Raw genomic sequence first — 57,222 nt, 5'->3', positions numbered from 1 at the left:
TGAGTTCCGTCTACTGGGTGGATCTGGAAACCTCGAAGCCCGCAGCGACCCGTGAGTTCTACGAAAAGCTGTTCGGCTGGACGGTGACGGACCCAGACTCCCGCGGCTACCGACTCGCGTCGCTGGACGGATGCTTGGTCGCCGGTTTGGGCGTCTCACGTCGTCCCGACCGGCCTTTCTGGAGTACGAACCTCCTTTCAACCGACCTGGCGGGCAGCGTCGCAGCGTGTGTCGAACGGGGCGGAGAGGTTGTCGTCGAGCCGATGAGCTCGGGGCCCCTCGGTGATTTCGCAATGATCCGCGACCCGGTCGGTGCCAGAATCGGCTTCTGGCATCCTCGTCAACCCAGCGGGATGCAAATCGACGACAACCCCGGAACCTTTGTCGGCATCACGATGGTCACGCAGAATCCTTCGTCGGCGATCGACTTCTCCGTGAGGGCCCTGGGCTGGACAGCGCGCGAGGCAGGCGCGGGTGGCCGCGAACTCGACCTTCCCTTACGAGCAAGAGCTCGCGTGTATCGGGGCGCGCTCACACGTGAGGATCCGAATTGGATCGTCGAGTTCGGCAGCCGGGACGTTCAGTCCGATGTGCACCTGGCTGAATCGCTAGGGGCAGTACGGTTGCCGAGCTGCCCACCGGGAGTCTCGATCATGCGCGATCCACAGGGCGCTCTATTCGGGCTCCGGATGGTCGGCCAGCAACATGGCCGGGGAGTAGCAGGCACCCCCTGGGTTGCAAAGACCTGAAGCGGCGAGTACGTCACTCCAATGACGGGTTGGATGGCACGGGACACCGAACTTGCCGAAATGGATGCGTTTTCGTGCTCGTGCTCATGCGCCTCCGACGGATATAGTCGGCAGCGGTGGGTGGGGTTCCATGAGCAAAGACCGCGGTCGTGACCGACGTCGTCAATGCTCTTTTGACCTTCCCGCGCCCCGGGCGCAGGAGCGAGCCCGAAGGTGTAGAAGTGGCCAACCCGACGACCAATGCCCATCTCCTCCATGATCAGATCGCTCACGCGGCGGCGTCATCCGACTGGGTGACCCTGCAGCAGTTGCTGAGCGAGAACTGGTCGGTGCTGCTGCTCTCGGATCCGGCTCTGCTCCGGCAAGCGCTGGGAGAATTGCCCGACGAGGTGCTCGCGGAGAATCCGCGGTGGGATGCGGCTCGCAACTACGTGAACTACCTTCCGGTCGATGAGGCCGCCCGGAACGACCGATACCGGTATCTCAGCACCGCGCCGACACCGACGAAACTGGTCGACGTGCTGGTCGACCTGACCAGCAGGGCGGCTGCGCACCGGAGCGAGGGCGAGTACGAGGCGGCGGCGAAAGAGGTCGCGGAGGCCCACGTCGAACTCGACGCCGCCAACCCGGACAGCTTCAAGGATCTGCACTACGCGATCCCCGATCTGCACGCGCAATGGGGTCGAGTGCACGAGCTCGCGGGAGAATTCCCGTTGGCGCTCGCCGAATACCAGGACGCCTACGACCTCGCAGTCGTCACCGGGAACGACCTCATCCGCGATACGGCGGCAGGCAACATCGCATGGATCCACATGATCGGGGGACATAAAGCGATCGCGCAGCGATGGCTCGATCGCGTTCCGCCCCTGGACACCGCGAACTGGGCGACGCGACGATATGGGGCACCCGCCGAACTCGCCCGCATCTTCGACCGGATCGACAATCTCGACCGCGAGGGGGCCGGGCGACTGCTTGACGTCATCATCGACGTCTCGGCCGCCCCGGAGTGCTGGGCGGCGATCCTGTACCTGCGAGCGAGGCTCTGTGTGTCTCCCGAGCAGGCCTGGAACGTGCTCTCCGAGATCGACACCGCGGTCACCATCCGCCCTCCGAAGCTGGTGTCGAGAGGTTTGAACGCGCAGTTCCTCGCTGTCGGCCGGGCGGAGCTGTTCCTGGTGCTGGCGATGCCCGCTCGAGCGCGGGAGGTCATCGATCAGGTCGACCTGCGGTTCCAGCCCTCGACGTTCTTCCTCGACGTCACGCGCGCCAAGATCGACCTGATGGCCGGGAATCTGGCCGAGGTCTCGCGGCGGGCCGATGCCCTCCTCCCGGCTGCTGCCGTCGTTCCGCGCGTGCTGGTCGAGGCGCTACTGCTCCGGGCGGTTGCGTATCTGCGTTCCGATCGCGTCGCGGATGCGCGCTTGGCCGGGGAGCAGGCGCTGGTCGTCGCCCGCGACCGGCACATTCCGTATGCGTTCACCACGATCCCGAGAGATGCGTTCGACGATCTCGCCGAGCTCATCGGTCTCTCCGACGAGGATCCCCTGGTCACGCTGGTGCGTGAGCAAGGGGTGTTCCCCGTGGCGGCCGCGCCGAGCGGATTGAGTCGGCGGGAGAGACTCGTTCTCGCGGAGCTCGCCAAGGGCGCGACGGTGCCGGAGATCAGCGCGCGGCTCTACGTGAGCCAGAACACCGTCAAGAGCCAACTGCGGGCGGCGTACCGGAAGGTCGGTGCGGCGAACCGGACCGAGGCGATCGACATCGTCACCCGACACGGGCTCCTCTGACGGGTGGCCTCTTCCGTGAAGGGATCACCCGATCTTTCACCCAGCCTCCCGTAGAACCTCACCGCGATCGAGCAGACGATGGGCGAATGGATGTCGATCTCCCCGCGCTCGTGCTCCACACCCCGCATACTCAGATTCGGCTGCACACGATCGCCGATGACGACTTGTCCCGGTTGCGAGACCTCATCCTCGACCTCCGTGCAGATCCCACCACCGAGCGCAGCGAGGCGATGCGGCTCGAATGGCTCGGCCCGATGGTCACCCGCGAGCTCGCGCGGAGGCATCACAGATGACACGCACATCCCCCTTCGGCGACCCGCGCAGCACCATCGGGGTGAATTTTGGGGTGACTGCCCCGCATTCGCTTGAGCTGACCGACCAACGCTTCAGGATGAGGGTATTCAGACGATGTGGGTCGCTCGCATCCCCATCACTCCCCGTCCGTTGTGCACTGAAGGAGAGTCTTGGTTCCACACGACTGCCTCGGCTTGTTCCTCGGTCTCGCCATCGTCTCCGCGCCCATGGTCGCAGTGGGCGCCTTCGTGGCTCTGGTCCTGCGCCGACACCGCTAGCCGCTCGAACGTTCTTTCCGCCGATTTGCGAATCCTGCGTCACGATCGGGCCCTCAGGCCGTCTCTTCACATGAAGGGCGCGGTGACGAGAAACCCCCACCGACCGAGCCGCGCCCTTCGCCCTCGTTCTGAAAGCGACGCGCATCCGCAGCGTCGCCGCCCCCTCCACCCGACCGGGTGAATTAAGGGGTGAGTACCGGGAAAATCGGCGAATCCGGCGATCCCGCCAACAGGATGAGGGCTGATATCAGGCGATGTGAGTCGCCGTCGGGGACCAAGAAAGGCATGACTATGACGTCCCGTCCACAGCTCCACCGAACGCCCCGATTCGTCGCCGTCACGGCCGCGATCCTGGGGCTTGCGGCCAGCAGTCTCGTCGTCGCCGCACCCGCCGGCGCAGCCGGCGAGACGTTGAGCGTCACCCTGAATCAGACCACCGGCACCGCGGCTTTCGACGGCGACGACGCGGCCGGCCACGACTCGTCCGCCACCAACGACATCATCCGCACGAACGACACGATCACCTATTCGGTGGGAATCCGATACGAGGGCGGCGACCAGACCGCGCCGCATCTGACGTTCAGCCTGCCCCAGGGTGAAGAGCTGGTGTCGCTGCCGCCCTTCTGTCTTGCCGGCTCCACCCTCACTCCGGCGACTCTTCCCGACCCGGTCGTGCCGACCACGATGACGTCGTGGACGTCGCTGCCCTCGCAATCGGTCGATTGCGTGGTCGCACCACAGAACCAGGGAACGTCGTTGAACTACGACTTCCTCTCGAAGGTCCGCCCCGAGGTTCCGAACGGCACCGTCCTCGGCCCCGTCACGGTGTCGGCGACGAGCGATCAGGTCACGACTCCGGCGACGTCGGAGCCCGTGCAGCACACCGTGTCCGCCGCGGCCGACTTCGACGTCTCGAAGCGTCTCGCCAGCGCGAGCGACACCGACGGTCCGTTCTTCCAGTACTACAGCGCGTGCTCGTTCGACAGCACGCGCTCCTGCGTCGTCATGGACTTCCCGTTGACCATCGATGGTCCCTCCGGCGGCAAGGGGGTCACGCCTCTGGCATCGCCGATCACCGTCACCGAAGATCTCAGCCCCGACGCCTTCTTCGGCCCGGGCACCACGAGCTCCGCCGCCTGGCTCGCGGCCGGCGCGGGTGCACTCGACAAGTACGCACCCCGCCTCGCCTTCTGCAACGGCGGCGTCGCAAACCTCCACGGCGCGCTGCCCAACCCGAGCGGCGGCAGCGAGACGAATGTCAACAGTGTCCGGAACAACGGCACGGCGACCTGCCAGCAGACATCGCTCGGAACCCCGGTCGACATCGTGTTCACCGACACCGACACGACCGCTTTCACGGTTCCGACGAAGTCGCAGGACGGCCTCGCGCTTCCTGCCGACATGGGGCTCGTCGTGTCGACGACCGTCCGCCTCGAACTGCCCCTCGAAGCCGTCACCGACCTCGGCAGCACCGTCGACGGCGTCTCGAATCTGAACTGGCGGAACACCTACACGAACGTCGTCGCCACCGATATCGCGGGCAATCCCAACCAAGGAGAAGACCCCTCGAACAACACTCGGGCCGGTAACACCAACGTCCGCAGCTCCGGCACGTTCGACAAGCTCTTCTCCGGCGTCACCGGAGAGGCCGGCAACACCCTCACCACGGCCGAGGGAGCGCAGCCTTCGGGATACTCCGCCTACCAGTTCGAAGGCCCGCCCGGGTCGTCGACCGCGCACGACGGCAACACCGTCGTGCTGCCGGGTCAGACCGTGCTGAGCAACCTCTACTCGACCCAGAACATCCCCGTGAACACCGGAACCCAGTTCTCCGCCAGCAAGATCGTCTGCGACGTGTGGGACGACACCAAGCTCGGACTCCCTGCGACCTTCGCCTATGCCGGGTCCACCAACACCGTGGTTCAGATCCCCTCGAACGGCGCGCCGGTATGGGTGTCCGGCTACCACCACAACAACTCGACCTACAACGCCGACACCTCGATGTTGCCGAACCTGACCATTCAGTACGGTTCGACCCCGACTCCGGGTAGCGGCGCCGACAGCGACTGCTCCACCGGAACCTGGTACGACTCCGCAGCCGCGGTGCCCGGCGCCACACTCGTCAATGGGCTCTGGCAGGGTGTGAACCGGGTTCGGGTCAGCTTCAGCACCACCGCTTCGAACACCGACCAGCAGGTCGAGGTCAACACCTCGATCGCTCTGACGGTGCTCGCCACCGCGGGGGCGCAGGGCACGATCCTCCCGAACTGGGCCAGCATCATCGAGGCCAAGGGCGTGAAGAGCCGCGATGCGGTGCTCGCCGATCCTGAGGCCACGAACAGCGTGTCGTCGTATGCCCCTGAAACGAACAACGGTGGTCTGGGCGACAGGCTCATCGTCGGGCAGGCCGTCGCCCGTATCAAGAAGTTCGTGAAGAACCCCGATTCCGGTGACTACACCGATACCGCCGTGCCTCAGTACTCGGCGGGTTCGGCCATCGATTACCGTTTGAATCCCAGTCTGACCGCATCCTCGTCTGCCACCGGCTCCTTCGCCGATGTCACGGTCGAAGACTGCCTGCCCGGCTACCAGTCATTCGTGTCGTCGACCCGGGAATCGGGTGCACCCATCACACCCGTGGTGACGCAGCTGGGCTCTCCGGCAGGCGCCGGCATCACGTGCGCCGCCGACGAGACGTACGTGAAATGGGATCTCGGCCAGAACGAGATCAACGCCCCGATCGACCCGATCCTCTACACGGTCGAGGTTCTGGCGACGGTGCGCAACGGTGTCTACACGAACACCACGCTGGTGACCTCCAGCGGCGACCCGTCGCCGGTCTCTGCCCGCACCGACACGGCGCAGGTGCAGATCGTCGTTCCCACCGGCATCAAGATCGCCAAGTCAGTCGACAAGAGCACGGTCGAGGTCACCCCGGCCGGCGCCGTGACGCCACGTGGGTTCACCTGGACCATCGACTTCGCGAACATCGACTCCCCCCAGAACGTGTCCGATGTCGATGTGATCGACGTGCTACCCGCCAACGGGCTCGGTGGAACCCACTTCACCGGAACCCTCGCTCTCGACGCGGTCACTCCGACGGGTGCCACCACCGGGATCACGACGCTCTACACGGCCGATCCCTCGGCCGTGCTCCAGGTCGACCCCTCCGACCCCACCAACGGATCCGCGGGAACCACGGTCTGGTGTGACGCCCCCACCGGTGGCTCGGTGGTCTCCGGCGCCGGAACGAGCGCCGATTGCCCCACCTCGCTCGCTCAGGTCACCGGTCTTCGCTTCCTCCGGGCCGGCGCCTTCACCCCGGACGATCAGCTCACCATCGCCGTCTCGATGTCCCCCTCCGGGAACAGCGCAGCGGATGTCTACGAGAACCGCACCTCCGGCCGCGTCGTCGGCGTCACCCAGCCCGTGGGGCCGGCGGTGCGCGCCGTGACGGTCGTCGCGTCGTCGCTCGGCGACGTCGTGTGGAACGACCTGAACTCCAACGGGATCCAAGACGCCGGTGAGCCCGGTGTCGCGAACGTTCCGGTCGCGCTGACCGGCACGGATGTCGACGGGAACGCGGTCTCGGCCACCACCACGACCGATGCGAACGGCAACTACCTGTTCGCGGATCTCGCGTCCGGAACCTATGTCGTGACGTTCGACCCGGCGTGGGTCGCGGCACACAACTTCGCGTTCACCCTCGAAGCGCAGGGCACCGACGGGCAGACCGATTCGAACGCGAACGTGACGACCGGCGCCACCGGCGACATCGTGCTCGGCATCGATGAGAACCGGGTCGACATCGACGCGGGTCTCGTGCAGCTCGTCGGCGGTCTCGTGATCGTGAAGGATCTCACGGGCGCCGGAGTCGCGAACGCCGCGGGTCCGTTCGAGTTCTCCATCGAGTGCAGCTATCTCGACCAGAGCGTCTACTCCGGAACGGTGTCGCTCGAGCGGACCGGCGACGACACCACGTTGCGCAGTGATCGCATCGGCGGCATCCCGGTCGGCGCATCCTGTGTCGTCACGGAGACCGACAGCGGCGGAGCCGACACCACGCCGGCCCCGGTCACGGTGACGATCGTCACCAACAGCGACGACAACACCGTGATCGCCGGGATCGTGAACGAGTTCTCCGCCGGCACCATCTCGGTGGCGAAGGTGCTCGACGGCACGGCCGCAACCGACCCGGTCGTCACGGCGAAGACGTTCACGATCCTGGTCACCTGCCAGATCGCCGTCGATGGCGAGGCCGACCCCGTCACGCTGTTCTCGGGAGACCTGTCCATCAAGGGTGGTCAGAACCTGACGCTCGTCGATGGGAACGACGCGCCGGTGCTGCTCCCGCTCGGAACGGTGTGCTTCGGCGTCGAGACGGATGACGGCGGCGCCGCGAAGGCCGTGGTCGACCACGACTCGTTCGAGAACGGTGTCGTGGTCACCTCGGGAACCCCCGAGACGCTGCAGGAGCTGCAGCTGACCGCGACGAACACCTTCGATCTGACGCCCCCGACTCCGACCCCCTCGACCGGCAGCCCGGTCGCGGAGGGAGGACCGGCCGTGCTCGGCAACACCGGACTCGCGATCGGCGGCACGATCACTCTGATCGGGCTCTTGATCGCGGGCGGCCTCGCCCTGCTGCTGATCCGCCGGCGACGCAGCTCCGAACAGCAGTAACGGAACACCCCGGCCCGGGTGGGCCAGGACGCACCGGCTCCACGCGTCCTGGCCCACCCGGGCCGATCACCATGTCACCCATGGGGATGTACCAGAGAAAGCACCATGACCACACCATCGCCCCCCGATCCGACCGACATCGTCTCCGCCCACCGCCACCGACGGCTGTCGGTCGACGAGATCGTGCCGGAACGAGTCGCCGAAATGCTCCGGGCAGCTCAACGCATCGAACGTGCAGCGACGGGACCGTCCGTGCGCGTCGCGTTCCGGAACACACGGATCCTCATCGGCGCCGTCCATGCGAACGGATACTCGCTGCAACGGATCGCGGCCGTGCTCGGCACCGACACGCAGGCCACCCGCGCGCGCATCGAACCAGGCGGGCTCCTCGTCGCGGGCGACCTCGCCACGCTGCTGTGCATCACCCAGGCGGAATTGGATGAGTGCTTCGGGCGATGGCACCTGGCGCCGGTCGTCACGGAGCAGGGTTACGCCTTCTACGGCGCAGAGGAGCTGGTGAAGGCGATCCTCGGCGAGGAACCCGGGCAGGCGATGCCTGCCTGACCGCGCGACCACTACACTGTCCGCATGGTCGAGACGGCGCCGACTCGGAGCGATCGCATCCGTTTCACGGCCGACGTCGTCGTGATCGGCGCCCGGCCGATCCTCCGGTTGCCGCAGGACGCGAGCGCCCAGCTGCCCTCCCGCGGGCAGGTGGCGGTGGCGGGTGAGATGAACGGGCTCGCATTCGAGGCCGTCGTGGAACCCGACGGGATGCGGGGTCATTGGCTCGGCGTGGAGCCCGGCTTGGCCCTCGCCGAGGGCGAGAGCGTGACCGTCGAGATGGAGCGGAACGACGCGTGGCCCGAGCCGCAGGTGCCGGCGGAGTTCGAGGAGGCGCTGGCCGAGACGCCGGCCGCCGAGGGGACGTGGGGTGACATCACGCCCACGGCGCGGTGGGAGTGGGTGCGCTGGGTCAACGCCACGAAGAACCCGCAGACCCGCGAGCGGCGCATCGAGGTGAGCATGTCGAAGCTCGGCAAGGGGATGCGACGCCCGTGCTGCTTCGATCTGGCCTCGTGCACCGATCCGGAGCTGTCGAAGAACGGCAAGCTGCTCGGCCTGTCCTGACGAGCCCGCAGCCGGCATCCGCTCGCCTTGTTTTGAATGATTCAAAACAACTGCTACGGTCGAACCATGAACGGATCACGGGAAGCCGAACTCCGCGAAGCGGGCCTGCGGGTGACCGCCGGGCGCATCGCGGTGCTCGACGCCCTCGGCTCCATGCCGCACGCCGATGCGGACGCGATCTTCCGAACGGTCGCGCCGGGGCTCGAGAACACGTCGATCCAGTCGGTGCACAACATCCTCGCCGATCTGTCGGCAGCGGGACTCGTGCGCCGCATCGAGCCCGCCGGCTCCTCCGCCCGCTATGAGCGGCGCGTCGGCGACAACCATCACCACGTCGTGTGCACGAACTGTGGAGCCGTGGCCGATGTGGACTGCGTGCACGGTGCGGCACCGTGCCTCAGCCCGTCGGCGGATGCCGGCTACCGCATCCAGACCGCCGAAGTCACGTTCTGGGGTCTCTGCCCCGCCTGCCAGGCGGCCACCGGCTGACCCCGCGTCAGCACCCCCGCCGAGGGTCACCGGCCCCTGTTCACCCGATCCGCCATCCGGTCGCCCCCTGGGCACCTCACTGAAGGAGAACCATGTCCGAAACACCTCCCACCACCACCCAGACCGGCACCCCGGTCGGCAGCGACGCGCACTCGCTCACCGCGGGCGCCGACGGTGTCGCCGCTCTGCACGACCGCTACCTGGTGGAGAAGCTGGCGCAGTTCAACCGCGAACGGATTCCGGAGCGCATCGTGCACGCCAAGGGTGGGGGAGCGTTCGGCCGCTTCGAGGTGACCGAAGACGTCTCGCGCTACACTCGCGCCGCCGTGTTCCAGCCCGGTGCCGTCACCGAGACGCTGAGCCGCTTCTCGAGCGTCGCCGGTGAGCAGGGCTCGCCCGACACCTGGCGTGACGTGCGCGGCTTCTCCGTGAAGTTCTACACGACCGAGGGCAACTACGACATCGTGGGCAACAACACCCCCGTCTTCTTCATCCGCGACGGCATCAAGTTCCCCGACTTCATCCACTCGCAGAAGCGGTTGCCCGGATCGGGCCTGCGCGACGCCGACATGCAGTGGGACTTCTGGACCCTCTCGCCCGAATCGGCACACCAGGTCACCTACCTGATGGGCGACCGTGGACTCCCGCGCTCCTGGCGCGAGATGCCGGGCTACGGATCGCACACCTATCAGTGGACGAACCTCGACGGCGAGCGCTTCTGGGTGAAGTACCACTTCCGCTCCAACCAGGGCAACGCCGAGATGCCGGGCACCGAGGCCGAGCTCATCGCCGGTGCCGACGCCGACCACTACCGCCGCGACCTCTACGAGGCGATCGAGCGCGGCGACTTCCCGTCGTGGGATCTGCACGTGCAGGTCATGCCCTACGACGACGCGCACGGCTACCGCTTCAACCCCTTCGACCTCACGAAGGTGTGGCCGCACGCCGACTACCCGCTGATCAAGGTCGGCACCCTCACCCTCGACCGCAACCCGGAGAACTTCTTCGCGCAGATCGAGCAGGCGGCGTTCTCGCCCGCGAACACGGTGCCGGGCATCGACATCAGCCCCGACAAGATGCTCATGGCGCGCGTCTTCAGCTACCCGGACGCGCAGCGCTACCGCGTGGGCACCAACTACGCCGAGCTGCCGGTGAATGCGCCGCACGCGGCTCCGGTGCACAGCTACACACAGGACGGCGCCGGCCGCCATGGCTTCAAGCCCGCGTCGGCACCCGTCTACGCGCCCAACTCCTTCGGCGGTCCGGTGGCTTCTCCGGCCGCGGCGGGCGCGGGCAGCTGGGAGTCGGACGGCGCTCTCGTGCGTTCCGCCGCCACCCTGCACGCCGAAGACGACGACTTCGGCCAGGCCGGCGCCCTCTACCGCGAGGTGTTCGACGAGTCGCAGAAGGCCCGCTTCCTCGCCACCATCTCGGGTGCGGTCGGCGGCGTGCAGGATGCGGGCATCCGCGAGCGCGCCATCCAGTACTGGGCGAACGTGGATGCGACGCTCGGCGCCCAGCTCCGCGCCGTCCTCGACGCGGGTGCCGAGCCCGCCGTGGCGGCGGTGCAGCCGGGCCTCGCCGAGTAGGCGGCGCGCCACCGACCTCCTCCTCGCGAGTCGCCAGAATCCGCCCCGAAATCGCTTGCGGGAGGGCGAATTCTGGCGACTCGCGAGGAGGGGTGGGGAGGGGGGGACGCGGGAGCGCTAGCGGGACTGCTCGCGGCGGCGTTGGCGGTAGAGTGCCGCTCCGGCCCCGAGCAGCATGAGCGCGAGGCCTGCCAACACGGGCAGGAACGGCTCCGTGCCGGTCGCCGCGAGCGTCTTGCCGCCGGCGGTGGTGTCGGCCGGCGTCGTCGTGCCGGTTCCGTCGCCGTCACCCTCGCCCTCCGGCGTGCCGGGCTCGACGTATCCGGCGATCACGAGCGTCGCCGTGGCCGAGTCGGTCGAGTAGGCGACACCCTCGATGGTGTTCGTGAACACCGCGCGATACTGCGTCTTGTGCAGGGCATCGGATGCGACCACCTCGAGCGAAGTGCCCGTCGCGCCCGCGATCGGCGCCCAGGTGCTCGAGCCGGCAGTTCGCGACTCCCAGGCGACGGTCGGAGCCGGGATGCCGAGAGCGGCGGCCGAGAACGTGACCGTCGATCCCGTCTCGCCGTACTGCGCGACCGGCGACGCCGTGATCCGCGGCGCCTGCTGGCGACCGACGACGATCGCCGGCGCCGGCGACTTCGCGGTGCTGGCGAGGTAGGCGATCCCCTTGCCTGCATCCACTCCGACGCCGCTGACGGCGCCGCCGAACTCGTCGCCGGCGTAGTGCGTCACGGTGTCACCGATCAGGTCGACCACCGAGAGCCCGCCGTGACCGGCTTCGGTCGAGGTGTGACCGACGTAGGCGAGGCCCTTCTCCATGTCGATGTCGACGGCTCCGGCGCTGCGGTCGAGCGTGTACTCCTTGAGCAGGTTCATCCCGTTCCGCGTCTCGTAGAGGCGGAGGCCGACGCTGTCGTCATCCGGGTTGTCGAAGGTCGCGTAGAGCACGCCCGTGACGTCGTCGATTCGCATGCCGCGCAGGTTCGAGCCGGCGGCGAATGTGCCCTTCACGTCGAACCCCTCGGCATCGAGCCACATGATGGTGCCGTTGTCGAGGCCCATGAAGACGAGGCCGGTGGGGCCTTCGTACTGGAGCGAGCGCACCGGAACTCCGACCGGGATCGGCTCGATGTACGGCGTGCCGAAGACGGCGGGGTTGGTGAGGTAGGAGGCGATCTTGCCGCCCTCGATCGCGACGAGCACACCGTTGAAGGTGGCGTCGTAGGCGAGGTCGCGCACGGGTGCGCCCACGTCGAACTGGTCGACGACCTCACCGGTGACCGGGTCGATGGCCTGCACCGTTCCCTTGCTGCCGGATGCCTGGTCGGCGACATACACCACGTGGGTGCTGGGGTTCACGGTCGTCGGGCCGGGTTCAGCGGCGGTGGGCGAGGTGAACGTGCCGATGACCTGGTGGCCGAGCGGAACATCCGCCGGCTCCCCGGCCGGCTCCTCGGTCGTGTTCGGCGGCACGGTGGTGGACTCACCGGACCCTTCGGCGGGAATGGCCACGCCGTCTTCGGTCACATACTTCTCACCGTTGTCGTACTTCGTGATGGTGAAGGCGTCGAGGGTGTCGCCCACCTCCTTGTCGGTGGTGGATTCGCCGTCCCATTTCGCTGCCACGATCGACTCGTAACGGATCTGGTCGTCGGTCACCGTGATGCCCTGGAAGGTCGAGGTGTGGCCGGCGCGGGTCACCATGGTGGCGCCGTTCTGGGTCCAGACGTTGTCGTCTTCGGGCTGCAGCTCGTAGTATTTCGGGCCGGAGACGGTGACGGTGTAGACGGGGCCGGTGGTCACGCCGGGCGTGTCCGTCGCATCCGCGTTCACGAAGCCGCGTCCGTAGGTGTGGTCGTGGCCCATCAGCACCAGATCGATGTCGTTGCGCTGGAACACCGGGAGCCAGGATTCGCGCACGTCGACCTCGTCGCGTCCCTCGGCCGTGGAGAACACCGGCTGGTGGAACACGGCGACGGCCCACTTGTTGGGGTTGTTCGCGAGCACCGAGTCGAGCCAGCGGCTCTGCATGTCGAGCCAGAGCGCGCTCGGGTTCGGGCAGGCGATGTGGCAGGGCGGGAGGTCGGTCGGTGTCATCAGCTCGACGGCCTGCTCGCGGCTCGCGTTGAGCGAGATGAAGCGCACGCCCTGGTAGTCGGTGTAGTACGCGGTCTCTTCGAGGGCCTTGGCCATCTGCTTCTCGTAGGCGGCCTTCTGCAGCTCGCCCTCTGAGGTGCCGCCGGTAGCGGGGTCGGCTTTCGGGCCGTTCGCGTCGTACTCGAAGTTCGACTTCCACACCTTGAGGAAGGCGTCGCCGCCGTACTCGTGGTTGCCGGGGGCGGCGATCACGTTGCGCGACTGGCTGTAACCGTCCATCGCGCCGAACCATTCGGTCCACTCGCCGTCGTTGCCGCCGGTGTTCACGAGGTCGCCGGCGTTCACGGTGCCGACCGCATCCGGGAAGGCGTCGAAGGCCTGCTTCACGACCGGGGTCCACTTCTCGGCGAGGTCGTTCTGCGCGTCGCCGAAGTAGATGAAGGTGAACGGGTCGCCCGCCTTGCCGGCGGTGGAGAAGCGGTAGGTGTGGCTGACCGCGGCGCCATTGCCCACGAAGTACTCGTATTCGGTTCCGGGAGTCAGGCCGTCGACCGTGACCGAGTGCGTCCGTGTCGGCACACCGGCGCTCTCGAGCTGTTCATTGGCGCGAGCGGTGGCGGTGCGCCACGTGGTGTCACCGGCCTTGCGGATGCTCACCTGTCCGTCGGTCACGTTCGCACCGGTGCGCCAGGTGAAGGACTGCTCGGTGTCGGGGTGCTCGGGTGGCGTCAGGATGACGCGCTCCGGCGCAGCCTGGCCGGCGTCGGTGGCGGCGAGCAGACCGGCCGGTGTGACGGATGCGCGGGGTGCGGTGGTCGTCGACGTCGACGCGGATGCCGTGGCGGCAACGCTCAGTGGAGCGACGCCGGCGACCAGGGCGGTGGCGATCGCCGCGACGGCTCTCAGGGGTCGTCGCGAGGTCGTTCGGGGAGAACCCATTGACCTTGTTTCCTCTCGGTTCGGTGCGGGGATTCATCCGTGTGCACGGAGAATCTCCACTCTCGAACTCGAAGGAGACCCGAGCCCCACCCCCATCCGAGCGGGGAGGAAACAGGTGTCGAACAGTGGGGTGCGGTCAGAAGAGGTCGGGGGAGGGGGTCGAGGTGTGGCGCACCGAGACGTCGGCGTGGCGGTCGAAGCGGTATCCGACGCCGCGCACGGTGCGCACGATGTCCTCGTAGTCGCCGAGCTTGGAGCGCAGACGACGCACGTGCACGTCGATGGTGCGCTCGTTCGGCACCTCTTCGTCGCCGGCGCTCCACAGCGCGCTGATCAGTTCGGCGCGCTCGATGGTGCGACCCTCACGCAGCACGAGGTACTGCAGCAGTTCGAACTCCTTGTAGGTGAGGTTCGCGGCGGTGTTGTCGAGCAGCACGCGCTTACGGCTCAGGTCGACCACGACGCCGTCGCGGGCGCGGTCCTGCGCATCCGGAATCTGGCGGTGCTTGGCGAGCGCCGTCGGGTCCTGGAGGGCAAGGCGCACCACGTCGACGTCACGGCCGCCGGCGCCGCGCGGCGCGAGGGCGACCGCGGCGTAAGTCTCGGAGGAGGGAGCGAGTTCGGCGGCGAGGGCCTTGAGCGCCTCGACGATGCGACCGAGGTCGGTGCCGGCGGCGGCGGCCTTGTCTTCGTCGATGCCGACGTAGAGCACGAAGCCGCGGGCTTCGGTGCCCTCGGGCACGGCGCGGATGCGGGGGGCGGCCGGGGCGGCGTCTCCGACGCGGCTGATCGGCGTGATGGTGGCGGGGCGGGAATCGAGGTGGGCGATCGACATGAGAGTTGTCCTCAGCTGAAGTGACCCGTCTGAGCGGGTCGGAGATGTGTCAGGCTACGGACTGCGATGAGAGTCCGGGCTGCACCGGAGAGTTCCGGATGCGGAGCACCTGCACCGTTCGATCAGCGGGATGAGGCTGAGAGGTGGAGGGGTGCTCGTCGAGATTGTCTCGTTAGCGACACATTCGACAACACATGACGACGGCGCCGGCCATCATCATGCCGGCATGCCCAGGAGCCTCAAAGGAGGTCAGGGTGTGCACCTTGTCAGTCATAGACAGAAGCTAACCCGATGCGTGGGCGAATTGTCAAGCGCCGGATCGTTGCTCTCGGTATAGATTCGACGTCATGGCTTCAAGCACACCGCTCAACGCGGCGTCGGGGCGTGCTCGCTGGCAGGCCTTCGCCGTTTGCGTAGCCGTCGCGGCACTGACCATCCTCGACCTGTCGAAGGTGAACGTCGGTCTTCCCTCGATCGAGAAGTCACTGGGCGCGGGCTCGAGCGAACTGCAGATCATCGTGTCGGGATACGCGCTCGCCTTCGGCCTGGCCCTGGTGCCGTCGGGCCGGCTCGGCGACCTCTATTCGCGCAAAGTGATGTTCGTCGTGGGGCTCAGCGCGTTCACCGTGGCGAGCGCTCTGTGCGCGATCGCGCCGAACATCCAGATCCTCCTGATCGCTCGCATCCTGCAGGGCGTCGCCGCGGGCGTGCAGATGCCGCAGGTGCTGGGGCTCGTGCAGCAGCTGTTCCAAGGCGAGGAGCGCGGCCGTGCGTTCGGGATGTTCGGCGCGACGATCGGAGTGGCGACCGCGTTCGGCCCCACCCTCGGTGGACTGCTGATCGCGGTCGGCGGCGAGACGGATGGCTGGCGCCTGTTGTTCTGGATGAACGTGCCCCTCGGCATCCTGGCCCTCGTCTTCGCCCTCCGGCTGTTGCCGCGAACGCAACCCCATCAACCCGGGCCGCGCAACCTCGACCTGGTGGGCATCCTCCTGCTCGGAGCGAGCGTGTTCAGCTTCATGCTGCCCTTCGTGCTCACCACGGGCGGGCCCGACGACAGCCCCTTGCGCTGGTTCTGGCTGCTCGGATGCGCGGTGTGCGTCGTGCTGTTCGTCGCGTGGGAGCGTCGCTACGCGGCGGCCGGCAAGTCGCCCGCCATCCATTTCTCATTGTTCTCGCTCGGCTCCTACCGCAACGGACTGTTGCTGGCGACGGCGTACTTCGCCGCCATTCCGGCCATCTTCTTGCTGACCACACTGTTCCTGCAGGAGGGGTTGGGCTTTCCCCCGGTGTTCGCAGGGATGGTGAGCATCTCCTTCGCGCTGACCTCGGCGATCGCCTCGCTGATCGGTGGTCGGCTGGTAGGCCGCTACGGGCGGGCGCTCGTGGTGCTGGGGCTGGTGATCGCCTTCTGCGGTTTCGTGCTGGTGCTGCTCGCGGCGGTGCTACCGCCGGCGGGCTGGTCGATCTGGCTGATGGCGGCGGCGATGGCGGTCGCCGGGGCCGGGGGCGGGCTCGTGATCTCGCCGAACCAGACGCTCACCCTGGCCGAGATCCCGGTGACCGAGGGCGGTGTCGCCGGATCGATGGCGCAGGTGGGGCAGCGCGTCGGCACGGCCATGGGTGTGGCGGCGGCCTCGTCGATCTTCTTCTCGACGCTCTACCGGGAGGGTCCGGGGAACGCCGACAACGTGTCGGTGTATCACGACGGCTTCCGCAACGCGTTCTTCGTGACGCTGGGACTCATCCTGGTGGCGCTGGCGATCGGGGTGGTGGATCTCGTGCGGCGGAAGCGGGCCGTCGAGGAGCCGGAGGATGACGCGGGTGACTCGGATACGGCGCCGGCTGTGCCCACGGCGGACCCTGCAGGTGCGGAACAGTAGAGGGGCTCGGGGTGGTACCGCCTCGCCAGTTCCCGCGATGCGCGGCCTGCGGTCGCGCGTCGCTCTTTGCTCGCGCCGCCGCTTCTGCGGCGCGAGGCGACATGTTCGGGTGAGGTCGCTGACGCGGCCTCGCCCTCACCCCGGGTCGTCTGAACGCGGCCCGCGGCCTGCGGTCTCGTGCCGGGGGCTTGAGGCGAGTGCCGACCTTGCGGCTAGACGGTTCCGTACAACCTGTCGCCGGCGTCGCCGAGGCCGGGGACGATGTAGCCCTTCTCGTTGAGGCGCTCGTCGAGGGCGCCGAGCACGAGGGTGACATCCCGGCCCTCGGTCGCCTTCTCGAGGGCCGCCACACCCTCGGGGGCACCGAGGAGGCAGATGGCCGTGACATCCTGAGCTCCGCGCTTGAAGAGGAACTCGATGGCGGCGCTCAGAGAGCCGCCGGTGGCGAGCATCGGGTCGAGCACGAAGCACTGGCGGTCGGAGAGGTCGTCGGGCAGGCGCTCCGCATAGGTGGTGGGCTCGAGGGTCTCTTCATTGCGCACCATGCCGAGGAAGCCGACCTCGGCGCTCGGCACCAGCTTCACCATGCCTTCGAGCATGCCGAGACCGGCGCGCAGGATCGGCACCACCAGCGGGCGCGGGCTGCTGATCGCGACGCCCGTGGTTTCGGCCACCGGCGTCTGGATGGTGACCGGCTCCACGCGCACGTTGCGTGTGGCCTCGTAGGCGAGCAGCGTCACCAGCTCTTCGGCGAGAGACCGGAAGGTGGGCGACGGCGTGTTCACGTCGCGCAGAACCGTCAGCTTGTGCGTGATGAGCGGGTGATCGGCAACGTGTACTCGCATACGGTCAATCTACTGGACTCGACCGCCTCCTCCGCAGGACGATATAACCTGTCGCCTGATGACGAGAGGATGTGACGTGGCCGATTCGTCGCCCAGCCCTCTGCCCGCAACGGGTGTCTTGTCCGACTGGATGCGGCTCGCACTCGACGAAGCACGCGCCGCGCTCGAGACCGAAGACGTTCCGGTCGGCGCGATCGTCGTCGACGGATCGGGTGCCGTGATCGGTGTCGGCCGCAACGAACGCGAGCTGCGGCAGGATCCGACGGCGCATGCCGAGATCGTCGCGATCCGCCAGGCGTCCTGGAAGCTCGACGACTGGCACCTCACCGACGCGACCCTGATCGTGACGCTCGAGCCGTGCGTGATGTGCGCCGGCGCGATCCTCTCGGCGCGTATCCCGCGCGTGGTGTTCGGCGCCTGGGACGAGAAGGCCGGCGCGGCCGGATCGGTCTACGACGTGCTGCGCGATCGGCGGCTGAACCACAGCGTCGAGGTGGTGGCCGGGGTCGAGGCCGAGGCCTGCGGCGAGTTGCTCACCGCCTTCTTCCGCGACGGGCGCGGCCCGATCTCGACGCGCTGACCGCGCCCGCCGCACCCACCCGCCTGGCCCCTGCTGAGCGCGTCCGCCGCACCCGTTGGGCCCGCCCCACCCGCCGGGCCGAGCCACCGACGCGCGAGGTAGCGCGAAGTCGCTCCAGCGGATGCCGTATCGCCTACTTCGCGCGACCTGGCGACGGGTGGGGCGCCGGCAGGCGCTCGAGGTACTCGGCGAGCATCCGCTGTGAGGCCGCCTGCATTCCCTCGCCGTAGCGGGCGCGCTCGGCCCGCAGCGCCTCGGGGTCGTAGCCCGCGGCGGCGACGTAGACGGCATCGGTCACCAGCCACTCCTCGTGCATCTCGTCGGTGAGTTCGGGATGGAACTGCACCGCGAGCATCCAGTCTCCGATGCCGAATGCCTCGTTCTCATAGGCGGACGACGACGCGAGCAGCTCGACTCCGGGCGGCAGGTCGAAGGTGTCGCCGTGCCATTCGGCCACCGGAACCCCGGCCACGTGCCGCACCGGGGAGTGGAGACCGGCCTCCGTCGGTGTCACCTCGCGGTAGCCGATCTCGACGGTGGCGCCCGGGCGCACCTCTTCGCCGAGGGAAGCGGCGATCAGCTGCGCACCGAAGCAGACGCCGAGCGTGGGCCGGGCGGCCGCGAGGCGCTCGCGCACGACGGCGATCTCGGGCGCGATGAAGGCGTGGCGGTCGGCCTCGTGGACACTTCGGGCCGATCCGAGCACGATGAGCAGTTCGGCGTCGGCCGCTGCGGTCAACGCGGCAGCGAAGTCGTCGGGCGACGATTCGGCGAGATCCGCGTCGACGGTCTCGACCTCGTAGCCGTGCGCCCGCAGCACGGGCTCGAAGTTGCCGAGCGACACCATCCGCTCGTGCCGGATGACAGCAGCGCGCATCCCGGTCTCGCTCAGTCGGTGCTCTTGATGATGATCGCCTCGGTCGAGGTCTCGATCTCGACCGGAGCGACGTAGACGTCGGGCTCGATGTAGATGACGCGTGCGATCGGTACGGCCGAGCGGATGTTCTCCTCCACCTGGTCGATTGTGGCCGCCACATCGCGCAACTCGCTCTCGGGCGGCAGCGCGATCTTGGCGGCGACGAGCAGTTCGTCGGGACCGAGGTAGAGCGACTTCATGTGGATGAGCCGGTCGACGTTCGGCGTGGCCTCGATCGCGCCGATGATGGCGGCGGTGTCGGCATCGCTCGCGCCCTCGCCCACCAGCAGGCTCTTCGTCTCCATGCCGAGCACGACCGCCACCGCGACGAGCAGGGCGCCGATGAACAGGGTTCCGATGCCGTCCCACGTTCCGTTGCCCGTGATCACCGAGAGCACGACGCCGATGAACGCGAAGGCGAGGCCGAGCAGCGCCGCGGTGTCTTCGAGGAGCACCACCGGCAACTCGGGTGCCTTGGCGCGCCGCACGAACTGCACCCAGCTCTGCTTGCCGCGGGAGTGGTTGCTCTCGCGCACCGCGGTGCGCAGCGAGAAGCCTTCGAGCACCATTGCGATGACGAGCACCAGGATCGGCAGCCAGGCGTTCTCGATCGGGTGCGGCGCCGCCAGCTTCTCGATGCCCTCGTAGATCGAGAACACGCCTCCGACGGAGAACAGGATGATCGACACCACGAAGGCGTAGACGTAGCGTTCGCGCCCGTAACCGAAGGGATGCTCCTTGTCGGCCTTCTTCTTCGCCTGGCGGCCTCCGAGCAAGAGGAGCAGCTGGTTGCCGGAGTCGGCGAGGGAGTGCACACCCTCGGCGAGCATCGAGGAGGAACCGGAGAAGAAGAACGCGATGAACTTCGTGAGCGCGATGCCGAGGTTGGCGCCCAGGGCCGCGAGAATCGCCTTGTTGCCACCTGAAGTGCTCACGAATGCCCTCTTTCCGTTGCGCCGCTGCCGCCAATCCTAGGATGGTCTGATGACCCACGCCGACTCCACCCAGCTTCCCTCCATCGCGCTGCTCGGCGCCGGCTCGATGGGCCGGGCCGTGCTGAGCGGCTTGCTCGCTCCGACGGTCGAGGTGGTCGGCGGCATCCGGGTGACGAACCGCTCGGCTGCACGCGCCGCCGAATTGGCCGGCACTCCGGGCGTGACCGCATTCGCGACCGACGACGACCCCGAGGCGAACCGGCGTGCGGTCGCGGGAGCGGCGATCGTGATCGTGGCCGTGAAGCCCGCGATGGTGCCCGAGCTGCTCGACGAGATCGCGTCGTCGCTCGAGCCCGGCGCGATCGTGGTGAGCGTGGCGGCGGGCGTCACGGTGGCGACCTTCGAGGCTCACCTGCCCTCCACGGTGTCGGTGCTGCGGTCGATGCCGAACACGCCCGCCGTGGTCGGCCGCGCCGTCACGGGGCTCTCGGCCGGAACGCGTTCGAGCGAGGCCGATCTCGCGCTCGTGCGCTCGCTGTTCGAGACGGTGGGGACGGTTGTCGAGGTTCCGGAATCACAGCTCGATGCTCTCAGCACGATCTCGGGTTCGGGTCCGGCCTACGTGTTTCTGTTGATAGAAGCGCTGACCGTTGCGGCTGTGGAGAAGGGGTTCAGCGAGGAACAGGCGGCCGAGCTCGTGAACGGCACCTTCGCCGGCGCATCCGAACTCCTCGTGGCCTCCGGCAAGACCCCGACCGAGCTCCGCATCCAGGTGACGAGCCCCAAAGGCACCACGGAACGGGCGATCGCCGTGCTCCAGGGTGCCGACCTCCCGGCCCTCTTCACGGCCGCCACGGATGCCGCGTTGGCGCGGGCGAAAGAACTCGCTGCCGGCTGAAGACCGCACCCGCGGCCGCCATCCCGCGCCGAGTCGACATGCGACTCGGCGACACGGCGCCTAGTGGGGAGTGGACGCCGCGATGAGTGCCTCGTAGTCGGCGTCGAGGCGGTCGACCTCGGCGCGACGCGCCGCCGCGTCCGCTTCATCGGCAGCGGCGAGAGCGTCGACCGCCGCTCGGTAGTCGGCGTCGACGGACGCCCACATCGCCTCATCGGCGGCGTCGATCGCCACCACGGCCTGACGGTCTCGGAAGTAGGGGGCGTAGTAGGCCTCGAGCTCGGGACCGGCGTCCGCGATCTCGGAGCCGAGGTAGGCGAACTCTTCTGTTCCCACGGCGTCGGCATGACCCTGCGCCGACATTTCGAGGTTGTCGCGGAGCGGATCGTCGGCGGGCACCTGCGCCCAGCGATCGGCGAGGAGGACGTCGAGCCGGTCGCGATCCCCGCTCGTCAGGCGGTCGTACGCGGCGTGCAGGAACTCGTGCGCCGCGGTCACCGCCACCTGATCGGCGAGCCGGTCGTCGGAGGGCTCGAAGATCGCGATACGGCCGGTGTCGCCGATGCCGTAGTAGCAGCCCACCGTCGATCCCGATCCGTCACCGTCGTCGCCGGCCTCGCTGTCGTCGACGCACGCCTCCCGGAACGGTGCGTCCGAGAGAAGCTCGGGCTCGGTGTCCTCGAAGATGGCGAGACCTTCGTCGGTGAAGCCGATACGGTCGGCCACCCGGGTGAGCTCCGCTGACATCGAGTAGTGCGTGAGCCAGGACAGCGGGCTCGAGGGAAGGGTGGTGAGGACGAAGAGCCCGGTCGCCACCACCGCGAGCACGCTCATCCAGAACGCCACCCGATTCCTCGGCTTCCGTCCGCCCTGCCCCGCACCGGGCTCGCGGAAGATCCGCGAGCCGTCATCCTCGAACAACGTCACAGCGGGATCATCCCACCGCGGCATGAACTCACGGGAACGAGACCTCAGTTGCCGAGGGCGGCGAACGTCTCGATGTCGGAGCTCTTGCCCGACACGATGATGAGGTCGTGATTCGAGACCACCGTCGACTCCGTCGCGTAGGTGAACGGCTTGCCCGGGCTCTTCACGCCCACCACGGTCACGTGGTACTTCGTGCGCACGCCCGACTCGGTGAGGTTGAGCCCTCGGATCGGCTTCGGCGGATACATCTTCACCAGGGCGAAGTCGTCGTCGAACTCGATGAAGTCGAGCATGCGGCCCGACACCAGGTGCGCCACCCGCTCACCGGCCTCGGCCTCGGGGTAGATGACGTGGTTCGCGCCGATGCGCTCGAGGATCTTTCCGTGCGAGCGCGAGATGGCCTTCGCCCAGATCTGCGGCACACGCAGATCGACGAGGTTCGCCGTGATGAGCACCGACGCCTCGATCGACGACCCCACGGCCACGACCGCGATCTGGAACTCGCCCGCTCCGATCTGCCGCAGCGCTTCGATGTTCTTCGCGTCGGCCTGCACGGTGTGCGTCACCCGCTCCGACCACTTCTGCACGAGACCCTCGTTCTCGTCGATCGCGAGCACCTCGCGGCCCAGCCGGTCCAGCTCGCCGGCCGTCGCCGCGCCGAAGCGGCCCAGCCCGATCACGAGAACCGGGGCGTCGTGTTTGATCCGGTCAACCAACGATGGGCCTCTCTTCCGGGCGCTTGTAGAGCTGCTGCCGCTGGCTCGCGGCCAGGGCGGCGGCGAGTGTCACTGTACCAACGCGCCCCATGAACATGGTGGCGGCCATGATGTAGACGCCGACATCGGGCAAGGACGCCGTGAGGCCGGTGGTGAGCCCCGAGGTCGCGAACGCGGAGATCACGTCGAAGAGCACGAAGTCCAGCGGCGCCTTCGAGATCTGCAGGATGAGGATGCTGGCGACCGCCACCGTGGTCGCGCCCCAGAGCACGACCGAGACGCCCAATCGCAGCACGTCGCTCGGGATGCGCCGGCTGAAGGCTTCCATCTCCTGGTTTCCGCGGGCCTCCGCGAAGGCGGCCAGGAACAGCACCGCCAGGGTCGTGACCTTGATCCCGCCGGCCGTCGACGCCGATCCGCCGCCGATGAACATCAGCATGTCGGTGACGAGCAGACTGGAGCCGTTGAGATCGGGGATGTTGATCGTCGAGAATCCGCCCGATCGCGTCATCACCGACAGGAAGAAGCTCTGGAAGACAGTGTCGCCCGCGCCCAGCGACCCGAAGGTCTTCGGGTTGTCGAACTCGAGGATGATGTAGAGCACGGCCCCGAACACGATCAGCAGCGCACTCGTGACGAGCGTCAGCTTCACGTGCACCGACCAGCGCGGTGGCCGATTCAGCTTCTTGTGCTTGCGGCGCAGCTTCCAGCCCTTGAGGCTGCGCGAGAGGGTGTAGATGATCGGGAAGCCGATGCTGCCGAGAAAGACACCGATCATCAGGATCGTGAGGAAGAAGTAGTCGTTCGCGAACGGCGTCAGCCCCTCGGCGTTCGGGGCGAATCCGGTGTTCGTGAAGGCCATCGCCGAGTAATACAGCGCGAACCACACCGCTTCGCCGATCGGGATGCCGTCGATGAGCATCCGGGGCAGCAGCAGCACCGCGAGGGCGAGCTCGATCACCAAGGCGCTGATCGCGACCGTGGCGAGCAGCGAGCCGATCTCGCCGAGCCGCACCGCTTGGCCTTCGGCGACCGGGCCGTGGTGCATCCGGAGCGGATTCGTGTCGCTCGCCGCGATGAGGCGGGCTCGGAGGCCCAGACGGCGCGAGATGACCAGGCCCAGGATGCTCGCCAGGGTTAGCACACCGACCGCGCCGATCTGCACACCGATGTAGACGACCACATGGCCGAACACCGACCAGTGGGTGGCCATGTCGACCGTGGAGAGGCCGGTGACGCAGATGACCGAGACGGCCGTGAAGAGGGAATCGGCCAAGCCGGTCGCCTTGCCGGTGGCGCTGGAGATCGGCAGTGAGAACAGCACCGTGAAGATCAGCACCAGCGAGGCGAAGATGAGGATCGCGAACCGCGAGGGCGAACGCTCGGAGAATTCGCGCATCGCGTCGCGCACGCGGCCGAACCACGTGCGGCTGCGGAACAGGGGATTGCGCGAGAACGCGGTGCTGCCGATGCTCATCCCTGATCCTCGCTTCGGGCGGGCGTCCGGGCAGCCCTGTGTGAACGCTGCAATGCTACCCGGGGTGGCGCGAATGCGGTGGTGCACCACTACCCTGGACGCATGGCCGACATCTTCTCAGTGATCGCTGACCCCACCAGGCGTCAGCTCCTGTCGTTGCTGCTCGAGCGTTACGTCTCTTCCGACAGCCCCAGCGCATCCGGTGCGGGCGAAGGGGAGTTCAGCGTCTCGGAGTTGGTGTCGCAGCTCGAACTCAGCCAGCCCACCGTCTCCAAGCACCTGAAGGTGCTGCGGGATGCGGGGCTCGTGATGGTGCGCGAAGAGGGCCAGCACCGTTTCTACAAGATCGACGTGTCGCCGCTGGAGGATGTGGAGGACTGGATCATCCCGTTCCTCTCCGCCGATTTCGACGAGGCCGCATCCGACGAGTTGTGGGACAACGCGTCCGACGCCGTCAAGTCGGCGGCGGCGACCTTCGGGCAGAACGTGGGGCGTCGCGCTGCGGCCACGTCGCATGCGGTGAAGTCGGTGGCCGACGACCTGGTGTCGAAGCTCCGGCGCTGAGCCGCGTGAGGCTCGAGTGACTGCTGTTGCTCGTGGGGCCATCCAGCCGCTAGGGTTTCGCCATGGCTGCGGACCTGGATGACGTGAGATTCCTCACGGTCGCCGAGGTGGCCGAGATGATGCGGGTGTCGAAGATGACCGTCTACCGTCTCGTGCACTCCGGTGAGCTTCCGGCGATCCGTTTCGGCCGCTCGTTCCGGGTGCCGGAGTCGGCCGTGGCGTCGGCTGTGGAGAACCACGTGGCCGACCGGGCCGCCGATTCGGCCTGAGAGTAGCTGGTACACTTCTCCGAGGCCCTTTGGCCGGCCGCCGGTTTTCGGCGTGGTCATCCTGATACGTGTGAGGTTTGTGTGGGTTCTGTAATCAAGAAGCGTCGCAAGCGCATGGCGAAGAAGAAGCACCGCAAGCTGCTTCGCAAGACTCGTCACCAGCGTCGCAACAAGAAGTAGCCAGACCCTAGGTCTCGCTACGCGAGCAGAGCGCCAGACAACGTGTCTGGCGCTTTTTGCTGTGTCGGTAGAGTTGTGGGGTGCCCGTCTCCCTGACCCTCATCGGAAAGCCCGGGTGTCACCTCTGCGATGACGCTCGAGGAGTGATCCGCGAGGTGCTCGACACCGTTCCGGAGGTCTCCGTGACCGTGACGGAACTGTCGATCCTCGACAACCCGGCGCTGATGGACGAGTTCGCCGAGGAGATCCCCGTGGTCATGCTCGACGGCCGGGTGCACACCATCTGGCGGGTCGAACCGGCCCGCCTCCGCACCGCTCTCCTGGAGGCATCCGAATGATCCGTCACGTCGTCGCGTGGAAGCTCGCCGCGACCGAGCCGGCACAGAAGGCGGCCGATGCCGCCGAGATCACGCGCTTGCTCTCGGGCCTGGTCGGAGTGGTGCCGTCGATCGTGTCGCTCAGCGTGGGCCCGAACATGGCGTACTTCGAGTCGAACTGGGACGTCGTGCTGGTCGCCGACTACGCCGACCTGGCCGGGCTCGACGCCTACCAGACGCATCCGGCGCATCTCGAGGTCGTGCCGCAGATCCGCGCCTTGGCCGCCGAGCGCGCCGCGGTCGACATCGAGCTCTGACGGGCAGGCCGCCCACACGATGACGGCACGGCTCGCACTGCGCCGGTGCGTGGAGGCCGACTACCGGGCCATTCTCGACTGGATTCCGGATGCCGCCGAGCTCTATCTGTTCACCGGCACCCGTCTCACCTGGCCGCTCACGCTGCAGCAGCTGGAGTCGCTCGCCGCGACGCCGCGGTGGACCGATTGGACGATGGTCGAGGCATCCGCTCCGCTGGTGCCGCTCGGTCACGTCGAACTGGCCTTCGTCGACGGGCCTGACGACCCGCCGACCGCCCGGATCTCACGAGTGCTCGTCTCGCCGGCTCGGCGTGGGCGCGGTCTCGGCGGCAAGCTCGCAGCGCTCGCCGTGGAGAAGGCGCGCGAGCTCGGGGCGGCCCGCGTGGAGCTCGCAGTGATCGCAGGCAACGCCCCGGCCGAACGGATCTACGCCGGGCTGGGTTTCACGCCTTCTTCGCGCCCAGGGAAGCGCCCCGACGTTCGCGAGCTCACGTTGGACCTGAGGGCGACCGACTAGAAAATACGCAAATGAGGAGGACCGACGCCCTATACGGGGTCGGTCCTCCTCATTTGCACAAAAACTAGTGGCTCGGGTTACGGCAGCAGGCGCGTCGGCCCGCGGAACAAGTACACGACCTCGCGGAGGTTCGTCTGGTGCAGCATCAGCATGAGCACCCGCGACAGGCCCATGCCGAACCCGCCGTGCGGCGGCACGCCGTAGCGGAAGAAGTCGAGGTAGAAGTCGAGCTCCTCCGGGTCGAGGCCCTTCTCCTTCGCCTGCTCGATCAGGACCTCGACGCGGTGTTCGCGCTGCGCACCGGTGGAGATCTCGACCCCGTTGTAGATGAGGTCGTAGCTGTTCGTGAGCGTCACGTCGTCGGCGTGGCGCATGTGGTAGAACGGCCGGATGCTCGCCGCGTAGTCGGTGAGGAACACGAAGTCGTGCCCGTAGGTCTCCTTGACGTAGGCCGCGATCTGGCGCTCGCCCTCCGGGTCCATGTCGTCGTCTTCGCGGGGCACGACGTAGCCGCGCTCGGCGACGATGCGCTTCGCCTCGGCGAGCGGGATGCGCGGGAACGGCTGCGTCGGCACCTCGAGCTCCACACCGAACAGGGCGAGGATCTCCTCGCCGTGCTTCTCCTTGACGGCACGGAGACCGGCCACCATGAGCTCTTCGTGCAGCTGCATGACGTCTTCGTGGGAGTCGATCCAGGAGATCTCGGCGTCGACGCTGGTGAACTCGGTGGCGTGGCGGCTCGTGAAGGAGGGGTCGGCGCGGAACGCGGGCCCGACCTCGAACACCTTGCCGAATCCGGCCGGCTGCGCCATCTGCTTGAAGAACTGCGGGCTCTGCGCCAGGTAGGCCTTGCCCTCGAAGTAGTCGACCTCGAAGAGCTCGGCGCGCGACTCGCTCGCCGAGGCCATGAGCTTCGGGGTGTGGATCTCGATGAAGTCGTGCTCGACCCAGTAGGTGCGCCAGGCGTGCTCGAGCGTGGTCTGCACGCGGAAGACGAGGTTCTGCTCGGGGCGGCGCAGGTCGAGGAAGCGCCAGTCCATGCGCTTGTCGATGCCGGAATCGGCCGCGATCGGCGTCTCCGGGATGGCAGCGGTCTCGACCACGAGGGTCGCGAGCTTGACCTCGATGCCGCCGAGCTTCACACGCTCGTCGTGCTTCAGCTCGCCGGTGACCGTGATGAACGAGCCCTGCGAGAGGCCGGAGATGATCTCGGCCACCTCTTCGGTCTCGTCGGTTCGCGGGTTCACCAGCTGAACGGCGCCCGACTCGTCGCGGAGAACGACGAACTGCACCTTCTTCTGATCGCGCACCGTATCGACCCAGCCGGAGACGGCGACGGGCCCATCGGGCGATGCGGCAAGGTTCTTGACGAGGGTGCGTTCGGTCACGGGTAGAGAGTCTACCCGCGGGGCGCCGATCAGGACTTGCGGGTGGGAACGCGGCGGTAGCCGTCGAGCCGCATGGTGGCGATGGTGGCGACGATTCCGGTGGTGGCGACGGCGGCGAAGATGGAGAGCGTGATGATGGTCATGAGTGAGCCTTTCTGACATCTATTTGACCTCGCATAACTGTTCAGCACAATCGAATTGTTCTTAACGATTCATTTAGCAGAGCTAACGAGTGTTCGGCTCTCGGCATTCTCGCGGCTGGGCCGCTCGTAGACTGGGTGTCGTGCCCGCCAGCCAGATCCACCTCGTCCGTCACGGCGAGGTCTTCAACCCCGACGAAGTGCTCTACGGGCGACTGCCGAACTTCGGCCTCTCCGATCTCGGGCACCGCATGGCGAAGGCCGCGGCCGACGACCTGGTGGCCCGCAAGCGCCCTGTCTCCGCGCTGTACACCTCTCCTCTGCAGCGTGCTCGCGAGTCGGGTCAGCCGATCGCCCGGGCGCTCGCACTGACACCCGCCATCGAAGACCGCATCATCGAGCCCACCAATGCCTTCGAGGGGCGACGGATGCGCGGCCCCGGCGGCGCCCTCCGCGACCCGCGCATGTGGCGGTTCCTCTGGAACCCGTGGCGCCCGGCCTGGGGCGAGCCCTTCACGTCCATCTCCGACCGGATGCTCGCCGCGATGACGGATGCGTACGCCTCGGTCGACGACGGAGACGTCGTGATGGTGAGCCACCAGCTGCCGATCTGGACGGCGCACCGCACCGTCGTGGGCGAGAAGCTGGCCCACGACCCGCGCAAGCGCCGCTGCGCGCTCTCCAGCATCACCACCTTCGAGCGTCGGGGCGACCACTTCGTGGAGGTCGGTTACGTCGACCCCGCCGCCGCTCTGGCCGCCGCAGCCATCGACGTGGGGGCAGTGTGACCCGCAGGTCGACCAGGTTCCGCATCGCGGCCGCCGCGGCGATCGCTGCCGGCGCGCTGCTGCTCGCGGGCTGTTCGAACGACCCCCTCGCCCAGCAGTATCTCGAGGGCAGCAACAAGAACTACATCTCGGGCGACGGGTCGATCACCGAGGTCCCGATCGCCGATCGCGGGGCCGCCGTGCAGTTCTCCGGCACCGACGAGAACGGCGATCCGATCACCGCGAGCGACTATGCCGGCCAGGTGCTGGTGCTCAATTTCTGGTACGCCGGCTGCGCGCCGTGCCGTGCCGAGGCCCCCGCGCTCGAGAAGCTGAACAGCGAGTACGCGGGGCGTGACGTGTCGTTCCTCGGCGTGAATGTGCGCGACCAGGCGCCGACCGCGATCTCCTTCGCCGAGAAGTACGGCGTCTCCTATCCCTCCGTGGTCGACACGGATGGTGCGATGCAGCTCGCCTTCTCGGGCACGGTGGCACCGAATGCCGTGCCGACCACGCTGGTGCTCGACCCGCAAGGGCGCGTCGCCGCGCGCATCCTGGGCCAACTGACCGACCCGTCGATCCTCGACACGCTGATCAAGTCGAACCTGCCCGGCGGCGACAGCGGGGAGCCGTCTGCGACGACGGCGCCCGCGACCCCCGACGGATCGAGCTGACGCCGTGGGCAACCCCTTCGCCGAGGTCGTGCTGAGCGGTCAGCTGCTCCTCGCCATCCCGATCGCGCTGCTCGCCGGTCTCGTCTCGTTCGCGTCGCCGTGCGTGCTCCCACTCGTGCCGGGTTATCTGGCCTACGTCGGCGGCATCTCCGAGGCCGGTGCCGGTGCCGGCGACCGTAAGGCAGGGCGGCGGCGGATGCTCCTCGGCATCGCCCTGTTCATCCTCGGCTTCTCCGTCATCTTCCTCGCCTATTCGGCCGCCTTCGGTGCCCTCGGCACCTGGCTGATCGTCTGGCAAGACCTGGTGACCCGCATCATGGGCGTGGTGGTCATCGCGCTCGGCCTCGTGTTCATCGGCCAGTTCAGCTTCTTGCAGCGCACCTTCAAGCCCAGCTGGCGACCGGCGACGGGCCTGGCGGGCGCCCCGATCCTCGGCGTCGTGTTCGGTCTCGGCTGGACCCCCTGCATCGGCCCGACCCTCGGCGCCATCCAGGCGCTCAGCCTCACCAGCGGCTCGGCCTGGAGCGGCGTGCTGCTCGGCCTCTTCTACTGCATCGGCCTCGGCCTCCCGTTCCTCCTCGTCGCGCTCGGTCTCAACTGGGTGACCAGCTCGGTGAAGTTCCTGAAGCGGCACATCCGCACCATCAACATCGTGGGCGGCGTCGTTCTGGTGGCCATCGGCATCCTCATGGTCTCGGGCCTCTGGACCATCTGGATCTACGAGATGCAGGCGGTGATCAACGGCTTTGTCTCGCCCATCTGATCACTTCGACTCCGCGGAGGTCACGCTTCCGCGCCTCGGCTTCACGGGCTGGCTGCGCTGGTTCTGGCGGCAGCTCACGAGCATGCGCACTGCGCTGTTCCTCCTGCTGCTGCTCGCACTGGCAGCGGTGCCCGGGTCGCTCGTTCCGCAGCGGGCGGCCGACCCGAACGGCGTCACGCAATACTTCGTCGACAACCCCGATCTGGCGCCGTTCCTCGACAAGCTCCAGGCCTTCAACGTCTACACCTCGGTGTGGTTCTCGTCGATCTACCTGCTGCTGTTCATCTCGCTGATCGGATGCGTGATCCCGCGCACCAAGCACCACTACGAGGCCCTGCGCGCCAAGCCGCCACGCACGCCGGCGCGGTTGTCGCGGCTCGCCGGGTTCACGACGCGGGACTTCCAGGGGAGCGCGGATGGCGCATCCGTCACCCCGGCCTCCGTGGTCGAGTCGGCGCGCACCCTGCTGAAGCGCCAGCGCTACCGCACCGTGGTGTTCACCGGCGTCGACGCGCGCAGTGGCCGCGAGACCGTGTCGGTCTCGGCCGAGCGCGGCTATCTGCGTGAGACCGGCAACCTGGTGTTCCACTCGGCGCTGGTCGGCATCCTGATCACCGTGGGAGTCGGCGGCGGTTTCGGTTACAACGGCAACCGCGTCGTGGTCGAGGGGCAGACCTTCGTGAACACGCTGCTCGCCTACGACTCGTTCAACCCGGGGCGGTTCTTCAGCGACAGTCAGCTCTCGCCCTACGCCATCACCCTCGACTCGTTCACCGCGAGCTACGAGACGCAGTCGCTCAAGGCCTTCGGCCAGCCGCTCGACTACACCGCGGCCGTGACGACGACAGATGCCTCGGGCGACACCTCGACGAACGACATCAAGGTGAACAGCCCCCTGAAGATCGGCGGCACCGACGTCTACCTGCTCGGCAACGGTTACGCGCCCACGATCACGATCCGCAACCCCGCGGGCGACGTGGTGTTCACCGACTCCGTTCCCTTCCTGCCGCAGGATGCCTCCCTCACCTCGCTCGGGGTCGTGAAGGTGCCCGACGGGCTGCCCGACCAGGTGGGGCTCATCGGGTTCTTCTACCCCACTCAGGCACAGGCCGATTCGGGGGTCTACTACTCGTCGTTCCCCGATCTGCAGTATCCGGTGCTGACGCTGAACGTCTACGACGGCGACCTGGGGCTCGACGGCGGAGTGCCCGCATCCGTCTACACGCTCGACACGGATGCGATGACGCAGCTCACCGGCGGCGACACCGGAGTCGACTCGATCGAGTTGAAGCCGGGCGAGACGATGGATCTGCCGAACGGACTCGGCACGGTCACCCTCGACGGCGTGAAGCGCTTCGCGTCGTTCGAGGTGCACCACGATCCGACCCAGGGCTGGGTGCTGCTGTTCGCGGTGCTCGTGCTGGGCGGGCTGCTGACGTCGCTCTTCATCCCGCGCCGCCGCGTGTGGGTGAAGGCGGCGACACGGGCCGACGGCACGGTGCACGTCGAGTACGCGGGGCTGGCGCGCGGCGACGATCCGCGGCTCGTGGAGGCGGTGGCGGCGTTGGCCGATCGGCATGCTTCGGGGTTCTCGGCCGTGTCGCCGAAGGACTCCTCCTCCACAACAGGGGCCTCCGGCGATTCCGCCCCCGCTGCTGTCTCTCCCTCTTCCCCGACCGAACCGAAGGCTTAGGCTCTAGCTGTGACGACGCAAGCACTCGACGAGATCTCCCTCATCCTCATCTACTCGGCCATGGGTGTCTACGCGCTCGCCTTCGTGGCGTTCGCGCTCGACCTGGCGCGGCGGTCGTCGACCGTGCGCAAGGCCACCGCGGGCGTGGAAGCGAAGGTTCCGGCCGCGGTAGGGGCAGCGGACGCGTCGGGTGGGGCGGATGTCGCGGCTGCTGACTCCGGTGCCGGTGCTCGCGCCGGTGGCTCGGGTGTCGACGAGGCGAGCCTGGTGTCGCTCGCGGGAGTCGACGGGGCGGGCAGGCGCTCGATGGCGCTGCGGCTCGGAGTGTCGTTCACGATCCTGGCGTGGGTCATCCAGCTCGGCGGCGTGATCCTCCGCGGCATCGCGGCCGCGCGGGTGCCGTGGGCGAACATGTACGAGTTCTCCATCACCGGCACGCTGCTGATCGTGGCGGTGTTCCTGGTGCTGTTGATCCGCGAAGACCTGCGCTTCCTCGGCACCTTCGTCACCGGTCTCGTGCTCGTGCTGCTCGGAATCTCGACGGTCAACTACTACGTGAGCGTCTCGCCGCTGCCGCCGGCGCTGCAGTCGGCGTGGCTCGTCATCCACGTGCTGGTGGCCATCATCGGAACGGCGTTCTTCTCGCTCGGTGGCGCGTTGTCGGTGATCCAGCTGCTGCAGACCAAGGGCGATTCCGTCTCGCGCATCGCGACGGCGCTCCGGCTCCGGTTCCTCAAGACGCTGCCCGACTCCGAGACGCTGGAGCGCCTCGCCTACCGGGTGAACATCGTGGGCTTCGTGCTCTGGACCTTCACGCTCATCGCCGGCGCCATCTGGGCCGAGCGGGCCTGGGGCCGCTACTGGGGCTGGGACACGAAAGAGGTCTGGACCTTCATCATCTGGGTCATCTACGCCGGCTACATCCACGCGCGGGCGACTCGCGGATGGCGCGGCTCGCGGTCGGCCTGGCTCGCGATCGTGGGCTTCGCCGCGGTGCTGTTCAACTTCGGCATCGTGAACGTCTTCTTCAAGGGGTTGCACGCCTACTCGGGGCTGTAGGCCTCGCGGGGTGGTCCGCTGACCCGCAGGGTTTGGCGCTTCATCGCGGCTCGACAGCGCGAATCCGTGCGGATGAGCGACGTCACGCGCCCGCAGCCAGGAGGGCGTGGCAGCGGGTGATGCGGGCGCGCCACCACTCGATGCGGTCGGCGTAGGCACGGTGACGCTCGAGGAGCTCCGGGTCGACGTCGGGGCGCCGCACGGGGATGCGGCCGCCGCGGGGCACGAGGCTCTGGTCGGGAGGCACGACGTCTCCGTCGAAGAGGTCGACCGTGGCGAGTCCGCAGTCGTAGTCGAGCGTCGGCAGAGCCGCCGCGAGGTACGCGCCCATCGCGATGCCCACCGAGCTCTCCAGCGCCGACGAGACGACGGCGGGGAGTCCGGCCTCCCGCACGATGGCGAGCGCTCGGGCCACTCCGCCCAGGGGCTGCGCCTTGACGATCAGGATGTCCGCGGCTCCGGCTCGCGCGACCGCCAACGGGTCGCTCGCCTTGCGCACGCTCTCGTCGGCGGCGATCGGGATGCCCATGTACTTCACGCGCGACCGGATCTCGGCCAGCTCCTCGACGCTCGCGCAGGGCTGCTCCACGTATTCCAGGTCGAACTCGCAGAGCGAGTGGATGGCGTGTTCGGCCTCGTCGACGTTCCAGGCGCCGTTCGCGTCGATCCGGATGCGCCCCTCCGCCCCCAGCATCGCGCGGGTCGCGCGCACCCGGGCGACGTCGTCGTCGATCGTCTGGCCGCGCTCGGCCACCTTCACCTTGACGGTGCGGCAGCCGTCGTAGTGCGCCAGCACCCGCTCGACCTGGTCGGCCGGCACGGCCGGAAGGGTGGCGTTGACCATGATCTCGGTGCGGCCGGCAGACGATCCGGGCGTCGGTGACCAGCCGAACTCGATCGCGCCGCGCAGCCAGGCGGCGGCCTCCGCATCCTCGTACTCGAGGAAGGGGGAGAACTCGGTCCAGCCCTCCGGTCCCTCGAACAGCGCGATCTCGCGCAGCGCCTGGCCACGGAAGCGCGTATGCAACGGAATCGCCACCACCCGCACGCGGTCGAGGATCTCATCGAGCCCGGGCAGCCTCGCGGCGTCGTCGACTATCACTCCACAAGTCTCGACCCGCTAGCACTCATCCACAATTCACCCCATGCCCGAGCCCGGATGCGCCCAGCGCGTACCCTTGCAGCATGACCGATCGCACCACCGTCTCCGACATCTTCGATCCCACCGAATGGGTCGTCGCGCCCGGCTCCGAAGGCTTCACCGACATCACCTATCACCTCGATCGCGAGGGCCGGGTGGCGCGCATCGCCTTCGACCGCCCGGAGGTGCGCAACGCCTTCCGCCCCAAGACGGTCGACGAGTTGTATGCGGCACTCGACGACGCGCGGCAGAATCCGCGGGTGGGGGTGGTGCTCCTCACCGGCAACGGGCCGAGCCCGAAAGACGGTGGGTGGGCGTTCTGCAGCGGAGGCGACCAGCGCATCCGGGGCCGCGACGGATACAGGTACTCCAGCGAGGAGACGGCGAAGGGCATCGACACCGCTCGCGTCGGCCGGCTGCACATCCTCGAGGTGCAGCGACTCATCCGCTTCATGTCGAAGGTCGTCATCGCCGTGGTGCCGGGCTGGGCCGCCGGCGGCGGGCATTCGCTGCACGTCATCTGCGACCTCACCATCGCGAGCGCGGAGCACGGCCGCTTCAAGCAGACCGATGCGGATGTCGGCTCCTTCGACGGCGGATACGGCAGCGCCTATCTGGCTCGTCAGGTGGGGCAGAAGGTCGCACGCGAGATCTTCTTCCTGGCCGAGGAGTACAGCGCTCAGCGGGCCTACGAGATGGGCACGGTGAACGCGGTGGTGCCCCACGCTGAACTCGAGCGGGAGGCGCTGCGCTGGGCCCGGGTCATCCTGGGCAAGTCGCCCACCGCCATCCGTATGCTGAAATACGCGTTCAACGCGGTCGACGACGGGCTCGTGGGTCAGCAGGTCTTCGCCGGTGAGGCGACGCGTCTGGCCTACGCGAGCGATGAGGCGGTGGAGGGTCGCGACTCCTTCCTCGAGAAGCGCGAGCCCGACTGGTCGGCGTTCCCCTACCAGTTCTGATGGTCGCCCGTGGTGAGCTTCGGGAGGCCGATGCGCGTTCGGGAGGGCGGAGCATCCTCCCGAATGTCGCCAGGAGCGGAGTCTCCTCCCGAGAAGTCGATGCGAGCTCGGCCTCGCGGCCCGGCCGCGGCAGGGCGCGGAAACGCCCTCGACAGTGCACAGGCTGCGGCGGCGATCGGCGTCTAGGGTGATGCCATGACCCGATCGCTCGAGGTTCTCGACGGCGCCGATGCCACCGGCGTGGCGGCCGCACTCCGTGTCGCGCTGTCGAACGACGGCCCGGCGATCCTCCCCCGGGAGGGCGGCATGGGTCGCGGGCGGCACGCCGCGCCCGCGCTCGGCGACCCGGAGGTCGCGCGCGACGCGCCCGTTCCGGCCGAGGTGCCGCGGGCGGTTGCGCTCGTCATCGAGACGTCGGGATCATCCGGGGTGCCCAAGCGCGTCGCGCTGAGCACCGACGCGCTGCTCGCGTCCGCTGCCGCCGTCGAGGTCGCGCTCGGGGGCCAGGGGCAGTGGCTCCTCGCCCTGCCGACGCACTACATCGCGGGCGTGCAAGTTCTCGTGCGGTCGATCGTCGCGGGAACCACTCCGGTGGTGCAGCCGCCCGGCCATTTCTCCGCCTCGGCCTTCGCCGGCCTCGCCGACGAGTTGGACGCCCCGCTGCGCTTCACCTCGCTCGTGCCCGCCCAGCTGGCCCGCCTGGTGACGGCGGCCGAGGCCGACTCCGGCATCCGCCGTTCGGTGGCGCGCTTCGACAGCATCCTGATCGGCGGGCAGGCCCTGCCGGCGGCCCTCTACGAACGCGCGAAGGAGGCCGGCTTCCCGGTCGTGCGCACCTACGGGTCGAGCGAGACGGCCGGCGGATGCGTCTACGACGGCCGGGCCATCGGCCAGACCGTGGCACGCGAGAGCGGTGGCGAGATCGAACTGTCGGGCCCCACCCTGGCCGAAGGCTACCTCGGTGACGACGAGCTCACGGCCCGCAAGTTCCGGTTCGACGACGGGGTGCGCTGGTATCGCACCGCCGACAGCGGAACCGTGGTCGACGGGCTGGTGCGCGTGACCGGCCGGCTCGACAACGTGATCATCTCCGGTGGTGTGAAAGTGGCGCTCGACCGGGTCGAGCGGGTGGTGCAAGCCGTCGCCGGTTTCGAACAGGCGGTCGTCGTTCCCCAGCGCAGCGCGGAGTGGGGCCAGGTGAGCGTGGTCGTCACCGACGGGCCGGTGACGGATGCCTCGCTCGAGCAGGTGCGATCCGCCGTCATCGACTCGGCCGGTCGGGCGGCGGCGCCGGTCGAGATCCAGCACGTGGAACAGCTGCCGAGGCTCTCGTCGGGCAAGCCCGATCGCCTGGCGATCGCCAGGTCGCTCCAAGGCCGCGCTGGCTAGAATCAGCCCCGATGTCGAAAACGAAGAAGCGCCCTTCGGGCCACCCTGCCCGGGTCAACGCCCCTCGCGGCGCCGCGACCACCGCCAAGCCGACCGGTCCGAAATCGGCCGCCGGCGCCTGGATCGCCGGCGCGCGCCTGCGCACCCTCCCGCTCGCCATCGCGCCTGTGGCGCTGGGCACCGGAGCCGCGATGATCGACACCGTCGACATCTCGAAGCTGCTCGTGGCGCTCTGTCTGCTCGTGGCCGTGTTCCTCCAGATCGGTGTGAACTACGCCAACGACTACTCCGACGGCGTGCGGGGCACGGATGACTTCCGCGTCGGTCCGCCGCGCCTGACCGGATCGGGCCTCGTGCCCGCGAAACGCGTGCTCGCTGTGGCGCTCGTCTTCTTCGGCCTGGCCGCGATCGCCGGTCTCGTCATCACGATCATCACGGGCCAGTACTGGCTCCTCGCCGTGGGCGCGGTCGCGATCGCCGCGGGCTGGTTCTACACCGGTGGCAAACATCCTTACGGCTACTACGGCCTGGGCGAGGTCTTCGTCTTCATCTTCTTCGGCCTCGTCGCAACCGCCGGAACCACGTTCATCCTGGCCGGCGAGGTCAACGACGAGAGCTGGCTGGCCGGTATCGCCGCCGGCGCCATCGCCTGCGCGGTGCTGATGGCCAACAACATCCGCGACATCGACCAGGACCGCCTGGTGAAGAAGCGCACCTTCGCCGTTCTGATCGGCCGAACCGCTTCGCGCATCGTGTACGTGGTGTGGCTCGCCATCGCCTACGCGATCCTCTGGTTCTTCACGTTGCTGTTCCCGCTCGCGCCGCTGGTGTTCTTCACCCTGTTGCTCACGGGTCCGGCGATCGTCATCATGCTGACGGCCAAGAAGCCGCGCGAGTTCGTGACCGTGCTCCAGCTCACCAGCCTCTTCGGCTTGCTCTACGGCATCGGCCTGGGCCTGGCCTTCGGCTACTAGCGCCGGGGGAGACGGCGCCCTAGAAGTTGATCATGTGGCCGGTGAGGCCGTGGAAGCCCTCCTGCAGCGCCTCGGAGAGGGTCGGATGCGTGTGCACGTTGCGCGCGAGTTCGGTCGCCGTGAGGTCCCACTTCTGAGCCAGCGTGAGCTCGGGCAGCAGCTCGGAGACGTCGGGCCCGATCAGGTGTGCACCCAGGAGCTCGCCGTACTGCGAGTCGGCGACGAGCTTCACGAAGCCCACCGGCTCGCCGAGCCCGTGGGCCTTGCCGTTCGCCTGGAACGGGAACGACACCACCTTGATGTCGTGTCCTTCGTCGCGCGCCTGCTGCTCGGTGAGTCCGAACGAGGCCACCTGCGGCTGGCAGAAGGTGGCGCGCGGCATCATCCGGTAGTCGCCGAGCGACTGCGTCTCCGCTCCCGCGATGGTCTCCGCCGCCACCACCCCCTGTGCTTCGGCCACGTGCGCGAGCTGCAGCTTCGCCGTGACGTCGCCGATCGCGTAGACGTGAGGCACGTTGGTGCGCATGAAGTCGTCGATGGCGATCGCTCCGCGCTCGGTGAGGGCGACGCCCGTGTTCTCGAGGCCGTAGCCCTCGACGCGGGGCGCGAATCCGATCGACATGAGCACCTTCGCGGCCGAGATCGAGCCGGTCGTGCCGTCTTTCGCCGTGTAGGTGACGGTGACCGAGGAGCCGTCGTCGACCACCGTCTCGACCTTGGTCGAGGTGAGGATGTCGATGCCGAGCTTCTTGTACTGCTTCGCGATCTCCTTCGAGACATCCGCGTCTTCATTGGGCAGGGCGCGGTCGAGGAACTCGATGATCGTCACGTCGACGCCGTAGTTCTTCAGCACGTAGGCGAACTCCATCCCGATCGCCCCGGCGCCCACCACGACGATCGACGACGGCAGGTCGCGGGTCATGATCTGGGTCTCATAGGTCACGACGTTGTCGCTCAGTTCCACTCCGGGAAGGAGGCGCACGGTCGATCCGGTCGAGATGATGACATCGTCGAAGGTGACTGTCTCGGTCTGACCGCCTGCCAGCGTGACCTCGATGGTGCGGGCATCCGTGAACACCCCGTGGCCGTCGAACTCGGTGATCTTGTTCTTCTTCATCAAGAAGTGCACGCCCTTGACGCGCCCCTCCGCCACCTGGCGGCTGCGGTCGAAGGCGGCGCCGAAGTCGAACGACACATCGCCCGAGATGCCGAACTGCTCGGCCTGGTGGGTGAAGATGTGAGCGAGCTCGGCATTGCGCAGCAGCGCCTTCGAGGGGATGCAGCCGACGTTCAGGCACACCCCGCCCCAGTACTGGCGCTCGATCACCGCCACACTCTTGCCGAGCTGCGCGGCACGGATGGCGGCGACGTAGCCGCCAGGCCCTGCTCCGAGAACGACGACGTCGAAGTGTGCGGACATGGTTTCTCCTTGCGGGAATCAGGGATTCGGATGCGGCGGGGGATCGGTGGGTTCGCCTAGGGGCGCTGCTCGTCGCCGGCGGCGTGGTCGACCGCGTCGTCTTCCACGTTCTCGTCTTCACTCGCGGTGGAGGGCCGACTCGCGGCCTGCCCCCGGTTGTTGCGCGCTTCGTACAGGGTTTTGGATGCCTCCTCGCGCGGCTTGCGCAGGAAGATGATCGAGATGCAGAGCGAGATCAACGCCGCGATGACGGCCGCGAGCCAGGGGGTGATCTGCAGCACGAGCAGCAGGATCAGAACGGCGGCGAACAACCCCAATCGGATGAGGGTGTACACGAGCCAGGTGCGTCCGGGATTCACACCATCGAGTCTACGGCGCGCATCCTGACCACCCCCTCGAAAGGGCGATTTCAGCGGGGCGGAAAGGGCCGCCGTGGCCCGGATCCGTGCGTCTCCTGAGGGTCGGGTTGCGGTTTGGAAACACGCGGCGCACTCCCGGATCACGGGGGTACAGTTACTCCATGGCTCGCGTACTCCTTGCCCTCGTCATCATCGTGGTGGCTTTCACGGTGTACGCGCTCGTCGACTGTCTGATGCTTCCGAAGACACGGGTGAAAGCCCTTCCCCGCGTGGCGTGGTTCTTCATCATCCTGCTGTTCACCCCCATCGGCGGCATCCTCTGGCTGCTGATCGGGCGCGGTCGCCGGGCGACCACTTCCGCGGTGCGCGCGATCGGTCCCGACGACGATCCCGACTTCCTGGGCACCATGCGGCCCATTCACGATCCGAATGAAGACGAGCGCATCCGCGAACTCGAGAAGCGCCTCGCCGAGACCGACGACGAGCAGGACAAAGGCAAGTCCGAGCGGTGACGGCCAGCCCGGCCGCGACGTTCGCCACCCGGCTCGTGCGCGCGTTCGCCGAACTCGGGGTGGAGCACGCCGTGGTCTCGCCCGGTTCGCGCTCGCAGGCGCTCGCGCTCGCGCTCGCCGAGCTCGAGAAGCAGGGGCGGATCACGCTGCACGTGCGCATCGACGAGCGCGTGGCGGCGTTCACGGCTCTCGGTATCGCCCGGGAGAGCGGCAGGCCCGCCCTGGTCGTGACCACCTCCGGTACCGCTGCCGCGAACCTGTTGCCCGCCGTGGTCGAGGCGCACCACTCCGGGGTTCCGATGATCGTGCTCACGGCTGACCGGCCAGCCGCCCTCCGGGGAACGGGCTCGAACCAGACGACGTGGCAGCCAGGCCTCTTCGGCCGTTTCGTGCACGCCGAGCGGGACGTGCCGGCGCCGCAGCCGACGCCGGGCGGCATTCCGGATGCGCGGGAGCTGGCCGCCTTCGCGTTCGTGACGGCGACGAGCGCCGACTCGGGCCCGGTTCACCTGAACCTGCAGTTCGTGGAGCCGCTCTCCGGGACGGTGGAGGAGCCGGATGCGCGGCCCGCGAGCGCCGCATCGGGGAGCGCCGGCGCGGCCACCGAACCCGGCGCATCCGACGCTCCCGAACCAGGCGCACTCGGCGAGTCTGGTGCCTCCGCCGAGCAGGGCGTATCGGGGCGCTCCGGCGGCCCCGCCCGCTCTGTTGCCGCCGCCTCGCTGCATCTCGCCCAGGGGCCGCGCACGGTCGTGATCGCGGGTGCCGATGCGGGGCCCGCCGCCAACGAATTGGCGCTGGCCGCGGGGTGGCCGCTGCTCGCCGAGGTGTCGAGCGGCGCGCGCTTCGGCCCGAACCTCGTCGCGGCCTACCGCGAGCTGCTCGACCACGCCGAGTTCGGAGGGCGGGTCGAACGGGCGGTCGTGTTCGGGCATCCGACGCTCAGCCGTCAGATTCCGGCGTTGCTGCGCCGCGACGGGGTCGAGATCGTGGTGGTGCGGGGGCCGGGAGAAGCGGTACTGCCGCATCCGGACGCCGTGGTCGTCGACGCGGTGACGACCGATCCGGAAGACCGATCCGATCGCGCGGCCCGCGCCTGGACGGGACAGTGGGTCTTCGCGAGCCGCGAACTCCTCGAGGGCGCCGCCGACGAAGTGGCCGCACCGCTCGTCGACGCGGGAGCCTCCGGAGACCTCGCCGGGCAGCGCGATTTCGCCCGCGCCGAGCTCGCCGCGTTGCGGGCGCCGATCACGCGGCGGTCGCTCGCACTCGCGGTGTGGCGGGCGAGCTGGCCGCACGACCGACTGGTGCTCGGAGCATCGCGGCTCATCCGCGAACTCGATGCCGCAGCACCCGGCAAGAAGGTGCCGGTGCACTCGAACCGCGGATTGGCCGGCATCGACGGAACGATCTCGACCGCGATCGGTGTCGCGCTCGCCAGTCAGGCCGCGGGTCGCCGCGGTGGTGCCACTCGAGTGGGCGCCACCCGGGTGCTCCTCGGCGACCTTGCCCTGCTGCACGACGTGGGCGCACTGCTCCTGGCGCCGGGGGAGGCGCGTCCGCGCATTCAGCTCGTCGTGGGCAACGACGGCGGAGGCACCATCTTCGACGGCCTCGAGGTGGCGGCGACGGCCGATCCGGATGCCTTCGACCGGGTGCTGTACACCCCGCAGAGCGTGTCGCTGGCATCGCTCGCCTCGGCCTACGGCTGGGAGCACCGGCTCGTCGCCTTCCGTTCCGACCTCGAGTCTGTGCTGGCTTCGCCGCCGGCCTGGCCGAGCATCGTCGAGGTCGCGCTGTCGCGCTGACGCCGGTGTCGCACGCGGGTGCTTCACGCGACGTCCACTCCTGCACAGCGGGGGTGCGGATGTCGCCTCCCGATCGTTCCTGTGGACAGCGACCGGATGTCGGCAGCGCGAACTAGGCTCGACACGTGACTCAGACATCCGCCTCCGCCGCTCTCGACACCCTCAGCCGGGTCTTCGGGTACGACTCGTTCCGTGGCGATCAGGCGGAGGTCATCGATCACGTCATCGCCGGCGGCGACGCGGTGGTGCTGATGCCCACCGGAGCGGGCAAGTCGCTCTGCTACCAGGTGCCGTCGCTCGTGCGCTCAGGCACCGGCGTGGTCATCTCGCCGCTCATCGCGCTGATGCACGACCAGGTGGAGGCGATGAAGGCCGTCGGCGTGCGCGCCGCGTTCCTCAACTCCACGCAAGACTCCGCCGAGCGCGCCGAGGTCGAGCAGGCCTACCTCTCGGGCGAGCTCGATCTGCTCTATGTCGCGCCCGAGCGACTCTCGGCCGAGAGCACCAAGCGCTTTCTCGAGAACGGCGAGATCGCGCTGTTCGCGATCGACGAGGCGCACTGCGTGTCGCAGTGGGGCCACGACTTCCGGCCCGACTACCTGGCGCTCGCCGAATTGGCCGAGCGGTGGCCGACCGTGCCGCGCATCGCCCTCACGGCCACGGCCACGGAGGCCACGCACAAGGAGATCACGCAGCGGCTCTCGCTCGGCGATGCCCGGCATTTCGTGGCGAGCTTCGACCGGCCGAACATCCAGTACCGCATCGATCCGAAGGGCGAGGTGCGCAAACAGCTGCTGTCGTTCATCCGGTCCGAGCACCAGGGCGACGCGGGCATCGTCTACGGCCTCTCCCGCAACACGGTCGAGAAGACGGCGCAGTTCCTGGCCGAGAACGGCATCGACGCGATGCCGTATCACGCGGGGTTGGATGCGCGGGTGCGCGCCCGCACGCAGGCCCGCTTCCTGCGCGACGAGGGTGTGGTGATCGTCGCCACCATCGCGTTCGGTATGGGCATCGACAAGCCGGATGTGCGGTTCGTGGCCCACATCGACCTGCCGAAATCGGTCGAGGGCTACTACCAGGAGACCGGTCGTGCCGGCCGCGACGGTCTGCCCTCGACCGCCTGGATGGCGTACGGGCTGAACGACGTGGTGCAGCAGCGGCGCATGATCGACGAGTCGCCCGGCGACCTCGCGCACCGGCGCCGCCTCTCGGCCCACCTCGATGCGATGCTGGCGCTGTGCGAGACCGTGAGCTGCCGCCGGGTGAACCTGCTCGGCTACTTCGGGCAGAAGAGCGAGCCGTGTGGCAATTGCGACACCTGCCTCACCCCGCCCGAGTCGTGGGACGGCACGATTCCCGCCCAGAAGCTGCTCTCCACCGTGGTGCGGCTCGACCGCGAGCGCAACCAGCGCTTCGGCGCCGGGCACCTCGTCGACATCCTGCGGGGCAAGCGCACCGATCGGGTGGGGCAGTGGGGGCACGATTCGCTGAGCACCTGGGGCATCGGCACCGAGCTCAGCGAGCAGCAATGGCGTGGCGTGGTGCGTCAGCTGCTCGCCCAGGGTCTGCTCGCGGTGAACGACGACGGCTACGGAACCCTGGTGATCACGCCCGAGAGCGGATCGGTGCTGGCCGGCGAGCGAGTGGTGCAGCTGCGGCGCGAACCCGAGCGCGTGGCGTCGAGCCGTGGCGGCTCGAGCGGCGGTGGCTCGCGAGGTGGCCGCGCCTCGGCGGCCAAAGCCGAGCTGTCGGTGGCCGACGCGGAGCTGTTCGAAGCACTGCGGGCGTGGCGTGCCGCCACCGCGAAAGAGCAGGGCGTGCCGGCCTATGTGGTGTTCCACGACGCCACGCTGGCGACGGTCGCCGCCCTGCGGCCGGCGAGCCTCGCCGAGCTCGAGGGCATTTCGGGCATCGGCGAGCGCAAACGCGAGTCATATGGGCCCGGGCTGGTCGCCACGGTCGTGGCGGGTTCGTTCACGCCGGGCGCAGGCGCGGAAGCCGACGGGGCGGCCGATCCCGGTGCCGGCGGGCGCGGAGCATCCGGCTCGGTAACAGCCGGGCGTGCCACGACCGGTCGCGCATCGGCGGGGCGTGGGGCTTCCTCTCGCAGTTCGTCGTCTCGACGGTCGCCGTCGCCCTCGCCGGCGTCGCCCGCGTTCGCCGACAGCGGTGAGGTGCCGGATGTGCCGTTCTTCGACGATGATGCGCCCCCTTACGACGACGCTCCGCCGTTCGACGACTTCCCGCCCGGCGACCCCTACTCCCGCTGACCCCACGCCCGAACCCGAGCTCGGTGACGCGCTCAGTCGTGTCCGCTGACGTCGCGCCTGGCGTGGCCGTGCTCGGTGACGCGCCTGACCGGTGCCCGGTGAGGCGTCCGCCCCGGCGCTTGGTGACATCGGGTGCTGAGGCCGCGCCTGGTGGGGCTCCGCTCGGTGACGCGCCTGACCAGCGCCCGGTGACGCTCCTGACCGGTGCCCGGTGAGGCGCCTGCCCCCGCGCTGACGTCGCGCGCTGAGGCTGCGCTCGGCGACGCGCCTGGCCCCCGCACGCTGCCCTGCGCCCGCAGACACCGTGGCCGCTGAGCCGCACTGGGCAGCGCGCGTCAGTCGATCCAGATGACGATGCCGGTCTCGTCGTGCAGCACGGCGGCCATCCCCGCCCGCACCGCGGCCGCGCACCGCTCGGGAGTGAACGTCGCGGGGTCGTAGTGCGACGACGCACCGAGCCCTTCACCGCGGAACGCCGCCCCGGTCCAGTCCACGGCGGTGACGTTCTCCGTCGGCTCGGCGAGTTCGGCCCCGATGACGAGGAATTGCTGATCGAGGTGACTCGCCGTGACGGCGGCCAGCGGATCGATGAGGTCGTTGCCGGCGCTGATGATGAGGTCGGGCTGCATCTGCATCGCTTCGACGACGGAATCGATGGGGTTCGCTCCCGCCTCGACCTCCCGGAGGTCGACCTGCTCGTCGTGGGCCCAGGAGCGCACTGCACCGGTCATGGCGTCCTCGGCATCGCCGTCGCCGGCCCAGAGCAGCACCACCCGTAGGCCGGCTGAGGGATGCACGTCGTTCCACGAACCCTCGGTGGGATCGATGGTCGCCTCGGGGCTGGGCGGGTCGGCCGGCAGGAAGCCGTCGCCCAGCGCACCGACGGCGGTGGGCATCGCGTGCGGCTGACTCCAGTCGCCGGCCGAGCATCCGCTCAGGAACGCGGCGAGCAGGAGGGAGACCGTGAGAGATGCGAGAGTCTTCGGGTGCGGGCGCAACGGGATTCTTCCTCCGATGGCGGACGGGATCGAACGGTGGCGGACAGCAGGGGACAGCAGCCGCCGGTCGCACCCCAGCCTGGCGCACGACAGGTCGTGTCCTCCTGCCGACGGTCGACTGTTCGCGCGACGTTCCTCTTCGGTCGGCAATCCGTTCACCACCTGAGGTCAGCCTGAACGTCGCGGATCGGCAGAAGGGCACCCATGAGCAAGCACGCGAGCAGACCGTTGCTCCTCCTGGCGGCGGCCCTGATCGGGCTCGCCGCCCTGGCCGGCGCTCCCGCCGCGGCATCGGCGCACGGCTTCTCCTCGGTGGTGCTGGTCGACCTCGGCACCGATGACGCTGGAGACCTCCAGGCGGAGTTGCGGCTCGAATACGACCTGCTCGTCGTCTCCGCCGCGGATGCCGAGGGCGACGACCCGTTGTTCCGGGCCGGCACCGATGCATTCGACGCAGGCGATCCCGATGCCGAGATCGAGGCGCTGGAGGGTCACCTCGATTCCGTGCTCGCCTACGTCGACGAGCGCTTCACGGTCGCGACACCCTCCGGAGAGGTGTGCGACACCGCGGTCACCGAGCCGATCACCATGACCGAAGAAGAAGGCGCGCCCTACGCGGTGCTCGTGCTCGATCTCCGCTGCACCGATTCCGGCGATGGTCACGTGATCCGCTCGGCGCTGTTCCCCGATTCCGAACAGTACGTGACCGGCACCAAGACCATCGTCTCCTACGACATCGACGGGCGCACGGGCAGCGCGTCGCTCGACGCCGCTCAGCCCTCGTTCTCGACCGGTCAGAGCTTCTTCGAGCGGTTCTGGGAGTTCTTCCATCTCGGCGCCGAGCACCTGCTCACCGGCATCGACCACATCCTCTTCCTGCTCGCACTGATCGCCGGATCGCGTCGCTTGCGCGAAGTCGTGCTGGCTGCGACCGCGTTCACGATCGCGCACTCGGTCACGTTCATCCTGGCCGCGACGGGCGTGGTCACGGTGCCGGCCGCGATCATCGAGCCGATCATCGCCATCTCCATCTCGATCGTGGCTGCCTGGTATCTCTGGCGGCTCTGGCGCCGTGGTGCCGCCGCCACCGAGCTCGACTCGACCAGCGGCCCGCTCGGCCTCGATCGAGCCGGCTGGTTGCGGCTGCTCGTCGTCTTCGCCTTCGGCTTGGTGCACGGGCTCGGTTTCGCGAGCGCACTCGGCATCGATCAGCCTTGGTCGTGGACGCTGCTCTGGTCGCTGCTGGTGTTCAACGTGGGCATCGAGGTGGTGCAGCTGACGATCATCGCCATCGTGTTCCCGTTGCTCGTGCTGCTGCGTCGGCGCGCCCCCCGGCTCGGTCTCTGGGCCACCGGGGCGCTGGCCGTCTCGGTGACCGTGGCCGGACTGATCTGGTTCGTACAGCGCCTTCTCGGGATCGGTTAGAAAGTTGCTGCACATGAAGCAAACTCACAAAGCTGAGAATTCGCCGAGAACCATTCCCGGGTCGGAAACGCGTACGGCAGTCGACGTTCATGTCGAATTCTCCTCCCGCGCGAATCATGTGAAACGCCCACGCCCCGTGGGACATCGTGATCACGAGAACGGATGAGAATGTCAACTCTCACTGCACCTGCACGACCCCGGCGCGCGGCCACCCGCGCGACCGCGTGGCTTGCGGCAGCTGCGCTCTGCACTTCGGCCCTGGTGGGCGCCTTCGCGGCCACCCCGGCTCACGCCGCCGATCCGGTCAACCTGACCGGCATCATCCTCGGCGTCGGTGCAGACGAATCACAGCGCATCGTCACCTGGTACTCCTCGGCCGACACGACGCAGGTCGTGCAGCTCGCGCCGACGGCAGCGGTCTCCAACGGCCAGTTCCCCGCCGACGCCAAGACCTTCTCGGCTCTCGGCGCAGCGAACATCGCCTCCAGCGGTGGTTTCAACCGTCACGCCACCATCACCGACCTGACCGAGAACACCGCGTACTCCTACCGCGTCGGCTCGGTCGACGGCTGGTCGCAGGCCTACACCTTCAACACCCGCACCTTCGACGGCGACTACGACTTCCTGTTCTACGGCGACCCGCAGATCGGTTCGTCGGGCAACCTCGCGAAGGACCAGGCCGGCTGGACCGACACGCTCGACGTGTCGCTGGCCGCCAACCCGAACGCCGAACTCCTCGTGTCGGGCGGCGACCAGGTCGAGACCGCCAACACCGAGATCCAGTGGGACGCGTTCCTCGCCCCCGACAAGCTGCGCCAGTACCCCTGGGCCGCCACGATCGGAAACCACGACGTGGGTGGAAAGGCGTACGAGCAGCACCTGTTCACGCCGAACACCGACCGTTCGGCCGCCTACTACTCCAACGGCCAGCCGACCTCGAACACCTCGGGTGGCGACTACTGGTACATCTACAAGGACGTGCTGTTCATCGACCTCAACAGCAACAGCTACAAGACCTCGCAGGGCGGGGGCGGAGACGACGCCCACGTCGGCTACGTCACCGACGTCGTGAACCAGCACGGCGCCGAGGCCAAGTACACCGTGCTCGTGTACCACCACTCGATCTACTCGCCGGCCGCGCACGCGAAGGACGGCGACAACAAGCAGCGCAAGATCGACTTCCCCACCGTGTTCTCGAACCTCGGCGTCGACCTGGTTCTCCAGGGCCACGACCACAGCTACTCGCGCAGCTACGAGATCAAGAACGGCGCCAAGGCGAACCCGGATGAGCAGCCCGGCCAGAACGAGGTCTTCCCCGGCCCCGGCGGAGTCATCTACGTCACCGCGAACTCGGCCTCCGGCTCGAAGTACTACGACATCACCGCGCCCGACGACAGCGGCACCTCGGGAGCCGGGAACGGCGCCGACCCGCTGAACCCGCAGAGCTACTGGTACAACTCGGTGCAGAACCAGGAGCACGTGCGCAGCTACGTCAAGGTGCAGGTGCAGAAGGACCAGCTCGTGGTCGAGAACATCCGCAGCGGCACGTGCGACGCCCCCAACGCCGCGGTCGAGCTCGGCAACGTGCCGTGGTGCGGGCCGGACAGCGGCGCCACCCCGGCCCAGCCGGTCGGCTCCGTCGTCGACGCGGTCACCATCCACCAGAACCACGGTGACAACCAGGAGATCGCGGTGACCGTGCCCACGGCCGCCCCCGGTGAATTCGGCTGGAAGATCGACGGCCGCAACACGCTCGTCGACCTCGGCACCGCCGTGGACCACGACGGCGACTACTTCGAGGCGAACGGGCAGATCAACCCGATCGTCGTCACCGACACCCGCCAGTCGCTCGCTCCGTGGTCGATCTCGGCCTCGGTCGGCGACTTCCGCGACGGCACGAACACCTTCTCCGGCAAGTACCTCGGCTGGACCCCGAAGGTGATCGAGCAGGGTGCGGGCGCCACCGCCGGCGCCGCGATCCCGACGGGCTACGACAGCGGACAGGGCCTGTCGGTCTCCCGCGGCCTGTCGTTCGCCGACGAGGGCCACGAGCGTGGCACCGCGAAGGTCGGCGCCGACCTGGCGCTGAAGATCCCCGGTCTGGTCGACTCGGGCAGCTACCGCGCCACCCTCACCCTGACTGCGCTGAGCAGCTAGGCGTGAACCGCGTGCCGGATGGTGCGGCGGCCACCAGCCCCGCGCCATCCGGCACGATCCCGTTCCACCCACCAACCCACCCGACGAGGATTCCATGACCGTGTCTCTGGCCCGTTCCACCCGCGCCGCTCTCGCTCTGGCCGCCACCGCGGCCGTCGCGCTGGGCGCCCTGCTCCTGCCCGCGATGCCGGCGCACGCGGCCGACGGCGACGCCGACTGGGCGGTGCGCACGGCGACGACCGACCAGGGCACAGACCGCACCAGCTACACGTTCGCGCTCGACCCGGGCGCAGCCGTCGACGACACCCTCGTCGTCACGAACCACGGCACGACACCGCTCGATCTCGGCGTCTACGCCGCCGACGGCTACACCACCGACAGCGGCCAGTTCGACGTGGTCGTCGGCGGGGCCGAGTCGACCGCCATCGGCGCCTGGGTGCACACCGCGAATCCCACGGTGCACCTCGAGCCCGGCGCCACCGCCGATGTGCCGTTCACCCTGACCATTCCGCAGAATGCCACCCCGGGCGACTACGCGGGCGCCATCGTCACCTCGCTCACCCAGGCCGACGACGAGCAGGGCATCAACGTCGACCGGCGCCTCGGCATCAAGATCTCCCTGCGCATCGGCGGCGATCTCGCCCCGGCGCTCGCCATCGAGAACATGCATGTCGACTACGACGGCGGATGGCTGCCGTTCGCGGCGGGCGACGCCGTGATCGGCTACACCCTGCACAACACCGGCAATGCCGTCGTCTCGGCCCAGCAGGCCGCCGGAGTCACGGGGCCGTTCGGCTGGTTCCCGAGTGATGCGGGCGAGGTGGAGGCCCCGCCGCAGCTCCTCCCCGGCGAGTCGTGGACGGTGAGCGTGCCGGTGACAGGCGTGCCGCCGGTCTTCCTGCTGACCGCGACCGCGACGGTCGGGCCGATCGTGCTCGACGCATCCGGATCGACGACCAGTCTCGACCCGGTGACGGCGAGCGCGAACGGGTGGGCGGTGCCGTGGACCCTGGTCATCCTCGTGCTCGTGCTCGCGGCGCTGATCGTGCTCGCGGTGATCGTGCGCCGCCGCACTCGGGCCGCACGCAAGGCCCGTGAAGACGCACGGGTGCAGGAGGCGGTGGAGCAGGCGCTCGCCGCGACGAAGGCCTCCGCCGAGGTGACCCACTCGGCCTGACGCCGGTCTCGGCCGAGGCGCTACGCGCCGCCGCGGGCGGCCAGGAGTTGACGCATGTAGTCGATCTCGCCCGTCTGCGCGAAGGTCATGGCCTTCGCCAGGGGCACGACGAGCGGATTCGTCGTGCGGTCGAGCACGGCTTCGGCCATCTCGACCCCGCCGAGGTGGTGCGCGATCATCAGCTGGAGGAAGAGACGCTCGGCGTCGACACCGGTCAGTTGCGAGAGTCGCGCGAGGTCGTCGGCCGAGGCCATGCCGGGCATCGGGTCGCCCGGCTTCATCCCGCTCGAATCGATCGCGCCCGTCGTGGCCGAGACCCCGCCGTGCTCGTGTGAGTCGGAGCCGGCGCCCGAGAGCGTCGGCTGCGTCATCCAGGTCATCGCGGGCTGCGAGGATGCCTGCGGCAGGTTCCAGGAGTTCAGCCACGCGTACATCTGCCCCGACTGCTGAGCCTGCGTCGTGGCGATGTCATAAGCGAGCTGTCGGATGTCAGGATCGTCGGTCTGCTCACGCACGATCATGGCCATCTGCACCGCCTGGTCGTGGTGCTGCTGCATGTCGCGGGCGAAGCCGGCCTCGACACTGGTGTCGGAGGGGGTGGCCGTCCGGGGCGCGGCGAGCCATCCTGCCGCGAAAGCCACCACGGCCACGAGCACCGCGGCGATGACGCCGGCGATCACGACACGCCCGCGGGGGCGACGCGGTGGCGCGGTGGGGTCAGGCGAGTCCAGCGGGCCGGGCTCCGCAGAGGTCGCCTCGGCGGAGCGCGCTGTGCCCTCGTCGGTCACGCGACCTTGCCGGGCGCGTCCAGACCGCCGGTGCAGGGGGCTCCCGGCTCGGGCGCGTCGGCCGACTTCCAGAACTTCGCCACGAAGTCCTTCAGGCGCGGGTCGTCGACGCCGTCAAGGAATACCTGGTTGCCCCAGGCGGAGGCGACGACCGGCGCACTCAGGCCCTCGAAGGGCGAGAGCACCACGTAGGTGTCGGGCAGCTGCGACCGCAGCGTCTCGATTCCTCCTGCGTCGACCTGGGCCGGATCGTAGGTGACCCAGACGGCACCGTGCTCGAGGTCGTGCACGGCGTTCTCGTTGGGAACCGGCTCGGAGTAGACGCCGCAGTTGAGCCAGACGCCGTTGTGGTCGCCGCCGGCGGGTGGGGTCTGCGCATAGTCGACGGTGCCGTCGACGTGGTTCGCGGTGAGGCCGGGGTAGGTCTGCAGGCCTTCGATCGAGATCGCCGATGGATCGGCCTTCGGAGTGTTGCTCGTGACCACGAACGTCACGAGCAGGGCGATCGCCGCCACGCCGGCGACGCCGCCGATGATCCAGCCGATCAGGCGGTTGCGCCGCTGCCGCTTCTGCTGGGCGACCATCGCCGCCACCTTCTCGGCGCGGCGGGCATCCCGCTCTTGCTTGACCGTGAGTTTCTTGGCCTGTTCCTTCGCCTTCGGCGGAACGGAATTCGACGGACGCTGGGGATCGGAACGGGGAGGCACGGCTCTCATTTCGATGGCGGCGAGCAAGGGAGTTGACGCTACAACTATCTCCAGGATGCCTGGAAGATCCATGTATGCGCAACGAGGCAGGGTATAGCCGAGCGGGCATATGCCGCGTGTGAGGATCGGTGGATGTTCAAGTCGGTCGCGCGCGCGGTGGCTCGCCCCGTCTCGAGGGTCGTCTACCGGCCGACGATCACCGGCCGCGAGAACGTGCCTCGTCAAGGCCCGGTGCTCTTCGCGAGCAATCACCTGAGCTTCATCGACAGTGTCGTGATCACGGTCGTCGCGCCGCGCGACGTCCGCTTCCTCGCCAAGGCCGAGTACTTCACCGGGAGCGGAGCCCGCGGCGCGCTGTCGAAGGCGTTCTTCGAGTCGATCGGCGCGATCCCGGTCGATCGCGAGAGCAACACCGCCGCCCAGGACTCCCTCGAGCGCGGCCGCGAAGTGCTCGAGGAGGCCGGGGCGTTCGCCATCTACCCCGAGGGCACCCGCTCCCGCGACGGCCGCCTCTACAAGGGTCGCACCGGGGTCGCCTGGCTCGGGCTCACCACCCGGTGCCCGATCGTTCCGGTCGCCCTGACCGGAACTCCGGACCTGTTGCCCGTGGGAGCGAGGGTTCCGCGCATCCGGCCGGTCACGATCCAGTTCGGCCAGCCCATCGACTCGGCTTCTTACGGCGAAGCATCCTCGGCGAGGGCCCGCCGCCGCCTCACCGACGACGTGATGACCGCCATCGGCGCGATGTCACGCCAGGAACTCGCGGGCGCCTACAACGAACCCCCGCCGGCGAACGTGGTCGAGCGGATGCGCCGCGCCCTGCATCGCAACGACCCGAGCTGACCCGCGCCCGCCCCGCGCGACTCGTCCCAAAACGGCCCAAAACCCGGCGTCTGGCACAATTCGGGACGAGTCGGGGCGGGGTAGCTACCAGGTGACGCGAGCCGCGGGGCCGGGCACGAAGGACACCTCGTCGGGGCCGAGGGCTTCGCCCGACGCGGTCACGAAGGCGAGCTCCACGGGCTCGCGGTCGTGCGCGTCGACCATGCGCGAGCTGGCCCCGCCCGAGTAGGGGTGGAACTCGTCTCCCCACTGCACGAGCGCGCCGATCACCAGCGCGAGGCCCTGGCCGCTCTCGGTGAGGTGGTAGCTCGAGCGCTCGCGCGATCCGGGCTCGCGGTAGGCCCGCTTCTCGAGCACTCCCGCTTCGACGAGCTTCGCGAGCCGGGTGGCGAGGATGTCGCTGGGTGCTCCGAGCGAATCGCGGAACTCCGAGAAGCGCGTGTTTCCGCGCAGTGCATCGCGCACGATCAGCAGCGACCACTTCTCGCCGACGATGTCGAGCGAGCGCACGATCTGGCAGCGGGCTTCGGAGTCGGTGCCGGCTTGCGCATCCTTCAACTGTCCCATGCGCCCCAGGGTACGCCGAAGATGGCTAAATTGGCAATTCCAACCGAGAGGGCGTACTGTGGCCGGCATGACGAAAAAGTGGAGCCTGTCGCGGCGCGGCACATTCTGGTCGGCCTCGGCCGTGCTCGCCCTGTGTCTGTGGGCCAGCGGCGCGCCGAGCGTGCTCTATCCGGTCTACGCGGCCGAGTGGCACCTGCCCGCCGTCGTCACCACCTCGGTCTTCGGCACCTATCCGCTCGCGCTCCTGATCGTCCTGCTCTTCTTCGGCGGGCTTTCCGACAGCATCGGACGTCGTCGCGCCATGCTGCTCGGCATCGGGCTGATCGCCGTGGCCGCGCTGGCCTTCGCGTTCGCGCCGAACGTGGGCTGGCTCTACCTCGGGCGTCTGCTGCAGGGGGTGGGCACCGGTTTCGCCCTCGGCGCCGCGAGCGCCGCCCTGGTCGAGAACAACACCTCGTCGAACCCGCGCATCGCGAGCACTCTCACCACTGCCTCGACGGCCACCGGGCTGACGCTCGCCCTGCTGGTGTCGGGCGTGCTCGCGCAGTACGCGCCGTTGCCCTTGTTCCTGAGCTTCGCCGTGCTCTTCGTTCTCGGCGGCGTGGCCTTCCTCGCCGTCTGGCTGACGCCCTCCGACACCGCGGGTCTCGGCCGCCCGACGTGGCGGCCGAAGCCCCTCAAGCTGCCCCGCGGCATCCTGCTCGCGTTCATCGCGGCGACCACCTCGGTCTCGCTGGCCTACAGCGTGGGCGCGATCTTCCTCTCGCTCGGCTCCCAGATGGCCCGCGACTTCACGGGCACCACGAACCTCCTGGTGGTGGGCGCACTGCTCGGCATCTCCTCCATCGCGATCGGCGTCACGGCCCTCTTCCTCGGCAAGGTGCCGGCGCACGTCACGATCATCATCGGCGGGGTGATCTCGCTCGCGGGGCTGGGCCTCATGGCAGGCGCCGCGGCATCCGGGTCGGTCGCGCTCTTCCTCGCCTGGTGCGTTGTGGGCGGCGTCGGCTACTCCTTCGCCTTCACCGGCGGCCTCGGTCTCGTGAACCGTGCAGCGCCCGCGCGCCACCGCGGCGCGACGCTCTCGATGCTCTACCTGTTCTCCTACCTGCTGCAGGCGATCACCGCGATCGGCGCGGGCGCGCTCGCCACGGCGCTCGGCCTCGGGCCGGCAGTCGACGTGCTGGCGCCGCTGGTGGGCGTGCTCGCGGCGGGGGCTGTCACGCTCGCCGCGGTGGACCTCGCGGTTGGTCGTCGACGGGCCTCCGCTTTGTCGGCCTCCGTAGTACAAACCCACGCCTGACTGTGGGATGTCCACAGTGCGACTTCGCACGTCTCCGGCCTCTTTTGTAGGCGGCGAACGGCGGATTGTCACCGGTCCCGGCCCGCGTTCTAGCGTAGGAATCGGCTCGGCGTGCCCCGGTTGGGCGTGCCACGACGATGAGGACGACAATGACGCACACGGTCGACACCACGAACTCCCCTTCCGCCCGCCGTGAAGACGACGCGGTGCAGGCGGATGCGATCGAGAGCGAGCTCGACGCCTCCGCCCGGATCCCGAAGCGCTCCGGCCGCGCGTCGACGAGCGACGTGGTGGTGGCCCGCACCGACGTGGAGTGGCTCGGTCAGTACTTGCTCGGCACCTGGGCCGACGTGCGCCTCGGCGCGCGTGAGCTCAGCGCCCGTCCCGACCTGCAGCGCATCGACGGCCAGACGCTCGATGAGCACCGCGCCCGCGTCTCGGGCCAGCTGAAGTTGCTCGTGGAGCACGGGCAGGTGCACCGCGCCTTCCCCGAGTCGGTCGGCGGGGCCGACGACCACGGCGGCAACATCGCCGGCTTCGAGGAGCTGGTGCTCGCCGATCCGTCGTTGCAGATCAAGTCGGGCGTGCAGTGGGGCCTGTTCGGCGCCGCGGTGCTCCACCTCGGCACGGAGTACCACCACAAGGCGTTCCTGCCCGCGATCATGAGCCTCGAGGTGCCCGGCGCCTTCGCGATGACCGAGACCGGACACGGGTCGGACGTCGCGGCCATCGGCACCACGGCCACCTACGACGAGTCCGCCGGCGAGTTCGTGCTGCACACGCCGTTCCGCGGGGCCTGGAAGGACTACCTCGGCAACGCCGCCGTCGACGGCATCGCGGCGGTGGTGTTCGCGCAGCTCGTGACCAAGAATGTGAACCACGGCGTGCACGCCTTCTACGTGCCGATCCGGGATGCGGTGACCGGCGAATTCCTGCCCGGCGTCGGCGGAGAGGATGATGGCCTGAAGGGCGGGCTGAACGGCATCGACAACGGCCGCTTGCACTTCGACCAGGTGCGCATCCCGCGCCTGAATCTGCTCAACCGCTACGGCGACGTGGCCGAGGACGGCACCTACTCGAGCTCCATCGAGAGCCCCGGGCGCCGCTTCTTCACCATGCTCGGCACCCTGGTGCAAGGGCGCGTGTCGCTCGACGGCGCCTCCGTGGCCGCGGCGAAGGTGGCGCTCACCATCGCCATCACCTACGGCAACGAGCGCCGCCAGTTCACGGCCGGCAGCGACACCGACGAGGAGGTGCTGCTCGACTACCAGCTGCACCAGAAGCGGCTCATCCCGAAACTCGCCACCACCTACGCCGCGAGCTTCGCGCACGAACAGCTGCTGACGAAGTTCGACGAGGTGTTCTCGGGCCGCGCCGACAGCGACGACGACCGGCAAGACCTCGAGACCCTCGCCGCCGCGCTCAAGCCGCTCAGCACCTGGCACGCCCTGGAGACCCTGCAGGAGGCACGTGAGGCCTGCGGCGGCGCCGGGTTCCTGGCCGAGAACCGCCTGGTCGGGCTGCGCGCCGATCTCGACATCTACGCCACCTTCGAGGGTGACAACCACGTGCTGCTGCAGCTGGTGGCCAAGCGCCTGCTCTCGGACTACTCGCGCCGCTTCGCGAAGGCCGACTTCGGCGTGCTCGCCCGCTATGTGGTGGAGCAGGCGGCCGACAAGACGGTGAACGGATCGGGACTGCGCTCCCTCGCCCAGACGGTGGCCGACTTCGGGTCGACCGCGCGCTCCGTGGGTCAGCTGCGCGACGCATCCGCTCAGCGCCAGCTGCTCACCGACCGCGTCGAGACGATGGTGGGCGAGGTGGCGGCGAAGCTGCGGCCGGCGTCGAAGCTGTCGCAGAAGGATGCCGCCGACCTCTTCAACCTGCACCAGAGCGAGATCATCGAAGCGGCCCGAGCCCACGCCGAACTGCTGCAGTGGGAGGCGTTCACCGAGGCCCTGGAGGGTTCGGCCGGCCTCACCTCGGGCATGCACGACGGAACCCGCGTGGTGCTCACCTGGCTCCGTGACCTGTTCGGGCTCGGGCTCGTCGAGAAGCACCTCGCCTGGTACCTGATGAACGGACGGCTCTCGCCCAAGCGGGCGCAGGCGGTGGGGCTCTACACCGAGCGGCTGTCGGCGCGCATCCGGCCGCACGTACAAGACCTGGTGCGGGCGTTCGGCTATGGCCCGGAGCACGTGCGGGCCTCGATCGCCACCGGCGCCGAGAAGGCCCGCCAGACCGAGGCGCGCGACTACTACCGCGCCGCCCGGGCTGCGGGCACCCTCCCCGCCCCGGAGAAGAAGCCCGCCCGCAAACGCTGACGCCCCCGCCCCATTCCTCGCGAGACGCCAATTTTCGCCCTTCCCGTCGTGTTTTTGGGGCGGATATTGACGTCTCGCGAAGAGGGTGGGGGCGGTGGCGCCCGAAAGTGAGTAGTGACTGCTCAGGCGCGTCGGCGAGTCGCCCTGAGAAGGTGGAACACCAACCGAGGAGGATGCGATGACGTCGTACGACGAGATCGGCGGGCACGCCGCCATGAAGCTGGCCGTCGTGGTGTTCTACAACCGCGTGGTGGCCGATCCGCTGCTCGCCCCCTACTTCGAGGGCATCTCCCTGTCCCGGCTCCGGGCTCATCAGGTGGCCTTCCTCTCCGGTGTGCTCGGTGGCCCCCAGGCGTTCACCGGCCGCGACCTGCCGGCCGCACACGCCGCGTTCGCGATCACCGACGAGGCCTTCGACAGGATGGTGGAGCACCTCGAGTTCGCGCTCGTCGACGTCGGCGCCCCCGAGGCCGTCACCGCCGAGGTGCTCGGCACCGTCGGCGGCCTGCGGCACGCTATCGTGCAGCCGGCCCGGGCGATCCGCTGATCGGAGCCGAAGGCGACGCCGATGTCTGAGCACTCGGCGCGATGAGGTCGCGACGACCACCGATGCCGAGCTTGCCGTAGCTCGACTGGAGGTGATTGTCGACCGTGCGGATCGAGAGGAACAGCCGCGACGCGATCTCCTGGCTGGTGAGCCCGAGGCGCGCCAGGTCGACGACCTCGCGCTCGCGCCGGGTGAGCACATCCGGCGCGGAATCCCGGATTCCGCTGGTGTCGGCGCCGGGGCACGACTCCAGCAGGTGGAGCGCCCGGTCGTGCAGGGCGGCCGCTTCGTGCGCCCGGCCGGCGACCCGCGCCGCGCGCCCGGCTGCGGCGAACGCCTCGGCGGCCGACAGAGTGGCGCCGAGCTGCAACCAGCGCTCGCCGGCATCGGTGAATCCGATCGCACTCGGCTCCGCGACAGCCCGGGTGTGGGCGGCGCGGGCCTGGAACAGCGGGCTGTCGCCGGATGCCGCGAGTTCGGCGACCCGGTCGGCCACCAGTCGCAGGGTGGCGGTGAGCGCGGTCGCCGGGATGACGCCCTCGGCACGCGAGCCGATCCGGGCCGCCTGGAACAGCAGCGCGGTCGCGAGGTAGATCGCCCCGGAGGCGACGTGGTGCTCGGCATCGGCGCGCAGTCGCTCGATCGCGGCGGCGGGCTGACCGCGCACTGCGGTCAACTGGGCCTCGGCCAGTCGCACGTGGAAGTTGCCCTCGGGAGCATCGGTGCGGAGGCTCCGCAGCACGGTCTCCGCGGCATCCGTCTCACCGGCGGCGATGTGGGCGAGGGCGAGGGTGCCGAGCGCCACCCGATGCAGGTTCTTCGGGCCCTTGACGCTCGCGCCCGCGA

Annotated in this window: 52 protein-coding genes (1 of these 52 cut by a window edge); 35 read left to right on the top strand and 17 right to left on the bottom strand. The window is 68.7% G+C overall.

Annotated features, from left to right (window positions below):
* Positions 1–17 precede the first annotated feature (17 nt).
* From BLW00_RS03435 to BLW00_RS03400, 8 genes are all read left to right on the top strand, one after another.
* Positions 18–749 carry a VOC family protein gene (locus BLW00_RS03435; protein ID WP_139256606.1) on the top strand — a complete coding sequence of 244 codons (732 nt, stop codon included), beginning with the start codon at positions 18–20 and terminating at the stop codon, positions 747–749.
* A gap of 221 nt (positions 750–970) precedes the next feature.
* Positions 971–2,536: a helix-turn-helix transcriptional regulator gene (locus tag BLW00_RS23930; RefSeq protein WP_092549193.1), complete on the top strand. Its 1,566-nt coding sequence runs from the start codon at positions 971–973 to the stop codon at positions 2,534–2,536.
* An 86-nt stretch (positions 2,537–2,622) separates the two neighbouring features.
* A complete protein-coding gene (locus BLW00_RS03425; protein WP_092549190.1) occupies positions 2,623–2,829 on the top strand; it encodes a hypothetical protein in 207 nt (68 codons plus the stop codon).
* 570 nt (positions 2,830–3,399) lie between these two features.
* A complete protein-coding gene (locus BLW00_RS03420; RefSeq protein WP_139256604.1) occupies positions 3,400–7,791 on the top strand; it encodes an SdrD B-like domain-containing protein in 4,392 nt (1,463 codons plus the stop codon).
* Positions 7,792–7,896: 105 nt separating this feature from the next.
* Positions 7,897–8,355, top strand: coding sequence for a hypothetical protein (locus BLW00_RS03415; RefSeq protein ID WP_092549184.1), 459 nt, complete (start codon positions 7,897–7,899; stop codon positions 8,353–8,355).
* 24 nt (positions 8,356–8,379) lie between these two features.
* Entirely contained in the window at positions 8,380–8,922 is a 543-nt protein-coding gene (locus BLW00_RS03410) for a YdeI/OmpD-associated family protein (RefSeq protein ID WP_092549181.1), read from the top strand.
* 66 nt (positions 8,923–8,988) lie between these two features.
* Entirely contained in the window at positions 8,989–9,411 is a 423-nt protein-coding gene (locus BLW00_RS03405; protein ID WP_092549178.1) for a Fur family transcriptional regulator, read from the top strand.
* A 92-nt stretch (positions 9,412–9,503) separates the two neighbouring features.
* Positions 9,504–11,000, top strand: a complete 1,497-nt coding sequence (locus tag BLW00_RS03400) for a catalase (protein WP_092549175.1) — start codon at positions 9,504–9,506, stop codon at positions 10,998–11,000.
* Between the two features lie 117 nt (positions 11,001–11,117).
* Here the strand turns inward: BLW00_RS03400 and BLW00_RS23730 are convergent, their stop codons facing one another.
* Together BLW00_RS23730 and BLW00_RS03390 are read right to left on the bottom strand one after the other, a co-directional pair.
* Complete coding sequence (locus tag BLW00_RS23730) at positions 11,118–14,042, bottom strand: fibronectin type III domain-containing protein (protein ID WP_092549172.1); 2,925 nt, start codon at positions 14,040–14,042, stop codon at positions 11,118–11,120.
* Between the two features lie 136 nt (positions 14,043–14,178).
* A complete protein-coding gene (locus BLW00_RS03390) occupies positions 14,179–14,877 on the bottom strand; it encodes a winged helix-turn-helix domain-containing protein (RefSeq protein ID WP_092549169.1) in 699 nt (232 codons plus the stop codon).
* 347 nt (positions 14,878–15,224) lie between these two features.
* Between BLW00_RS03390 and BLW00_RS03385 the strand changes: the two genes are divergently transcribed.
* Positions 15,225–16,760, top strand: a complete 1,536-nt coding sequence (locus tag BLW00_RS03385; protein ID WP_092549166.1) for an MFS transporter — start codon at positions 15,225–15,227, stop codon at positions 16,758–16,760.
* A gap of 212 nt (positions 16,761–16,972) precedes the next feature.
* On the opposite strand, the gene upp is transcribed toward BLW00_RS03385, so the two are convergent.
* A complete protein-coding gene (gene upp / locus BLW00_RS03380) occupies positions 16,973–17,605 on the bottom strand; it encodes a uracil phosphoribosyltransferase (RefSeq protein ID WP_092549163.1) in 633 nt (210 codons plus the stop codon).
* 130 nt (positions 17,606–17,735) lie between these two features.
* Between upp and tadA the strand changes: the two genes are divergently transcribed.
* Complete coding sequence (tadA, locus tag BLW00_RS03375) at positions 17,736–18,185, top strand: tRNA adenosine(34) deaminase TadA (protein ID WP_092549160.1); 450 nt, start codon at positions 17,736–17,738, stop codon at positions 18,183–18,185.
* A gap of 133 nt (positions 18,186–18,318) precedes the next feature.
* Here tadA and BLW00_RS03370 read toward each other — a convergent pair whose 3' ends face one another.
* On the bottom strand, positions 18,319–19,062 hold the full coding sequence (locus BLW00_RS03370) for a glutamine amidotransferase-related protein (RefSeq protein ID WP_092549157.1): 744 nt from the start codon (positions 19,060–19,062) through the stop codon (positions 18,319–18,321).
* Positions 19,063–19,073: 11 nt separating this feature from the next.
* Complete coding sequence (locus BLW00_RS03365; protein WP_092549154.1) at positions 19,074–20,036, bottom strand: cation diffusion facilitator family transporter; 963 nt, start codon at positions 20,034–20,036, stop codon at positions 19,074–19,076.
* Positions 20,037–20,085: 49 nt separating this feature from the next.
* Between BLW00_RS03365 and proC the strand changes: the two genes are divergently transcribed.
* Positions 20,086–20,934: a pyrroline-5-carboxylate reductase gene (proC, locus tag BLW00_RS03360; protein WP_092549151.1), complete on the top strand. Its 849-nt coding sequence runs from the start codon at positions 20,086–20,088 to the stop codon at positions 20,932–20,934.
* Positions 20,935–20,994: 60 nt separating this feature from the next.
* On the opposite strand, the gene BLW00_RS03355 is transcribed toward proC, so the two are convergent.
* Genes BLW00_RS03355 through BLW00_RS03345 form a run of 3 tightly spaced genes read right to left on the bottom strand, consistent with a single transcriptional unit; the run spans position 20,995 to position 24,054 of the window.
* Positions 20,995–21,861, bottom strand: a complete 867-nt coding sequence (locus BLW00_RS03355; protein WP_092549148.1) for a hypothetical protein — start codon at positions 21,859–21,861, stop codon at positions 20,995–20,997.
* Positions 21,862–21,905: 44 nt separating this feature from the next.
* Positions 21,906–22,577 carry a potassium channel family protein gene (locus BLW00_RS03350; RefSeq protein WP_092549145.1) on the bottom strand — a complete coding sequence of 224 codons (672 nt, stop codon included), beginning with the start codon at positions 22,575–22,577 and terminating at the stop codon, positions 21,906–21,908.
* A complete protein-coding gene (locus BLW00_RS03345) occupies positions 22,570–24,054 on the bottom strand; it encodes a TrkH family potassium uptake protein (protein ID WP_092549142.1) in 1,485 nt (494 codons plus the stop codon). The genes BLW00_RS03350 and BLW00_RS03345 overlap by 8 nt, the downstream gene beginning before the upstream one ends.
* A 102-nt stretch (positions 24,055–24,156) precedes the next feature.
* Here BLW00_RS03345 and BLW00_RS03340 point away from each other — a divergent pair, with 102 nt between their 5' ends.
* From BLW00_RS03340 to BLW00_RS03315, 6 genes are all read left to right on the top strand, one after another.
* On the top strand, positions 24,157–24,618 hold the full coding sequence (locus BLW00_RS03340; RefSeq protein ID WP_092549139.1) for an ArsR/SmtB family transcription factor: 462 nt from the start codon (positions 24,157–24,159) through the stop codon (positions 24,616–24,618).
* Positions 24,619–24,680: 62 nt separating this feature from the next.
* On the top strand, positions 24,681–24,887 hold the full coding sequence (locus BLW00_RS03335) for a helix-turn-helix domain-containing protein (protein ID WP_092549136.1): 207 nt from the start codon (positions 24,681–24,683) through the stop codon (positions 24,885–24,887).
* An 81-nt stretch (positions 24,888–24,968) separates the two neighbouring features.
* Entirely contained in the window at positions 24,969–25,067 is a 99-nt protein-coding gene (locus tag BLW00_RS03330) for a 30S ribosomal protein bS22 (protein ID WP_003792170.1), read from the top strand.
* Positions 25,068–25,147: 80 nt separating this feature from the next.
* The gene (locus BLW00_RS03325) at positions 25,148–25,405 is read left to right on the top strand and encodes a glutaredoxin family protein (protein WP_092549133.1); all 258 of its coding nucleotides are present in this window, start codon (positions 25,148–25,150) and stop codon (positions 25,403–25,405) included.
* Positions 25,402–25,701: a Dabb family protein gene (locus tag BLW00_RS03320; protein WP_092549130.1), complete on the top strand. Its 300-nt coding sequence runs from the start codon at positions 25,402–25,404 to the stop codon at positions 25,699–25,701. The genes BLW00_RS03325 and BLW00_RS03320 overlap by 4 nt, the downstream gene beginning before the upstream one ends.
* Before the next feature lie 19 nt (positions 25,702–25,720).
* A complete protein-coding gene (locus BLW00_RS03315; protein WP_092549127.1) occupies positions 25,721–26,218 on the top strand; it encodes a GNAT family N-acetyltransferase in 498 nt (165 codons plus the stop codon).
* A gap of 77 nt (positions 26,219–26,295) precedes the next feature.
* On the opposite strand, the gene aspS is transcribed toward BLW00_RS03315, so the two are convergent.
* Entirely contained in the window at positions 26,296–27,606 is a 1,311-nt protein-coding gene (gene aspS, locus BLW00_RS03310) for an aspartate--tRNA(Asn) ligase (RefSeq protein ID WP_092549124.1), read from the bottom strand.
* A 283-nt stretch (positions 27,607–27,889) separates the two neighbouring features.
* Between aspS and BLW00_RS03305 the strand changes: the two genes are divergently transcribed.
* From BLW00_RS03305 to ccsB, 5 genes are read left to right on the top strand one after another with little or no spacing between them, the layout of a single operon-like run.
* Complete coding sequence (locus BLW00_RS03305; protein ID WP_092549121.1) at positions 27,890–28,534, top strand: histidine phosphatase family protein; 645 nt, start codon at positions 27,890–27,892, stop codon at positions 28,532–28,534.
* Positions 28,531–29,187 (top strand): TlpA disulfide reductase family protein, encoded by a 657-nt coding sequence (locus BLW00_RS03300; RefSeq protein ID WP_092549118.1) that lies wholly within the window; start codon positions 28,531–28,533, stop codon positions 29,185–29,187. The genes BLW00_RS03305 and BLW00_RS03300 overlap by 4 nt, the downstream gene beginning before the upstream one ends.
* A 4-nt stretch (positions 29,188–29,191) precedes the next feature.
* Positions 29,192–29,950, top strand: a complete 759-nt coding sequence (locus BLW00_RS03295; protein WP_092549115.1) for a cytochrome c biogenesis CcdA family protein — start codon at positions 29,192–29,194, stop codon at positions 29,948–29,950.
* Positions 29,934–31,643 (top strand): cytochrome c biogenesis protein ResB, encoded by a 1,710-nt coding sequence (gene resB, locus BLW00_RS03290; protein WP_092549112.1) that lies wholly within the window; start codon positions 29,934–29,936, stop codon positions 31,641–31,643. The genes BLW00_RS03295 and resB overlap by 17 nt, the downstream gene beginning before the upstream one ends.
* Before the next feature lie 9 nt (positions 31,644–31,652).
* Complete coding sequence (gene ccsB / locus BLW00_RS03285; RefSeq protein ID WP_092549109.1) at positions 31,653–32,702, top strand: c-type cytochrome biogenesis protein CcsB; 1,050 nt, start codon at positions 31,653–31,655, stop codon at positions 32,700–32,702.
* Positions 32,703–32,784: 82 nt separating this feature from the next.
* Here ccsB and BLW00_RS03280 read toward each other — a convergent pair whose 3' ends face one another.
* Positions 32,785–33,804 (bottom strand): o-succinylbenzoate synthase, encoded by a 1,020-nt coding sequence (locus BLW00_RS03280; protein WP_245741235.1) that lies wholly within the window; start codon positions 33,802–33,804, stop codon positions 32,785–32,787.
* Positions 33,805–33,887: 83 nt separating this feature from the next.
* Between BLW00_RS03280 and BLW00_RS03275 the strand changes: the two genes are divergently transcribed.
* The 3 genes from BLW00_RS03275 (at position 33,888) to BLW00_RS03265 (ending at position 37,168) form a co-directional block, all read left to right on the top strand.
* A complete protein-coding gene (locus BLW00_RS03275; protein WP_092549106.1) occupies positions 33,888–34,805 on the top strand; it encodes a 1,4-dihydroxy-2-naphthoyl-CoA synthase in 918 nt (305 codons plus the stop codon).
* A 195-nt stretch (positions 34,806–35,000) separates the two neighbouring features.
* A complete protein-coding gene (locus BLW00_RS03270) occupies positions 35,001–36,194 on the top strand; it encodes an AMP-binding protein (protein WP_175494111.1) in 1,194 nt (397 codons plus the stop codon).
* Positions 36,195–36,205: 11 nt separating this feature from the next.
* The gene (locus tag BLW00_RS03265) at positions 36,206–37,168 is read left to right on the top strand and encodes a 1,4-dihydroxy-2-naphthoate polyprenyltransferase (RefSeq protein WP_092549103.1); all 963 of its coding nucleotides are present in this window, start codon (positions 36,206–36,208) and stop codon (positions 37,166–37,168) included.
* A gap of 19 nt (positions 37,169–37,187) precedes the next feature.
* Here the strand turns inward: BLW00_RS03265 and lpdA are convergent, their stop codons facing one another.
* Together lpdA and BLW00_RS03255 are read right to left on the bottom strand one after the other, a co-directional pair.
* Complete coding sequence (lpdA, locus tag BLW00_RS03260) at positions 37,188–38,588, bottom strand: dihydrolipoyl dehydrogenase (protein ID WP_092549100.1); 1,401 nt, start codon at positions 38,586–38,588, stop codon at positions 37,188–37,190.
* Between the two features lie 56 nt (positions 38,589–38,644).
* Positions 38,645–38,947, bottom strand: coding sequence for a DUF4229 domain-containing protein (locus BLW00_RS03255; RefSeq protein ID WP_092549097.1), 303 nt, complete (start codon positions 38,945–38,947; stop codon positions 38,645–38,647).
* A gap of 161 nt (positions 38,948–39,108) precedes the next feature.
* Here BLW00_RS03255 and BLW00_RS03250 point away from each other — a divergent pair, with 161 nt between their 5' ends.
* From BLW00_RS03250 to recQ, 3 genes are all read left to right on the top strand, one after another.
* Complete coding sequence (locus BLW00_RS03250) at positions 39,109–39,459, top strand: PLDc N-terminal domain-containing protein (protein ID WP_092549094.1); 351 nt, start codon at positions 39,109–39,111, stop codon at positions 39,457–39,459.
* Positions 39,456–41,267, top strand: a complete 1,812-nt coding sequence (gene menD, locus BLW00_RS03245) for a 2-succinyl-5-enolpyruvyl-6-hydroxy-3-cyclohexene-1-carboxylic-acid synthase (RefSeq protein ID WP_092549091.1) — start codon at positions 39,456–39,458, stop codon at positions 41,265–41,267. The genes BLW00_RS03250 and menD overlap by 4 nt, the downstream gene beginning before the upstream one ends.
* Before the next feature lie 125 nt (positions 41,268–41,392).
* Positions 41,393–43,540 carry a DNA helicase RecQ gene (gene recQ / locus BLW00_RS03240; RefSeq protein ID WP_092549088.1) on the top strand — a complete coding sequence of 716 codons (2,148 nt, stop codon included), beginning with the start codon at positions 41,393–41,395 and terminating at the stop codon, positions 43,538–43,540.
* A gap of 335 nt (positions 43,541–43,875) precedes the next feature.
* Here the strand turns inward: recQ and BLW00_RS03235 are convergent, their stop codons facing one another.
* Positions 43,876–44,538, bottom strand: coding sequence for a type 1 periplasmic-binding domain-containing protein (locus BLW00_RS03235; protein ID WP_092549085.1), 663 nt, complete (start codon positions 44,536–44,538; stop codon positions 43,876–43,878).
* A 204-nt stretch (positions 44,539–44,742) separates the two neighbouring features.
* Here BLW00_RS03235 and BLW00_RS03230 point away from each other — a divergent pair, with 204 nt between their 5' ends.
* The 3 genes from BLW00_RS03230 to BLW00_RS03220 all read left to right on the top strand — a co-directional run bounded on the left by BLW00_RS03230 (position 44,743) and on the right by BLW00_RS03220 (position 49,297).
* Positions 44,743–45,963: a HupE/UreJ family protein gene (locus tag BLW00_RS03230; RefSeq protein WP_092549082.1), complete on the top strand. Its 1,221-nt coding sequence runs from the start codon at positions 44,743–44,745 to the stop codon at positions 45,961–45,963.
* 168 nt (positions 45,964–46,131) lie between these two features.
* Positions 46,132–48,120, top strand: a complete 1,989-nt coding sequence (locus BLW00_RS03225; protein ID WP_092549079.1) for a purple acid phosphatase family protein — start codon at positions 46,132–46,134, stop codon at positions 48,118–48,120.
* 94 nt (positions 48,121–48,214) lie between these two features.
* On the top strand, positions 48,215–49,297 hold the full coding sequence (locus BLW00_RS03220) for a WxL protein peptidoglycan domain-containing protein (RefSeq protein WP_092549076.1): 1,083 nt from the start codon (positions 48,215–48,217) through the stop codon (positions 49,295–49,297).
* Between the two features lie 20 nt (positions 49,298–49,317).
* On the opposite strand, the gene BLW00_RS03215 is transcribed toward BLW00_RS03220, so the two are convergent.
* Together BLW00_RS03215 and BLW00_RS03210 are read right to left on the bottom strand one after the other, a co-directional pair.
* On the bottom strand, positions 49,318–50,085 hold the full coding sequence (locus BLW00_RS03215) for a DUF305 domain-containing protein (RefSeq protein ID WP_092549073.1): 768 nt from the start codon (positions 50,083–50,085) through the stop codon (positions 49,318–49,320).
* Positions 50,082–50,792 (bottom strand): DUF3105 domain-containing protein, encoded by a 711-nt coding sequence (locus tag BLW00_RS03210; RefSeq protein ID WP_245741233.1) that lies wholly within the window; start codon positions 50,790–50,792, stop codon positions 50,082–50,084. The genes BLW00_RS03215 and BLW00_RS03210 overlap by 4 nt, the downstream gene beginning before the upstream one ends.
* Positions 50,793–50,924: 132 nt before the next feature.
* Here BLW00_RS03210 and BLW00_RS03205 point away from each other — a divergent pair, with 132 nt between their 5' ends.
* Complete coding sequence (locus BLW00_RS03205; protein ID WP_092549070.1) at positions 50,925–51,635, top strand: lysophospholipid acyltransferase family protein; 711 nt, start codon at positions 50,925–50,927, stop codon at positions 51,633–51,635.
* Between the two features lie 84 nt (positions 51,636–51,719).
* On the opposite strand, the gene BLW00_RS03200 is transcribed toward BLW00_RS03205, so the two are convergent.
* The gene (locus BLW00_RS03200; protein ID WP_092549067.1) at positions 51,720–52,202 is read right to left on the bottom strand and encodes a winged helix-turn-helix transcriptional regulator; all 483 of its coding nucleotides are present in this window, start codon (positions 52,200–52,202) and stop codon (positions 51,720–51,722) included.
* A 67-nt stretch (positions 52,203–52,269) separates the two neighbouring features.
* Between BLW00_RS03200 and BLW00_RS03195 the strand changes: the two genes are divergently transcribed.
* The 3 genes from BLW00_RS03195 to BLW00_RS03185 all read left to right on the top strand — a co-directional run bounded on the left by BLW00_RS03195 (position 52,270) and on the right by BLW00_RS03185 (position 56,376).
* Complete coding sequence (locus BLW00_RS03195) at positions 52,270–53,505, top strand: MFS transporter (RefSeq protein WP_245741231.1); 1,236 nt, start codon at positions 52,270–52,272, stop codon at positions 53,503–53,505.
* A gap of 149 nt (positions 53,506–53,654) precedes the next feature.
* Entirely contained in the window at positions 53,655–55,829 is a 2,175-nt protein-coding gene (locus BLW00_RS03190; RefSeq protein ID WP_092549064.1) for an acyl-CoA dehydrogenase family protein, read from the top strand.
* 178 nt (positions 55,830–56,007) lie between these two features.
* Positions 56,008–56,376 (top strand): group I truncated hemoglobin, encoded by a 369-nt coding sequence (locus tag BLW00_RS03185; RefSeq protein WP_092549061.1) that lies wholly within the window; start codon positions 56,008–56,010, stop codon positions 56,374–56,376.
* Here BLW00_RS03185 and BLW00_RS03180 read toward each other — a convergent pair.
* On the bottom strand, positions 56,345–57,222 hold the 3' portion of the coding sequence (locus BLW00_RS03180) for a LuxR family transcriptional regulator (RefSeq protein WP_175494110.1). Its footprint extends 1,888 nt past the window's final position; 878 of the gene's 2,766 nt are visible here — the last part of the coding sequence; the start codon falls outside the window, past its right edge; the stop codon is at positions 56,345–56,347. The genes BLW00_RS03185 and BLW00_RS03180 overlap by 32 nt on opposite strands.

Source organism: Herbiconiux ginsengi, assembly GCF_900107435.1.
Taxonomy (GTDB): domain Bacteria; phylum Actinomycetota; class Actinomycetes; order Actinomycetales; family Microbacteriaceae; genus Herbiconiux; species Herbiconiux ginsengi.
This window is presented reverse-complemented; position numbering and strand designations above follow the sequence as displayed.

Bases quoted from the DNA above. Each gene is read 5' to 3' on its own strand.
- BLW00_RS03425 (WP_092549190.1), top strand. From the start codon at position 2,623: ATGGATGTCGATCTCCCCGCGCTCGTGCTCCACACCCCGCATACTCAG.
- BLW00_RS03420 (WP_139256604.1), top strand. From the start codon at position 3,400: ATGACGTCCCGTCCACAGCTCCACCGAACGCCCCGATTCGTCGCCGTC.
- BLW00_RS03415 (WP_092549184.1), top strand. From the start codon at position 7,897: ATGACCACACCATCGCCCCCCGATCCGACCGACATCGTCTCCGCCCAC.
- BLW00_RS03410 (WP_092549181.1), top strand. From the start codon at position 8,380: ATGGTCGAGACGGCGCCGACTCGGAGCGATCGCATCCGTTTCACGGCC.
- BLW00_RS03405 (WP_092549178.1), top strand. From the start codon at position 8,989: ATGAACGGATCACGGGAAGCCGAACTCCGCGAAGCGGGCCTGCGGGTG.
- BLW00_RS03400 (WP_092549175.1), top strand. From the start codon at position 9,504: ATGTCCGAAACACCTCCCACCACCACCCAGACCGGCACCCCGGTCGGC.
- BLW00_RS23730 (WP_092549172.1), bottom strand. From the start codon at position 14,042: ATGGGTTCTCCCCGAACGACCTCGCGACGACCCCTGAGAGCCGTCGCG.
- BLW00_RS03390 (WP_092549169.1), bottom strand. From the start codon at position 14,877: ATGTCGATCGCCCACCTCGATTCCCGCCCCGCCACCATCACGCCGATC.
- BLW00_RS03385 (WP_092549166.1), top strand. From the start codon at position 15,225: ATGGCTTCAAGCACACCGCTCAACGCGGCGTCGGGGCGTGCTCGCTGG.
- upp (WP_092549163.1), bottom strand. From the start codon at position 17,605: ATGCGAGTACACGTTGCCGATCACCCGCTCATCACGCACAAGCTGACG.
- tadA (WP_092549160.1), top strand. From the start codon at position 17,736: ATGCGGCTCGCACTCGACGAAGCACGCGCCGCGCTCGAGACCGAAGAC.
- BLW00_RS03370 (WP_092549157.1), bottom strand. From the start codon at position 19,062: ATGCGCGCTGCTGTCATCCGGCACGAGCGGATGGTGTCGCTCGGCAAC.
- proC (WP_092549151.1), top strand. From the start codon at position 20,086: ATGACCCACGCCGACTCCACCCAGCTTCCCTCCATCGCGCTGCTCGGC.
- BLW00_RS03345 (WP_092549142.1), bottom strand. From the start codon at position 24,054: ATGAGCATCGGCAGCACCGCGTTCTCGCGCAATCCCCTGTTCCGCAGC.
- BLW00_RS03340 (WP_092549139.1), top strand. From the start codon at position 24,157: ATGGCCGACATCTTCTCAGTGATCGCTGACCCCACCAGGCGTCAGCTC.
- BLW00_RS03335 (WP_092549136.1), top strand. From the start codon at position 24,681: ATGGCTGCGGACCTGGATGACGTGAGATTCCTCACGGTCGCCGAGGTG.
- BLW00_RS03320 (WP_092549130.1), top strand. From the start codon at position 25,402: ATGATCCGTCACGTCGTCGCGTGGAAGCTCGCCGCGACCGAGCCGGCA.
- BLW00_RS03315 (WP_092549127.1), top strand. From the start codon at position 25,721: ATGACGGCACGGCTCGCACTGCGCCGGTGCGTGGAGGCCGACTACCGG.
- BLW00_RS03275 (WP_092549106.1), top strand. From the start codon at position 33,888: ATGACCGATCGCACCACCGTCTCCGACATCTTCGATCCCACCGAATGG.
- BLW00_RS03270 (WP_175494111.1), top strand. From the start codon at position 35,001: ATGACCCGATCGCTCGAGGTTCTCGACGGCGCCGATGCCACCGGCGTG.
- BLW00_RS03265 (WP_092549103.1), top strand. From the start codon at position 36,206: ATGTCGAAAACGAAGAAGCGCCCTTCGGGCCACCCTGCCCGGGTCAAC.
- lpdA (WP_092549100.1), bottom strand. From the start codon at position 38,588: ATGTCCGCACACTTCGACGTCGTCGTTCTCGGAGCAGGGCCTGGCGGC.
- BLW00_RS03250 (WP_092549094.1), top strand. From the start codon at position 39,109: ATGGCTCGCGTACTCCTTGCCCTCGTCATCATCGTGGTGGCTTTCACG.
- BLW00_RS03230 (WP_092549082.1), top strand. From the start codon at position 44,743: ATGAGCAAGCACGCGAGCAGACCGTTGCTCCTCCTGGCGGCGGCCCTG.
- BLW00_RS03225 (WP_092549079.1), top strand. From the start codon at position 46,132: ATGTCAACTCTCACTGCACCTGCACGACCCCGGCGCGCGGCCACCCGC.
- BLW00_RS03220 (WP_092549076.1), top strand. From the start codon at position 48,215: ATGACCGTGTCTCTGGCCCGTTCCACCCGCGCCGCTCTCGCTCTGGCC.
- BLW00_RS03205 (WP_092549070.1), top strand. From the start codon at position 50,925: ATGTTCAAGTCGGTCGCGCGCGCGGTGGCTCGCCCCGTCTCGAGGGTC.
- BLW00_RS03200 (WP_092549067.1), bottom strand. From the start codon at position 52,202: ATGGGACAGTTGAAGGATGCGCAAGCCGGCACCGACTCCGAAGCCCGC.
- BLW00_RS03195 (WP_245741231.1), top strand. From the start codon at position 52,270: ATGACGAAAAAGTGGAGCCTGTCGCGGCGCGGCACATTCTGGTCGGCC.
- BLW00_RS03190 (WP_092549064.1), top strand. From the start codon at position 53,655: ATGACGCACACGGTCGACACCACGAACTCCCCTTCCGCCCGCCGTGAA.
- BLW00_RS03185 (WP_092549061.1), top strand. From the start codon at position 56,008: ATGACGTCGTACGACGAGATCGGCGGGCACGCCGCCATGAAGCTGGCC.